The organism is Pseudoalteromonas sp. SANK 73390, assembly GCF_054966645.1.
Genome location: NZ_ARPN01000053.1, coordinates 115,344 through 166,302 on the forward strand (window position 1 = coordinate 115,344; position 50,959 = coordinate 166,302).

Genomic DNA, 50,959 nt, shown 5'->3' on the forward strand with positions numbered 1-50,959 from the left:
GGAACCAATGCCTACCAAGGCGTATTTAATATTATTACCCGAAAACCACAATCTGATGGCTTAGAGGCATATCAAAGTGCAACGTACGGCAGTTTTGGTACACAAATAGTCGAAGGCAGTTACTTATACAAAAAAGACGATTTTAATGCTGCTTTGCATTTACTTTATACCGATGTTGATGGGTGGGATGCAAAAACATTAGACCCAACTACCCAAACAACATTTAGCAAAAAAGCGTTCCAAACAGAAAAAACACTTCATTTAGACCTAAATTATAAAGCGCTGTCTCTTTCACACTTTAGAAGCCTACAAGACAGGTTTGCTAACTTTTGGGATGCACCACAGGAGCGCTACCTACCTTGGTCAAAACGCCATCCATCAACACTAACAAATTTAAGCTATAAACATCGTTTTGATAGTCGCTGGCAGCTTGATAGTCATTACACCAATATTGATAAGGTTATGGAATGGAGCAGTAACGGCTTAGCTGACAGCTTTACTAGGATTAAATCACCATTAAATATTCGACTTTTAGAGCTAAACCTAAGCGGTGACTTATCTGAGCAAACCACCCTACTTATTGGCGCAACCTACGAGCACCGTCGTGTTTACAAGGCCTCAACAGTACCTGATACTAAAGAGCGTTACGCTAGTATTTATGGGCAAATCAAATATGCGTTCACGCCTGACTTGAGTATTGAATTAGGCGGGCAATATGTAACTTCAATAGCACTGACGAATAACATTGATAACCAAAATGACTTTATTCCACGGCTGGGGCTTATATATCATATCAATGATTTATGGACCCTCAAACTTCGCCATGCAAAAGCTTTTCGTCATCCATCATCTGGTGAGCGCACAATCGAAACACCAGGTATTCAAAAAGGCACTCCAGATTTAAACTCTGAGACTATCAATACCACAGAAGCCCAGCTTTTTTATCAAACAGGCAATAAACTATTTACGACCACAGTATACAAAAGCAAAGAACAAGACCTTATTTTACTAAAGCCTTCAGCGGACCCTAACTTTGCTTTAGAAAACAAAAATAGTGGTGAAATTTCATCCTATGGAATTGAGCTAGAATACAAACATCAACTCACCTCAAATTGGTACACTGAGCTCTCTGCAGCCCATCAGCGTAATAAAGACGATATAGGTAATCATAATATCAATCTGTCACCTAACAACAGTATTAAGGTTGGTCTCGCATATGACAACATGCAGTGGCGTGTCGGTGCTTATTTATTAAGTAACTCAAAATATCACGATAATATTTTGTTTGACCCCAACAGAGAACTTGTTAACCCCGCAGCCACAGGCTACGACTGGCTTACGCTTAAACTAAGCCGCCAATTTAGTGTTAATCGTGATAACACTCTCACATTATCACTTGAACTCAAAAATTTGTTGGATGAAACAATATATCAACCCAATGATACTCCTGTATTTTATCCTTTAAACACACTGCCAGCCCGTGAAGGTCTCAGCGCATTTTTATCTGTGAGCTATCAGTATTGACTATAAAGCATTGTATTATATAACCGCTGCTTTTATCGCTTGATAAAAAGAATATATATTAAGCAAGCTCATAAAGCCAAGAGTACTAATAGCAAAAAGAGTGCCTTATCCTACTTTTTCGGCTAGTTTTTTGCTTACAAAAGCTCGAATAATTTCAATATTATCGCCTTTGGAGCCTATAGGTACTATCAAAGCTAAAACTCTATCAACAAAGATATATAATGTCCCTGAGTTTTCCTCAAGTGAGTCTACAGCTTTCCAATCATAAAATGTCTTAGCCAGCTGGCTCTTTTCGTAAATTCCATCCTCTTTAAATTCAATTGTTTTTTCGCCGAGGATTAAACCATCAGCAAAAGGGACCGCCTGATTAATTAGCTTATTTTGATTATACAAAAAAGCTCCAATTAGGATCACAAAGGGTGTTGCAGTTACAATTATCAACGTAAAATCTATACGCATCATTTTAATTGCAGGCAATTGCAAAACAAAATAAAAAACAACCACAAGAACAAGCCAAACAAGTAAATTTTTAACCCACATTGTTTTTTGTTTAGCATGCTCTTTTTGAACTCGACCCAACAAAAACCGATTGTAGTCTAAATAATCCTGCTTACTTAATTTGGTTATGATTTTCATATTCACCTCTGAAAGTTATACGATACAAGCAATTAACCATCCTACTTAGGGTTATTAATATTGCAAAAAAATAAATGGCCACTTTGTTAGACTACTGAATATCGAGCATTGCACATAGTCCTAAAATTCAATACCATGCTCAAAACTGTACCTTATAAAGAACAAAACATGCGTAGAGAATCCAATATTATCGGCACGATTGTCACATTTATTTCCATTATCGCAGTCTCACTATTTGCGATTAGTTCATGCACTAACCCAAGCACACCTGCGGGCCACGAGGGCTATGTTTATGAACAACCAAGGTTTATGGGAGCAGGCGGGTATCAAGGAAGCTTAGTTGGACCAAGTAACTATGGCTTTTCACTACTTCGTAATCAAGTCGTTAATATTGATATGCGACCCAATACTTATACTGAACGCTTTAGCATACTTGCCAACGATGACTTGAATATTAGCTTCGACTTTCATGCTGTAATTTCGATAAAAACAGGTACTATTAAAAAAGTCGTAGAAAACTATGGTGCTGAAAACTGGTATAAGCGATACGTGCGTGAAACATTTAGAACTTATGTGCGCGATGAGGTACAAAAGTTTGATAGCCGAGCTTTAAAAGCCAAACGCGAAGCAATCGCAACTCAAGTAACCAAACGTTTAAAAAGCTACCTCAACACCACGCCATTTGATATTAAACAAGTGGTGATTGGCAATATAAACTATCCGAACATTGTTGCTCAAGCTGTTGAAAAAAAGCTCGCGGCACAACAGTTACTTGCGGAAAAAGAAACACAAAAAGCCATTGCTAAAAAAGATGCAGAGATCCGTGTTGAAGAGGCCAAAGGCATAGCTGAGGCACAAAAAATAATTAACGCTACACTCACACCCAATTACTTGCAACATGAAGCTATCAATGCCCAACTAAAAATGGCTGAGTCACCCAACCATACTACTGTTTATATTCCTGTTGGCACAAATGGTATTCCGCTGGTAAAAGGCACTAAATGATAAGGTAGATTCGGCCGTGCTTATCTTTTAGGTATGAATTGTTTCAAATCAAAGGACTGAGGCTAATTATTTTATGCCTCACCTCACTGATGATAGGCACATTGCAATTAACTTGCTTGAGCACTTTTCAAATTTGCATGCCTAGGTGGTTTAATACCTGCTTTGTGAAAACATGATTATTCTAGAGGGCTAAATAGCTCATGTAGAATAACGACATACTGAATTTTCGCCTCGTTATTATACCGTTTATCTATTGCACTATAAGCGCATTTATTTAATGCAATTGGTATAAAAAATCAGACTAAACTTAAAGAGGGATATTTATATCTCCCTCTTTATGCTTAACAAACATAAAATGTTAAATAGATACCACAACTTTACCCATTGCTTGGCCACTTGCAAGGTAATCATGTGCTTTGCCAACATCTTGTAAATCAAAATGTTGCTCATCTACAACTGGGGTTAAATGCCCCGCATCAACAATGCTTGCCAGTTTTGCCAATATTTCACCATGCTGCTCACGTTTATGATTATGCAACATGGGGATCAACATAAACACAACATGTAATGATAACCCTTTAAAATGTGCAGTGGTAAGGTCTATTTCCGCCATAGAAACCGTCGTAGAAACTTGCCCATTTAATGCAGCTGCATCAAAAGAGTTCAGCAGATTAGCTGCACCGATAGAATCGTAAACCACATCAAATCCTACGCCATGAGTATGCTGCGCAACATAATCAGCAACCGTTTGTGTTTTGTAATTAATACCTGTCGCACCGAGTTTTTCAATCAATTCAAGCTGCTTATTGCCACCTCCTGTAGCAAAAACATCACTACCAAAGTATTTGGCAAGTTGTAGCGCAATATGCCCCACGCCACCAGCACCACCATGAACCAATACTTTATGACCTTGGTTAACACCCGCTCGCACTAACCCTTCATAAGCAGTAATACCAACCAAGGGTATTGCCGCGGCTTCGCGCATAGATAAGGTTTTAGGTTTATGCGCCACTAGTTTTGCATCAGCCAACATATACTCAGCTAATGCGCCTGGTAAATCAGCTAATCCGCCCGCGCATCCATAAACCTCATCTCCTACAGCAAACCCCGTCACATTTTCACCTACTGATTCAACAGTTCCGGCAAAATCCATCCCTAATATGCCAGGCAAAGAAGGAGATAATGGCGCTAAATCTTCGCCCATTTGACGGATCATCGTATCAACAGTATTCACACTTGTCGCAACGACTTTAACCAAAATATGTCCTGATTTAACGTTTGGTTTTGAGACTTGAGCTGCTTCAAATACGTTACTGTCGCCAAATGCATTAATGACCATTGCTTTCATTATGATGTCCTCTGTCTATTTGAGAAAGGATAGTATATGTACAAAACATATACTTGATAATACACTCGGATACTGAATCAGTTTTTACTTTTCATTAATAATAGGTAACAGCTCATGAATAACGAGCATTTGCGGCTTTTTGTGAGAGTGGCAGTCACTCATAATATCAGTATGGCGGGTAATGAATTAGGCTTATCACCGCCAGTTGCCAGTATGCACATAAATAAACTCGAAGAAACGCTCGGTGTAAAACTAATACACCGAACTACCAGAAAAGTGTCACTTACAGAGGAAGGGCGTGCATTTTTACCGCACGCTGAAGAAGTGCTCAATGCGTTAGATAGCGCCAAAGCCTCTATCGGAGCAGGCAGCTTTACACCCCAAGGTACTATTCGGGTTGCAGCGCCTTCGTCATTTGCCCGAATGCATATCGTGCCTGCTTTAAAATCGTTTTTAGCACAATACCCTCAGTTGAAAGTTGACTTACGACAAAGTGACAGCATTATTGATATGGTAGAAGGTGGCTTTGATATTGCCATCAGAAACGCTTCACTCAATGACTCAACCTTAGTTGCGCGCAAGCTCACACATGACCACCGTATTATTTGTGCATCACCCGAGTATATTAAAAAACATGGTGAACCGCGCACACCTCAAGATTTACTTAACCATCAATGTATCAACTTAATTGGTATTGATAGCTGGGTATTTAATACCCCAGATGGCATAAAGAAAATCAAAGGCAAAGGGGCAATACGAATAGATAATGGAGAGTCAACACGCGATGCATGTATTGATGGCGCAGGGTTAACTTTGTGTTCTATTTGGTGTGCTTATAAGGCTTTAAAAAAAGGAAAGCTCGTTCAGGTACTCAAAGACTATCCGGTAGAGTCAGATACTGCAATTTGGGCGGTTTACCCAAGCTCTCATTTATTAGCCCCTAAAGTTCGCGCTTTTATCGACTATTTTAAAGCCTACTACGGCGATATACCCTATTGGGAAAATTAACGCCCTAGGATTGCTGCAAGATTTAAACTATCACAGCCTTCAGTTTTTTAAAAACAAGCGATATATCTCGTTATATCGCTTATAAATATACTCACTAACATTGCCGGTATTTACCGAACGAAAAAGGAGTCTCTAAGGTTAATTATGAGTAAGACGATAACGACCATTAGTGCGTATGTATATCAATGATTCTTTACTCAATGCCACGTTATGCTTGAACTTTCCTACTGAGTCAAAGTAACTACCCGTACTGAGCTGCTGAATATCACGACTATCAGACGACTCATATTTAACGCTGCCCTTAATGACAACAGCTCGAAACTCTTGTGCATCAACCTGTAAAGTGCCATTAAATCCTGCTGATAACTTAAGCAAAGCTCCGCCTAATTGTCCCTGTTCAGAGCTTCCCCACAGTGGCGTTATTTTAGCTCCTTTTGCCACCTCCATAAACGTGGCATCACTGGCATTTAACCACGTTAAATTACCATAATGAATATTAAGCGGACTTTGTCCATTATCAAACGGCTCAGCGCTGGGTTTCACTAAATATGGGCCGCTATCAATTTCGAGATAAATGAGGTTTGATTGACCAGAGGCCGCGGTAATATGGTTTTCACCAGCAGGTTGTGTCCAAAATGATCCCTGAGGCATCCACATCTCTTTAGCCGCTGGGTCATCATTATGTAATAAACCATCAATCACAATCCCTCTATAAGAAATATTATGAATATGAGGTGGCGATGAAAAACCTTGTTTGAAATTAACCAGCATACCTGTTGCCACATTTTTGCTACGATCACCCCAAAGCTCAGCAGCCCCGGGGCTTTTGTCACCGCGTAGTGGGTTTAAATACCCCCATTTTATATTTTCAGCTAAAACCACATTAGACCTTGCTGCCTTCGCACTAGCTGATAACACCGTCATACCATTTAACAATATTAATAGATAAGTAAAACAACTTAACTTGTTCACAATATAACCTCTTAAATTTATTCAATAGTGCGTTAATTTGTATAGATTATTCGTACAGTCATTAACATAGCAGTCTCGTTATACATCAAAAAAATCAGGGTAATTGGCGTAAAGTTCCTTAATAATCACATTTTTTATATCTGCAACCGCATTACAAAATGCAATATTAATGCTAGAACGCAACTTTGCTGAGTGTGCAAAATTTACAATATTTTCTTCATTCAGCTTGTTACCTTTTCGTGTATCGCTTTTTAAACTCAAAATTACTCGTAGCATGCAAATGCATGCAGGCTTACTGGATAAGCGTTTCGATTACACCTGCAATATCAGCAATTTTAGTTACATTGAGCGCATCTTGATGAGGCGACGCAAATTCACCAATATCATTATCAAAATATAGACCCGATGCATGAGCAAATTCCTCAGACAATGCCGCCTTAACCAATATATCCGCGCCTACTTGTAAGTCAGTGCCAGCAACACCATAAGCTTGTTCAACCATTTTACTACCTAGAAATGATTTTGGGTTTAACGCTACAATCACCGGCCCCTGCTCATTAATAGATAAAGCCATATGACGTGACCACATCGTTAAGGCCAATTTGCTCTTTGCATAAACGCTACTGTCAGACAATACACTGGGTTTTGTCAGCTCCAGTGGACTAACTGACGACTGAGCTGCTGAAGACACGTTAATAATACGCCCAGTATTGCCTAACAGAACCAGAAGTTGGTGAGCTAGAATATATGGGGAAATGGTATTAACCACAAATCGAACATCAAGCCCCTCTGCAGATACCGTTTCTGGTACAACAAATACACCCGCATTGTTAATAATTACATCTAGACTTTTGTGATCTTGTTTTATTTTCAAGGCCAGTGCTTTAGTTTGTTTTAGGCTTGATAAATCAGCTTTGTAAGTAAAAATATGTTCTGGTTTAGTAAATTCGATGAGTTGCTTTTTTGCCTTATCTAGTTTTGTATCATTGCGACCATGTAGCAATACGGTGTGGCCTAATTTTACCAATGACACTGCTGTTGCAAAGCCAATTCCATCGGTAGACCCTGTTATTAGAATCGTTTTATTCATTGTTTAAGCGCCTTATTGACTCAATCGGTATTAAGTAACTTATTACTCAAGTTACTCCTTACATTAACTTAGCAGTACAGTGACATTTCGTTTTCCCAGTTCGGTCAGTTAATGTCTTGCACATTCATCACCAACTCATTCCAGTTGCGTTGATTTTTAATATCATGCTCCAATCCTTGTTCATCAGCCACTGTAAACCTTTTGATGGCGGGCGTTTTACTTGTGGCTTGATAAAGCCAATATGCTTCCGATCTAAGTGCCTCATCAATTGGCTTATCTATGGATTCATATACCGCTTGCTTACACGCATTAATCGCCTCCGCAGGAAATTGTGCAATCCGTTTAGCAAGTGTAGCGACGTACTCACCAATCTCATCGGGGTCAAGTGCTTTATTAATCGTGCCATAGGCTTGCGCCTCATCAGCATCAAAATCTTGTGCGCTTAATATAATCTCAAGTGCACGACCCAACCCTGTTTGACGAGCCATACGCGATGCCCCTCCGCCACAAGGTAAGATACCCATTGCCACTTCCATTTGCATAAATTTAAATTTGCCACGCGCAGCAAACCGCATATCTAAAGCAAGCGCTAACTCATGACCACCTCCACGCGCAAAACCTTCAAGCTTTGCAATGGTTGCCTGAGGTACTTTACTTATACGTTCACACACAGATTGCAAGTCTAGCAACTGAGCTTCTTCTCGAGACACCACTTCGGTGGACATATCTTTTAATAGCTCGGTATCATAATGACATACCCATATCTCAGGATTAGCAGATTGAAATACCACCACCTTGGTACTGCAGTCGCGCTCTAACCTCATAGCCAAAGCATTTAAGTCGGCTAACATTTTTTGACCTAGTACGTTTACAGTCCCGAAATCAAAAGTAACGGTCAATACGCCTTGATGCTGCTGCGTTGTAAATGTCTGAAAACCTGAATATTTCATAATACGATTCCTGTAACTGCATGTATTAAATCACGCATGATATTTTGCGAATTTTTAAGTTATGTACTGTTAGAGAACATGCTAGAGCATTTTTATTTATTTGATAATATAGATAAATACTCAATCAGTTTTAACTTTTCATTAATAGTAGTTTGGTAAGTTATGAGAATAGCTTGGCGGAGCTCATATAACCTTGCTTAATTAAGTGAACTATTTTTATGCAGTGAAACCTTGTCTATAACAAGGCCGTATTTTGCTATTTAGTTGTTCTAAACAGGAGCTTTAAACGCAGCAAGCGTCAAGCTTAACCCCTGAAAGTGATTAAGTATTATTGCAGATTGTTAGCACTGCCCTGTTTGCAAATATATGGACTTTTAGACACAACCCCCTGACTTTTGAACATATCGCATTAGCAACACCTAAACTAAACTGGCTGTACTGAACAACAACCTAAAAGGACGACACCATGTCATTCACACATTTATTAACCAAGCCTGTCAAAAAAATTATCGCTATTTTAGTCATTAGTTTTAGTGCATTCGCAAATGCTGGCGCTGACACAGATACAGATGAAAATGGCGTCATCCTCGCAGGACATGATGCGGTTGCTTATTTTACTGAAAATAAACCAGTAGTAGGCTCTACAAAGTTTACTGCTGTTTATAATGATGCTATTTATCGCTTCAGTAGCGCTAAAAACCGTGACATGTTTAATGCAGAACCCTCTAAATATGCACCGCAATATGGTGGCTTTTGTGCCTACGGCATGACCTTTGGTAAAAAGTTTGAAATCGATGGTAAAGCATTTGAAGTCGTTGACGGAAAATTATACGTAAACAAAAATTTAAGTGTTTACGAAGCATGGAAAAAAGACGTGCCAACTCATATCACACAAGCCAATGAGCAATGGCCTACGGTAGAAAATGTTGCAGCAGGTAAATTGTAAATCAACTTGCATCAAATGCCATCTATTAGATGGCATTTCTAAAATATTTCAATACCTTAATTGTATTATCAATGCATCGTAATTAATCTCAGGTTTAGATAAACATTTTAAAATAGTAAATACTTAATAACTCAAATCATTTATCACCCAATGGTGATACTTCGTGCAACATCAAAGCGCTTTTATACAGTAATAGCTGGTTGTTCAGGGGAGGAACAGTCAAAACAACGCAAATAAAGAGTAAAGTAGCTTAATTGGGCAAATTCGCTTATTCAGAGCTGAAGTTAATTATAGCGAATGTGCGCGAGCAGCCCCTGGTGGCTCTCCCAGAGTATTACGATAAGCTTTGCGAAATGCCGCTTCTGACTCATAACCACTTTGATGTGCAATTTGAGCAACAGATAACTGAGTCGTTTTTAACAGGTGCCTCGCTTGTGTCATTCGCCATTGCGTTAAATATTTCATTGGCGTTAACCCTACCGTTTTACTAAACATATCGGCAAAAGCTGAGCGACTCATAAACGCTTCTTCAGCTAAACGCTCAAGCGTCCAAGGTAACTCTGGCTGTTGATGGATTGCATTAAGCACTTTACCTAACTTAGAGTTAAATAAAGCACCCAATAAACCTTTATCTAATCCCCCCATCTGCATTTGCTGGCGAAGTACTTCAATAAAATTAAAAAAGCCATTTGATCTATCACGGTATAAAAGCCTGGATGTTCATGCTTTAACTCATTCAACACTTGCTTGATTAAAAGCGCAATACGTTTACCTGAGCGCTCTGTATCAGCTTTTATTACAACCACTTGTGGCAATGAGGCTAATACAGGAAACAATACTGGATTTCGAAATTCAAAAAAGCCGCAAACCATATTGGTCACATCCCCCTCATTGCTCATCGGCGCATTTACTTGCTCAAGTGCCGGCTTGGTTTTTGAATTTGATATAACATGATGTGCGTCACTGGGAAAAATCACCAGATCATGCGAGGTTAACTGCAGAGGCGCTTGCCCGTCAAAATGAAGCCAAGCACACCCAGAACCCACCAAGTGAAATGGAATACGCTTGCTGCCCCCGGTATCAACCGCCCAAGTGCCACAAAAGTCAGCATTAACATAAACTTCAGCTTTTAAATCTAGCCTGCGAAGCAGCACGCTAAGCGGATCTGGATCGTTCAAATAAATATTAGGACTTTTTGACATCGCTTTATATGCACGCTCGCAGGGCTTATTTTCCCTCAGTATACTTAGTTTTCAGTAAACAAAAATGCCGCTAATTATAAAAATCACCAATTTTTACCACTCATTTGCAATAAAAACTAAAGCTCATATTTGGTGTTCTACATAACTAAATTAGGGGGAAGTAATTTAACGAGTTTTGTTCATGCTTTGCAAAGCTATAATAGCGCGCATATGCAGTGGCATTTTTACTTATATTCTTTTGCTGTGGCTAATCCAGAACAAGCGATAGAAGTAACTAACAAGAACTTTTTAAACATAAACTTATTCATTTTAAGTTTTTATTAGCGATCAATAGACAATTTACATGATTGTCCAAAATATAGTTCGTTCAAAGTTTTCAGTTTGAGTACCCATGTTTATTTTTTGTTTTTAGTCGCACTTCAGCAAACTAAACAGTGATTATTGGAATGCTTATAGTTTGGATAAAAATTGTGGGACTCCCTCAGAAACTGACCTGTTATTAACGGAACACCACGTCACCCTGAACACTACACCACGTCATCCTGACGAAGGTCAGGATCTTGTTAAACACCACTTTAGTAGTAGCAGTCACCTAACCTCTCCCTCATAATTATTATAAAAGAGTGTCTTTATTGTGTGCTACTTTTCAATAAAAAAGTGTTCCTAAATAAGTTATGAAGCAAGCAACTTGAGTCCGTTGGTTTTTTTACCAATCACCTGCTGATGAGTTAAGCGAACAATGGCACCAATGGTTGCAAAAGTGGCACGCGGCGATAAGCAATATAGGCGTTAACACTGAAGTTAGTAAAAAATGAAGTGTGTTAATCCGGGCAGGTGGCGTATCTCATTATAGTTGTTCATCATAACCATCAATAAAGCATTCCTTCAGCCAATAAAAAAGCAGAGGAACTTGTTATCGTTCACTCTGCTTTTCAATTACGTCAAATCCCCGATTAAAAATCTTTCGGTGCTGGTGGTACCGTTAGTTTCTTTTTCGGTTTTTGCTTTAATTCTTGAAGCAACTCTTCCACTGCACGCTCAATTGAAGGATCTTTACCTTTGAAAATTAACTCAGGACGGTCAATAACTTCAATATCAGGTGTAACACCTTCATTCTCAATAATCCAGTTACCGTCATTATCTAAAATTCTAAAGGTAGCCGCTATCACCTGCCCCCCGTCTACTAAACTAGGATTACCAGAGATACCAATAAGTCCACCCCACGTACGTGTACCAATAAGTTTACCTAAGCCCGCTTGACGGAAGTAATACGGTAGTGCATCACCACCTGAGCTTGAGTAACCATTTATTAGCATAGCTTTAGGGCCATCATGCGCTAATTGTGGTGTTTTCGTTGGCTCGACACCACGACGTTTCCAATAATTAAGTGGCTTACGTGCTAACCAGGTCAACATATGTTCAGGAATAAAACCACCACCATTGTAACGATCGTCGATGATCATGGCATCTTTTGTGGTTTGTGGCATAAACTTCTTAAATAACTCTCTATGCCCTGCTGCATGTGTATTTGGTAAATGAACATAACCAATGCGACCATTAGACAACTTGTCAACATAATCCATGCGAGATTGAACCCATTTCAAGTAACGTAAGCCTGTTTCACTTGCAACCGGTTTAACCGTAACTTTCCATGTATTTTTATCGTTTGGCGATTCACTAAGCAATAACTCAATAGCCTGTTTTTGCGTGTTTTCTAATAACTCGTAAAAGTTACTCACGCCTTTAGTTGACTGACCCTGCACGGCAATAATATAGTCACCCTCGTTGGCTTTTACACCGGGTTCATCAAGTGGAGATCGGAAACTTTCATGCCAGCTTTCACCATCAAAAATTTCCTCTATCTTGACATAGCCTGACTTATGCTTAGAAATTTCGGCGCCAAGTAAGCCATGATTTTTTCGTTCAGCTTTCGGGTTATCTCCAGATTGCACATAAATATGGCCAGCGTTAAGCTCACCTGCAAGTTCACTTAATACATAATCCATATCGCTACGGTGAACTACAGCATCCGCTAACGGTTGATAACGTGTTTTAATTTCATCCCAATCTTGACCGTGATGGTTTTCATCGTAAAACCAATCTCTTAACGTGCGCCAGCCCTCTGCATACATTTGCTTCCATTCTGCTTTTGGTGAAATTTTCAACGTCATTTGCGATAAATCGAGTTTTGACTTATCCAGTTTTTGATTCGCTTTAGGTTCTACCACACTGTAGTTGTCACCTGACTTCACTAACAAATGCTCGGCGTTGGCAGAAAGTGCATACCTTGATACTTTTTCAGCCACAGTTTCTATTTTGCCATCGCGGCCATTGCCAACAAGCTTTAATATGCCGTCAGACATTACAAGCACACCATCTTTTACGCCGCTTAAGCCGGAGTAATTGCCCGCTTTTGCATTTAATACTTCCACTCTTTGCATGAAATTTTTTGGATCAAGTTGGGTAGAGGTATCGGCTTTGTTTTCATCTTCCTTCTTATCGTCTTCATCTTGAGCTATTGCCACCTCATCACTTTTGAAGCGATTAATCGCCAACACGTCATTATTGACTGCGACCGCAAAAATTCTGGTGGAGTCTGAATATAAATAGTCAAACTCATAACTTGAGAAAGTCATATTAAAGTCACGCTGAGACGTAAAGTATAGATAATGACCATCAGGTGAAAACGTTGGGTTTTGCTCTGAGGTCATTTCATCAGTTAAGCGTATTTTCTTTTTACTTTTCAGGTTGTAATGCCACAAAGAACCATAGCGGTTTTCATTGTTCTTAAGATAAACAATATCTTCACTATTCGGTGACCACGTATAGGTTGTCAGGTTGTCATCATTAAAGCGAGCAACGTCTATCTTAGTTTGCTTAGCGCTATTGATATCTAATACCCAAAGATTGTGGTTTTTATCTGCAAACAATAGACTCTTGTTGTCTGGCGACCAAATTGGCGTGAAGCGCCAAATGGTGCCATTTTTTGTAAGCTGCTTAACTTTATTGTTAGCTGAACGATCTTTTAGGTAAATTTCATATTCACCCGTTTTATCACTCATGTAAGCAATATATCGGCCATTAGGTGACCAGCTAGCATCAATTTCTCGACTTTCAGGTGTATGTGACAAGTTACGAGTAACACCGTCTTTTTTAGGAACAGAAAACAGCTCTCCACGCGCAGTAAACAATGCTCGTTTACCACTATTATCAATACTCATAGAATCTATAAATTTACTTACGTTCTTGCTGTAAGCTTCAGTATATTGGCGCACACCTGAAACGTTGATAGATAGTTTTGTCGATTTATTACTTTTTGGATCAAAACGATATAGATAACCGCCATTTTCATAAACAACGGCTTCAGGGCCTGCTGATGGCCACAATACATCGTACTTATCATGATTCGTAAGTTTCTTTGGCTCTTTACCTTTTCTGTACTGGTACAGGTTTAATGTAAACTCTCGATCTGAAACAAAGTAGATATCATCATTAACCACAGTAGGCTGTTGGTCTGTTGCGCGATGAGTAGTAAGTTGTTCTGAAGTATTATCTTCTAAATCATATACCCATACGTCTTGTGCACGGCCACCACGGCTTCTTTTCCATGTACGAAACTCACGATCAATCGGCGTATATATAAACTTTTTACCATCTGCTGACAGCATACCTCCGCCAGTTTCAGGTATGGCTAGCGGTTGCTCTTCACCGCCATTAACAGATATCTTGTATGGACGCCCCATACGTTCACCCCAAGGCAAACGATTGGCACGAAATACAATATGCTCACCGTCTGGTGTCCAATCAAGTACTCGATAATCAAAGCCGCCTCTTGGAGGCATTGGTCCTACATCATTGTAATAAGTTAATTGCTTAAGTCCTGAGCCATCTGAATTCATCACATAAACTTGGCGACTGCCATTGTATTGAGCAGAAAAGGCTATTTTCTTGCCATCTGGCGAAAACTTTGGAAATGCTTCGTAACCAATATGATCCGTCAATCGCTGACTCTGGCCTGTTTTGTGATTAGCAATATAAATATCCCCTGCATAAACAAAGGTTACATTATCTTTGTGAATATCAGCGAATCGCAGAAGACGAGTATCGTCAGTTTGGTAAGCGCTTGAAATAAATGAACTACATGCCGCAACAACAGCTGCTAATTTGTATAACCTCATACCATTCCATTTTTGTTATTTTGACACAATTACATTAAATGGTTTCGATTGCAGATTCAAACAGTTAACTGTAATTAAACGTGTATGTATTTTAATGTGCCTGTAAACTTATGTGGAAAGATTTTAATGTTAGATATTTAAGCAGTGTTAGAGGGCTGTAATTTTTATTGTTTGCTTGAGTTTACAACGCCATCAAAATTCATAGTGCTAGTTTCTATCTCAATTTTATGGTGTAACCCCCCGTTATTGACTGAACACCACGTCATCCTGACGAAGATAGGATCTTGTTAAACGCCACTTTCAAAGTAGCATTCACCTAACCTCCCCCTTACATTATGATAAAAGAGTGCCTTTATTGTGTGCTACTTTTCAATAAGCACTTTTGACATGTAAACAAGCTATAACCGTCGCTAAAAAGTAGCTTCTGTCAAAATTAGACAAAACAGGCTGTAATAATGTTATTGGACACCCCTGAAAAACTGGCTATATACAACAATCAATAACAAATGGAATTAGTTATTAAATCAAGGGTTCTAACTTGAATGGCTATCCTTTTTACTTCCTACAGTTATAATCCTCCTTTATCGCTGTATTTAGCCGTTAATTTGGAACACCCCATGAAAAAGCTCTCTAAAGTTCAACAAAAACAACAAGCACTAGTGCTAAGCGTTGCCGATATGCTCGAAGAGCAAGCACGTAGTGAGCTATCTGGTATGCTGCAGTGTTGGTATGATGTGGAATATCACCTGTTTCCGAGCTCTCTACTGCTGTGTTTTCAGTTTGAAGATGAACAAACACTCGAAGCAGCAAAACCTAATCTACTCAAATGGCAAAAGCGATTAAGTGCTGCAATGCTGAAAAAAGGTGTAATTTTAAAAGATATGCGTAAGCACTTAACATTTACTCTACTTGGACCAGATGATTAAGCTGTTGTTAGTTAAATAAGGTATGCAACGTCACCTACCACCCGGCAATGCTTTACAAAATACCATGTTGGAAGGCGCCTTCGGCTTTTCCAACCTATCGCCTAAGCCCTTCTGCACATCAACTTGAATGATAAACGCCCTGTTCCACAGCTTTATGAAAACTCGAATACGGCCAATCTACTACACAATTAACCAAGCCATGTTTCATTGGGTTGTAATGTACGTAATTCACATGGTGCCAATAATCTTGCTCGTCACCAATAGTATGCTCCCAAAAGCATCGTTGCCAAATGCCCCGCTCACCATATCGTCTGCACGTATTGTCAATTAATTCAGTTTTGGGTAACGATTTAGAGAAGTGCTTTTTGATCTCATGCCAACAGTTGGAATAATCATCATCTCCCTCAGATAAGGTCAATATCGCGTGCAGATGGTCGGGTAACACCACCCACGCATCAATAAAAAACGGCTGCCGTTGCTGCACCCAGCGCACCGACTCACGTAATAAATTGATATGCTCAACCAACAAAGTGCCGTTACGATTTAACAAATTCACCGTGAAAAAATACGTGCCACCGCCCACATAATTACGCCGATACCGCATACCACCTCCTTGTGATTGCATTTAATAATTATGTTGTAGGTTGGCATAAGCGAAGCGCCATCCGACGATGGTGAGTCCCCTTTGTTGGAAGGCGCCTTTGGCTTTTCCAACCTACATGATTAATCGAGATCTGCTGATATTTCAACTAGATCTCGATATTTTTCTAAAGGTAGTGTGTTTTCATACAATAACTGCATAATATTAAAACGAATTTTTTCTCCATCATAAGGCTGAGGCTTAGCTTTTAAAAAATTTCCGTATAATTCAGATACTGTGCTCGTTATAGCCACATTATCTGATTCATAAATAGAGAAGCTTTGCATTAAGTAGGTTATTAAATCGTGGTCAAATTGGCAATCAAACCCATCAGCAATATCCTTTTTTTGAAACCTTGTATACGGTTCTCCGTCCCTATTATATTTTACATTGTTGACAGCCTTCACTTTTCTAAATTTTACATGTAACTCCATGCTTCGCTCATGTAAAGCCTTAGATTGTCGGCTTTCTAAGACATAGTTGAGAAAAATCTCATACTCCTCATGGCTCTTTTCCAACAAAGTCAAAAGCGACATCAACAATGGAATATCAATCGTTGTATTAGCGGGCAGATCCAACAAAATCGACTCAGCTCTTTTAAGTGTTTTAACAGCCTGCCTTGGAGACAATTCAAAGGCATTAAATAAGTCATTACAAAACGAATAAAAGCCCTGCACATCAAAATCTATATAAGGAAATAAGATAATTTGACGACCTATAATGTATTCTTTGGTCAATGCTTCTAACGGACAATAATTTGCCAGTAGCTCAGCTGAAACCCGTGTTCTGAGTATATATTTACTATCAAAAAAACGGCTCAAGTATTCTTCTGCATTAAATTGTGCACCATAAACTGCACGGACCGTATGGCTCAGTTGCTTAGTATTGGTCGCAACCACAAATACCAAACCTGGTATATCAAACACGTGTTTGATGGCTTCAAGCATTTGCACTGCATAGGTAGGTTTGCAACGGTCCAACTCATCAATAAACACAAAAGCAGGATAAGCATTTGTAATTGTATCCATGCTCTTTATCGGGTTTTCAACAACATATTTTACCCATTCTTGAATCGCAGCTTTTAACGTTTCAACATTCTTTTTGTTATCAGTGAGCTCTTTGCAAAAAATCTCCAATACTTTTTCACCAGCTCTGGACAGGTCAATATTCTTTTCTGCCTTACCACTGTCGCTTGATTCTTCATCTAAGTTGAAAACATCTAAGTCAAACCCAAGCCACCTCTTCATCAAAGCGCTGCCAACTCTTGGAGCTGCCGCCCTTAATATTTCTTTTGTTTTTGCTCTGCTCACTGGACTATGATCAGTTTGAGTTTTCAGCTGCTCTATAATTTCGCTTAATACTGTCATTAATGGTGAATCAAGATAATCTATTGACCATGCATCAATATAAACCACGGGATGATGTTGTTTTAAGTCATTGCTCCAACGTTTCAAAAAGTAGGTTTTACCAGCCCCCCATTCCGCATCTAGATTAAGCACATAGTTTGCTAAATGACACTGTTCAGGCTCACCTTTGGCTTTTAAAAGTGATGTGAGATATTTTGCATACTTAGCTCTATCAAGATTGTCTGCGGGGTAGTTGTCAATTTTGTCAGTTTCAGTCCAATTAAAATCCATGAGGCTTCCGTTGTAAGTATTTGGATAGTTTGAGTTTAGTTCATAAATAACAAAGTTCTTTTTAACGTTAGACTGATATTTAATTTTAAGGTGTTGGAAGGCGCCTTCGGCTTTTCCAACCTACAAATACCAAATTAGCTTGTAGGTCGGCATAAGGTGCGAAGCGCCGCCATCCGGCGATAAATAAATCCCTTTGCGATCTTCAAACTGGTTTACTCCACCTTGCGCAAAGAAACGCGCTCACTGAGTTCGCTGTCGTTACCCCTTTACACTGTACACAAAAAAACCGCCTTACTTTCACAAGGCGGTTTTTAAATTTTTTTCAAAGCCAAACGCTTGATTGGCTTTTACCAAACCTTACTCTGCGTAAGTCTCTACAGCTGGGCATGAGCAAATTAGGTTACGGTCGCCGTATACATCATCAATACGGGTCACTGTAGGCCAGAATTTATCTTTGGCTACGCTTGCCACTGGGAATGCAGCGTAAAAGCGGTCGTAGGCTCTGTCCCACTCGCTACCAAGTACATCAGCTTGCGTGTGTGGTGCAAATACTAATGGGTTATTTTCGATAGACCACTCACCTGAGATGATTTTGTCGATTTCACCTTTGATTGACACCATCGCTTCAATAAAGCGGTCAATTTCTACTTTAGACTCAGACTCAGTTGGTTCAATCATCAAAGTGCCCGCTACAGGGAACGACATTGTTGGTGAGTGGAAACCGTAGTCTTGTAGACGCTTAGCCACGTCCATTTCAGTGATGCCTGACGCGTCTTTTAACGGACGCAGGTCAACAATACACTCATGTGCTACACGGTTGTTTTGACCGCGATACAAAATGGGGAAGTGCTCGCTTAACTTTTCAGTTAAGTAGTTTGCACTGACAATGGCCATTTCAGTCGCTTGCTTTAAGCCTTCGCTGCCCATCATGGCAATGTAAGCCCATGAGATAGGCAAGATTGCCGCTGAGCCATAAGGCGCTGCTGAAACCGCGCCATTACCTTCGGTCGTACCTGCAACGTTAATAATGCTATGGTTAGGCATAAATGGCGCTAGATGCGACTTAACACCAATAGGGCCAACACCTGGGCCACCGCCACCGTGTGGAATACAGAATGTTTTGTGTAAGTTAAGGTGCGATACGTCAGAGCCGATAGAGCCTGGGCTTGTTACACCGACTTGTGCGTTCATGTTTGCGCCGTCCATGTAAACTTGACCACCGTGTTGATGAACAATGTCACACACTTCTTTAATACTTTGCTCATAAACACCGTGCGTTGACGGGTAAGTAACCATGATGCAAGATAGGTTTTCTGCTACGTCAGCCGCTTTAGCGCGTAAGTCTTCCATATCAATATTACCGTGCTTATCGCAGCCAACTACCACTACTTTCATGCTTGCCATTTGTGCCGACGCGGGGTTAGTACCGTGTGCAGAACTTGGGATCAAACAAATATTACGATGGCCTTCACCACGAGACTCATGGTATTTACGAATTGCAATAAGACCCGCGTATTCACCTTGCGCACCTGAGTTAGGCTGTAGTGATACCGCGTCATAACCGGTAATATCAACTAACCAATCATGTAGCTCGTTGATCATCACTTGATAACCTTGCGCTTGCTCAAGTGGGCAAAACGGATGTAGCTCTGCAAATTCAGGCCAAGTCACGGGGATCATCTCTGCTGTCGCGTTTAGCTTCATGGTGCATGAGCCTAACGAGATCATAGAGTGATTAAGCGCTAAATCTTTATTTTCTAAACGCTTGATGTAACGCAGCATTTCAGTCTCACTTTGGTACGAGTTGAAATTAGGGTGCGTTAAAATCTCATCATCGCGTACTAGAGCTGCTGGAATACCAGTAACACCATCGTTGCTTATTTGTACATCGAGCGCATCAACGTCTAGACCATGACCTTCGCCTAGGATGATATCAAACAACTGGGTTACATCTGCACGGGTGGTTGTTTCGTTAACTGAAATTGAGTATTCACCAGCATGGTTAGTCGCAAAGTTAACCTCTGCTGCAATCGCGCGTGCTATAACATCATCTTTATTATCAGCAACCACGGTTAAGGTATCGAACCAAGTATCATGCTTAAGGGCAACGCCTTTAGACTTAAGACCCGTGGCCAAAATACTGGCAAAGCGGTTAATACGCTGAGCAATGGTTTTTAACCCGTCTGGACCATGGTATACCGCGTAGAACGCTGCCATGTTGGCAAGTAAAACCTGCGCGGTACAAATGTTTGAGTTAGCTTTTTCACGGCGAATATGTTGCTCACGGGTTTGCATAGCCATACGTAGTGCATCATTACCTAAGCGGTCTTTTGATACACCAATAATACGTCCCGGTAATGAGCGCTTATACGCATCACGCGTAGCAAAAAATGCCGCATGAGGACCACCGTACCCCATAGGCACACCAAAACGCTGTGCAGAGCCAAGTACCACGTCAGCACCGAGTTTACCCGGAGCTTTAAGTAGCATTAAGCTCATAATATCAGCTGCCACACAGGCAATGGCTTTTTTACTTTGTACTTGGGCAATTAAATCTTGTACGTCTACTACTTCACCGGTGGTGCTTGGGTATTGAAACAATGCACCAAAAATATCGTGATTTGCAGCCTCAGCAGCAGGACCAACTACAACGTCAAAGCCAAACTGTTCAGCACGTGTTGCCACCACGTCAATTGTTTGTGTGTGCACATCTTGGGCAATAAAGAAAGTGTTGGCTTTTTTCGCTTTTGATACACGCTTTGCTAATGCCATTGCTTCAGCTGCCGCCGTTGCTTCATCAAGCAACGATGCGCTTGCTAAATCAAGGCCAGTAACATCAATAGTGAGTGTCTGGAAATTTAATAATGACTCTAAACGACCTTGCGCAATCTCTGGTTGGTAAGGAGTATAAGCCGTGTACCAGCCTGGGTTTTCAAGTACGTTACGTAAAATAACATTTGGCACATGCGTTGGGTGGTAGCCCTGACCAATATAAGACTTGAATACTTTGTTTTTGCTAGCAACTGATTTTAGATAGCTTAGGGTTTCAACTTCAGTACGGCTTTCGCCGATGCTTAAACCTTGCTCTAAACGGATAGCCGCAGGTACAGTTTGACCGATCAGCTCTTCAACACTCGATACTCCAAGAGCACTTAGCATATCAGTTACTTGCGCCGGGCTTGGCCCTATATGGCGACGAATAAAATCTTGCTTTTGCTCTAATTGTTCAAGAGATTTGGCGTTTGACATTAGTCCAGATTCCTATGATCCAAATTAAAAAGTGTGTTTGTCACAGCCTTGGTAGCAGCAGAGTAACAAATCAATATCACCCTATGTGGTAAGGCACACAGGGAAAAATTTTGTGCGAAACAATAAAAGCCCCATAAATGGGGCCTTTAATTAAACGTAAACTGCTTAGTCTTCGTCAATAGTATTCGCGTAACCTTCTGCATCTAGCAGGTTCTCAAGCTCTGACACGTCAGATGCTTTAACGCGGAATAACCAACCATCGCCATAAGCGTCGTTGTTTACAGTCTCAGGCGCGTCTTCTAGATCTTCGTTGACTGCAACGATAGTACCTGTGATTGGTGCATAAATATCAGATGCTGCTTTAACCGACTCAGCAACTGCACAGTCTTCACCTGCATCCACTTCATCATCAACGTCAGGTAATTCAACGAATACCATGTCGCCTAGAAGTTCTTGAGCGTGCTCAGTGATACCTACAGTGTAAGTGCCATCGCCTTCAGCGCGAACCCATTCGTGTGAAGGTGCGTACTTTAACTCGCTAGGAATGTTGCTCATCTTTTTGTTCCTTTGGTTCGGTGTTTTGGGTGCTTAATGCACCCTATTTTAATATTAAATTACTGCTTTGCCGTTACGTACGAAGCAAGGCTTCACTACTTTTACGTCAACTAACTTTTTGCGCATTTCAACTTGTGCTGTATCGCCCGTTGAGCGAGGCACTCGTGCCAATGCCACACTAAAGCCTAAAGTTGGTGAGAATGTACCAGAAGTGATCACCCCTTCGCCACCTTCTACGATAACTTTAGATCCACCGCGAAGTACACCCTTAGTTTCTAAGACTAAGCCAACCAGCTTGTCAGTGCTTTTATCAGCGCGTTGTTGCACAAGCACGTCACGACCAATAAAGTCACGATCCGCAGGCTCCCATGCAATAGTCCACGCCATGTTTGCAGCCAGTGGCGATACAGACTCATCCATATCTAAACCATACAGATTCATGCCCGCTTCTAAACGTAGCGTATCACGTGCGCCTAGGCCAGCCGGAGCCACCCCTGCGTCTAATAATTTTTGCCAAAGATCTGCGGCACCATCATTGTGTACCACAATTTCATAGCCGTCTTCACCTGTGTAGCCCGTTGTGGCAATAAATAAATCGCCCGCTTGCACACCAAAAAATGGCTTCATACCTTCAACTTCTGCATTTTGCGCATCATCAAGAATACTTGCTGTTTTAGCTTTAGCATTTGGGCCTTGCACAGCAATCATTGCGTATTCAGGACGCTCTGTTACTTCAACCGCAAAACCTGCAGAAACACTTGCAATGTGTGCTAAGTCTTTTTCACGCGTTGCTGAATTAACAACTAGGCGATAGTTTGTTTCAGTGAAGAAGTAGATGATCAAGTCGTCAATCACACCACCTTGCTCATTAAGCATACCTGTGTAAAGTGCTTTACCCGGCTTTGTTAACTTAGCAACATCATTGGCTACAAGCTTACGCAAAAACGCTTTTGCATCGTCGCCTATAACATCAACAATGGTCATATGAGAAACATCAAACATACCAGCATCGGTGCGCACCGCGTTGTGCTCTTCAATTTGTGAACCATAATTGATTGGCATTTCCCAACCATGAAAGTCCACCATTTTCGCGCCAGCTTCAAGGTGCTTAGCATGTAACACTGTTTTAGAAGTCATATCAGTCCTTCACTTTAAAATTATCAACAAGCAACCTTGCTGAACTTTGCCTCAAACGAGGTGGGGTTAATTCAATAGCAACAAGGGCGCTCAAATAATGAGTGCCCTTGTTGGTTTGTTCTAGTTTAGGTTAAAGCCTTGTGCTTGCAATGTCGTTTGCCATTTATTAAGCGTTGGCAATTGTGCAATTAGCTGATAACGTTGCTCACCTTGCTCTAATACAGAGGTTACGAATACTTCACCACTTTGCCTGCCATAGCAAACAAGTTCGTCAGAGAGCCTTAAGCCAGGTGTAAGCTCAAAACTAGAAACAATCGTATCAAATGCGAGCTGGCCCGACAAAGTGGTAATGGCTAAATCATCTCGCACCACCAACTCTATGTCATAATCATCAACATGCTTGGCTACAAACTGCTTTAAAATTGCCACCGCACCACTATCTACTACAAAACGGTAAGCGGTTTCACTAAAATAATACACGCTGTAGAGTTGGCCGTCATCAAGCTTACCTTGAATGCCAAGGCCCGGTGCCATTAACTTATTAAGGTTTAAACCCATTTGTTGACTTAAAAAAGGGGTTGCTTCAAAACCGCTAAAATCTAACACGGTCAGATTGTGTGTCGCCGCCATGCTATTAATAGCAGGTGTAATGCCTTGGCGATGTTTTGCAAACATGGTCGGAGCAAATGTCATAATGACACCTTAATTAAAACTTGATTGGTGAGCAGTATATTAACCATAAAAGCCAACAACAAATTGTAATTATTTATCCATTGATAAATAATGCTTATGTAATTAGCTTTGTTAAATAGTATTTATTAATATGAAGAACTTATCGATTGATGGTTTACGCACCCTAGTCACTGTAGTCGACGTAGGTGGCTTTGCAAAAGCGGGTGAGCTGCTTGGCTTGTCACAGCCTGCCGTGTCGCTACAAATAAAACGCTTGGAAGAGATGCTCAATTGCAAACTGTTTAAAAAGCAGGGTCAACGGCAAGTACTAAACCAATATGGTGAATTGTTATTGCCCCTCGCTAAACAAATGCTGCAACAAAACGATGCCATAATTCAGCAGTTCACCTCTGAAAGCGTAACAGGAAAAGTACGCTTAGGTATACCCAGCGAGTTTGCGGCACGCATATTGCCATCAATTATTGGCGACTTTGTGTCTTTATATCCTGATGTATCGCTGGAGGTAAAGTCTCGACTGAGTAAACACTTGCTGTCAAGTTCAAGACAAGACCAATTTGACTTAGTACTGGCACTCAATGAGCAGTTGGACTCTGCCCATTATCCCATATTTATGCAAGATCAACTGGTATGGGTGGGCGACTTGTCAAAAGCAAGTACACAACAAGTAACACTTGTTACCGCACCTGAGGGATGCATTTATCGTCGCCGAGCAATTGAAGCACTGCAACAAGCCGGTATAAAACACCGTATTATTTATAGTAATGCCGACTTAACCGGTTTAATTGCTGCTCTCAAGGAAGGGTTGGGGATCACTGTATTAGCAAAAAGCACAGTACCCAGTGAGCTAAATTATCAAAGCCACACAGCACATTTACCCGAGCTTGGGCAAATAGGCATTTGTTTAATTAAAAACTCAGCTGAGTCAGTGCATGCAGTAGATAAATTAGCAGAGTTTATTGCTTTGCGGCTAGGCTGAATACTCGGGTTCATCATTGTTTTTCACCTTTACCAAAGTTAGACGCTTATATCACCTAGGCCCTGAAACAAGTTCAGGGTGACAAGGTATGTAGTAGTTCAGGGTGACAGTTAATGTAGTTCATGTAGTTCATGTAATTCTGGGTAACGGTAAATCTACAACAACTCGAAGCCCAAGTCTTTTCGCTGTCATCCTGACGAAGGTCAGGACCTGTTCCAAATAACTGCCTACTTGCCAACAGCCTCTTTGACAAAAAGGTGCTTAATTGGTCCAAGATTATCAACCAAACTCAAGCCAACCCCGCGTACCAACTTTTTCAAAGGATGAGCACCTTCAAACAACTCTTTGAGGCCTTGCATCATAGCAATATGCTTTTGTGCATCAAGCTTACGAGTGCGTTCGTACTCTCTTAATACTCTATGACTAGCAAACTCTTTATTTTTTTCATCACTTAGTAAGTCAATCAAAAGGGCCGCATCTTTTAGCCCTAAGTTCATACCAAGGCCCGCAAGTGGATGAATAGTATGCGCGGCATCGCCCATTAGCACTACCTTGTTATTTAACCACTGCTTTGCATAACGCATTCTAAGTGGAAATACAGCTCTATCATCTGCCACTTCACACAATCCGCATTGACCATCAATTGCAACGTTAAGCGCTTTATTAAATTCGTTTTTTGATAACGCCATCAGTCGCGCGGCTTCATTTGGTGACGTAGACCAAACAATTGAGTGGTGATGCTCATCTGACAGCGGTAAAAACGCCAGAGGTCCTGTCGGCAAAAAAACCTGTCTCGCTGTAAACTCATGAAATAATTGCGTTTTCACAGTAGCCACAATAGCATGATGATCATAGTCCCAAAAAGTCAGAGGCATTTTAAACTGCTGACGAATAGCTGAATTTGCCCCATCTGCAGCTACCAATAATTTAGCCATAATCGGCTCACCCGACTCAAGTGTTACTAAAACATCCGTATCCGTTTGGTGAATACTTTGATAACTCGTATTAAACGCCATGGTCACATTGCTAAATTGAGAAAGCTTATTAAAAAGCGCAAAGCGGATAGCGTCATTTTCAATAATATGGCCTAACTCAGGCAAGTCGAGCTCTTGGCTATTAAACGCTATTTTTCCAAAGCTATCTTGGTCTCGTACATCCATATGCGTATAAGGTGCTACACGCATCTCAATAATATCTTGCCACACAGCTAAGCGCTCAAACAAAGTTTGACTGGCTAAACTAATTGCACTGACTCGATTTGCATAAGTTTCTGCCAGTGCTCTAGGTTGTGAATTACTATCTATAACTTGCACACTGATATTAGCTTTAGCAAGGCCTAAAGCAAGTGTTAAGCCTACCGCCCCACCACCTACAATACAAACTTGAACTTGCTTCATTTAATATTTCCTTTGAGCACATGGCCCATTAACTGTTTAGCTAGCGGCGCTTTTAAACGAGTAGATAGTGCCATAGCAAATAAACCACAGCTTCGCCCTAATGCGACTAAGCGCGAAGAGTTAGAAAATAAACGCACCAATGAGTCTGTAAGAGTCATTACCATATTAATATCTTGCTCACGAGATAGCTCATAGCTGCGCGTAAAATGGTAGTTACCCAATTCTTGCTTGTCTGTATTGGCTAACACCGTCACCAAGCATTGAATATCACGCAACCCCAAATTAAAACCTTGTCCTGCAATAGGGTGAATGGCATGTGCAGCATTACCAATTAGCAAGCAACGATGGCTTACGACTTTATCAACACGCCCAAACATCAAAGGGTAGCTACTTCTCATTCCAACATGTGTAAATAAGCCAGCTCGATAGCCAAATGCTTGCTGTAACTGGGCTACAAATTGCTCAGGAGCCATTTGCAGGTACGGCTCTAACTGTGTGTTATTCATACACCAAACCAGCGAATATCTATCATCACTCATTGGTAATAAAGCCATAGGACCGTGCTCAGTAAAACGCTCAAACGCTTTACCATTATGCCCACCTTGAACTTGAATATTCGCAATGAGCGCACCTTGCTCATATACAACACTGCTAAAGTCAAATTTAAGTAAAGTGCGGGTAGGAGACTGCGCCCCATCGGCTATTATCAACAATTTAGCGCTCAGCTGTTGAGCATCGCTAAGTGTTATCTCAACCTGAGTATCACACTGCTTTAGCTCAGTCACGCTAGCTGGACAAAATAAGGTCACGCCTGCGCTATTAAGCTGCTGATGTAAAAAAGCACCATATGGATTCACTTCAACCACATAACCCAATGCATCACATTGGTAGTCATCATGGTTTATTTGGGTTTTACCAAAGTGGCCCCTGTCAGATACATTGACTTGTTTTATTGCCTGCGCGTATGTCCAGCTTGACTTAAACAGCCCTAAACTTTGTAAATAAACAACCGACTGTTGGGCAAATGCTATGCTCCTATCATCAAAACTTGGATGGACGTTGTCTTTGGGCGCGAAAGCTTCAACAACCCCAACTTTGTAATCTGCATTAAGCTTGCTTATTGCCAGTGCAGCAGTAGCACCAGCCATGCCACCACCCACAATTAGGATATCGAATTGTTGCAACCTTTTCTCCTAGCGTTGCATGAGCGCTTCTATGTCTGCGATTGATTTAGGCACCGCAGCAGTAAGATTTTCGAAGCCATCTTCAGTAATGAGTAAGTCATCTTCAATGCGAATACCTATACCTTTGAATTGTTCTGGTATTTGAGCATCTTCATCAAAATATAAACCGGGCTCAATGGTTAACACCATACCGGGTTCAAACGGCCTGTCTGCTTCGTCAAGTTTGTACTCACCCACATCATGTACATCAAGACCTAGCCAATGCCCAAGACCATGCATATAAAATGCTTTGCATGCTTGGTTATCTAGAAGTGTATCAACATCACCGGCTAAAATACCGAGTTGGATCAAACCTGTCGTCATTACCTTCATAGCTGCGTAATTTGCTTTGACCAAAGTACTACCCGGCTTTACTTGTGCAAAAGCTGCCTGCTGCGCTTTTAATACCAGTTCATACACTTGCTTTTGAGGTTCGGTGTATTTTCCTGAAACCGGAAATGTGCGGGTAATATCAGCTGCATACCCTTCTAACTCACAGCCTGAATCAATTAGTATCAAGTCACCGTTTTTAAGCACGTCACTATTTTCGGTGTAATGCAAAATATTGGCATTATTTCCCGAACCTACAATTGTGCCATAAGCTGGGTGACGCGCACCATTCATAGCATAATGATGATGTAATTCAGCCTCTAGTTGATACTCAGTTACTCCTGCTTTGGCAAAGCGCATTGCTCTTTTATGCCCTTCGCAACTGATTTGCGCTGCTTTGCGCATCACCGCAACTTCCGGCTCAGATTTAAATAACCTCATTTCATGAATCAACGGGCGGATATCTTTGATTATTTCTGGCGCGCGAAAACCTCTTTTAGGTGCACTACGTAGCGTATTTAGTAAACTCCATACTTTATCGTCAAAGGCACTATAAGTTCCCTGCCCAAAATACAGAACACGCTTACTATTAACTAACTCCTGCAACTTCTCATCAAGTTCGCTAAGTGGGTAAGTATTGTCAAACAAATATTGCTTTTTGGCTTGCTCATAACCCACGCGGCGACCATGCCAAATTTCCGCAATTTTGTCTTTGCTTCGACAAAATAAATGTGAGACCAGTTGCTCACTTTTGTCTTTGCAAAGTACTAGTATTGCGTCTGGTTCGTTAAAACCCGTTAAATAAAAAAAGTCACTGTCTTGGCGAAATGGAAACTCAGTATCTCGGCTACGAGTTAGCTCCACAGCAGCGGGAATGACTGCCACAGAGTTTTTATCTAGCTGTGATAAAAGGTGTGTTCTGCGCTTTAAAAACTCTTTTTGTTCAATCATTAGTGTATCGTCTTAGAAGTTGTTGCAGGGTCTTTGCCCATTTCAGCAAAACACAACATGGCCGATACACGAATATATTCAATGATCTCATGCAAGGCTTGCTGGTCCTCTTCAGTTTCATCAAAGTGACTATCAAGCTTCGTTATTTCAGTAAAGTCTCCTATCACTTCTTTAACATCATTTGATAACTTGCCATAGTCTTTTTGCTTGAGCCCAAAACCAAGCAAAAAGCCTGACACCCAAGCCACTAATGCATTAGCTTGATCAAGTAATGACTCATCTTCAGAGGGTAAAAATAGTTCAAAGTGAAATTCAGAGTCGCTAAAATGCTCAACCACATGCTTGTACATACGAGCAAAAAACTGTTTTAGCGCTTCGCTAAAGTTCTGACCTTCGTTGAATACATCGCTCAGTAACCCTAAATATTCTTTTTCTTCAATATTTAAACCACATGCCAACAAACCACTGATGGCACCATGTACTTCAGCTGGGGCAACAAAAATATCGTGTTTTTCAAGCAACAATTGTGCTTGCGTGTAGTCGTTTAATTCGCTCATCTGATCAACTTTTTTTCGCGTACAGTCACTTAATGCTAACACTGCAAGTATAGCAACTCCAAGCAATTGTATCCTATGGACTAAAATTCAAGCACTCTGATTATTAAAATAGCAGCAAAGCATAAAAACTCAGCAAACACACAACTATTTGCGTTTTATGGTTTCGACTTGCCTCGATGTTTTATATACTAAAGGTGTTCCCTAGCTCGTAGGACAGTAGATTAAGTCCCTGAGCCGATAAACTTTATTTAGGAATGTAGTTTACTTGCTACTGAGCATGCTTGGCATGTACCGAGAAGCCTACGGTGAGTTGTTGCGTTCCGCCTTGAACCTTAGGGTTCAAGGGCTGACATCCGCATCCGCGCCGCTGGGGAACATCTCTTCTTTTGATATACCTTTTAGCCACACCTATTTAACCTCAAGTTAGGATAAGAGTTTTAAAATAATAAACTCTAATTTTATTAAAACATTACTCATTATAACGAGCTAAATTACTCACTCTTTGCGTAAAAAAGTACGCCATGCAGAATAAACAGGCACAAAAAAACCCCACTTAAGTGAGGCTTTTCTTGGTCGTCTAATTAGTTGCACACAACTAGACGTTAATTCTTTAAATTATTAAAGACCTGCTCTGTCTTTAATTACAGCGATAAGAGGCGAACCACTGTGGCCATTACCTTCTGCCCACGCTATTTCAGCGCCATCAGCTAGAGTACTTTTTGGTAAGTTTTTAACGATATACTCGCCCGCATCAGCTGCGTTATTTACAATTGCATGGCGAAGCATATTGTTGCCGTTACACAAAACAGCATCAAAAATATTACGGATTTTAACACGTGAACTTTTCAGCTTTTTACGTAAGCTACTTTTGTCATCTGCTGCAATATATTCACACAGTGATATTGCTAATTGCTCGCTCGCATTTGCCTGATGGCTAAATGATAAAGAAGCCACACACAAAGAAACTGACACAAGCACAGTCGATAATTTCATTTCAAACACCCTCTAATACTTTATTCGTACCCCAAAACGAGTGTAATTGTAACAAGTTGCACAAAATTTAGCAATAAACTCATACTTTTTTGTTCAAAGTTACGAACTTATAGCTATGTAGGTTTTTTTCATCGGCATCACAAAGCTGCTCTTCAGTTACCTGCCAATGTGCAGATTTTGTGTAATCAGGAAAGCAAGTATCCCCTACCACTTCTAGGTCTATAAACGTCAGATATAAGCGGTCGCACAAAGGTAAGCACTGTTCATATATATGACCACCACCAATAATCATAACCTCTTGCACATCGCTAAGAAGCGCCAATGCTGCATCTGGAGAATTTACCACTTCAATTCCCGGTGCTTGATAGTTAGCATTTCGAGTGATCACAACATTACGTCTGCCCGGCAATGGGCGCCCTATTGATTCAAATGTCTTTCTTCCCATAACAACAGGCTTGTGCAAAGTCACTCTTTTAAAATGCTGTAAATCTGCAGGTAAATGCCATGGCATTTGGTTATCTTGACCAATAATCCGGTTGTTTGCCATCGCCGCTATCATGGAAACTATCACATCAAACCTCATTAATAATTTAGTATTAAAAAAGGGCCAAACAGCCCTTATTTATAAACGTAAGTATACTTATCTCTCGTAGATAACTTCAACATCATAATCGTCGTCATCCCAATCTTCGTCCCAGTCATCATCACTGGCATCTTTAGTTGCTTTACGGTGGTAAGTATCCCACTTAAATTCAACTTCCTCTTGCTCGGCTTCTGCTTCAAACTTATCTTTTGGCATACTTTCAAGTAATGTCATAATGTCGTAACACAGCGCTTGCGTATTGAGTTTATTAATAGCCGAAATACGATACACCTGCTGCGCATCTAATTCATTAGCAATACGCTCACAAATTGAATCTACTTCCTCTTGTGGCAATAGATCAATCTTATTTAAGATCAACCAGCGCGGCTTTTCTGCTAGTTTTGGGCTATATTGGTGAAGTTCATTGATAATAGAGAATGCATTATCAACTGGATCAGTCCCATCCACAGGCATAACGTCAATAATGTGTAATAATACTCGACAACGCTCTAAATGCTTTAAGAAGCGAATACCTAATCCGGCACCTTCTGATGCACCTTCAATCAAACCTGGAATATCTGCAATAACAAAAGACTTACTTGCTTCAGGTCTAACTACACCTAAATTTGGAATAAGCGTTGTAAACGGATAATCAGCAACTTTTGGTTTAGCAGCTGACACACTACGAATAAAAGTAGACTTACCCGCATTTGGTAGCCCTAACAAACCAACATCAGCTAACAGCATTAGTTCTAGTTTTAAGTTGCGTACTTCACCAGGTGTACCCAATGTTTTTTGGCGTGGCGCTCGGTTTACACTTGATTTAAAACGCGCATTGCCCAGACCATGAAAGCCACCTTTAGCAACCAAGAGCTTTTGCCCATTTTGCGTTAAGTCCCCCAAAGACTCTTCGGTATCAACGTCGCTTACACGTGTGCCTACTGGCACCTTCATGTATAAATCATTACCTTTTTTACCCGTACAATTTCTTGACTGGCCATTAGTACCACGTTCAGCACGGTGAAAACGCTCAAATTGATAATCAATTAGCGTATTCCAATTTTCATCAGCAATTAAATATACGCTACCACCATCCCCACCATCGCCGCCATCAGGGCCACCATCAGGGACATATTTCTCACGACGAAATGACACAATGCCACTCCCGCCATCGCCCGCTTCTGCGCGAATTTCAACTTCATCGACAAACTTCATGGTTACTCTCTTTTGACTGGGGGGTTCTAATACCGAAGTATAATACCTTTACCAATAAAGCATGAATCATTATTACATCAAGTAATAAAAACCTGCTTAAGCTGATAAGTTTTACTTTAGACAAACAAAAAACCCCGCCGTAGCGGGGTTTTTTAAATCTTTGACCGATTACTCAGCAACGATGCTAACGTATTTACGGTTTAAAGGACCTTTTTGCTCAAAAACAACTTTACCGTCTGATTTTGCAAAAATTGTATGGTCTTTACCGATACCTGCGTTAGTGCCAGCGTGGAACTTAGTACCACGTTGACGAACGATGATGTTACCCGCTAACACTGATTCGCCACCAAAACGTTTAACACCTAAGCGTTTACTTTCTGAATCGCGACCGTTACGAGTACTACCAGCTGCCTTCTTATGTGCCATCTTTCTGTACCTCTAAATTAAGCGCTAATGCCAGTGATTTTAACTTCAGTGAACCATTGACGATGGCCCATCTGCTTACGAGAATGCTTACGACGTCTAAACTTAACGACCTTAATCTTCTCACCGCGACCATGTGAAACAACCTCAGCTGTTATCTTGCCACCGTTTACGAACGGTGCACCGATCTCGATTTTCTCACCATCAGCAACTAGAAGTACTGAATCAAATTCAACTGCTGCACCAGTTTCAACGTCTAATTTCTCTAGACGAATTGTTTGACCTTCAGTCACACGGTGCTGTTTACCACCACTTTGGAAAACCGCGTACATAATTAACTCCGTCTGTGCGCCCTCAAATCGACGCAACTTAATATTCTTCAATAGGGCGCGAAGTTTACGCTAATGCTTAAATACAAGCAACCTTATTTTTGTAGAAAATGAATAAAAAGTGACAGCTTTGAGGGCGAATCATTATTTTTTGTTAGTCTATCCAAAAACACCACCAAACCAAAGCGCTTTTTTACACTTTTAAGACCACTTGCAAAAGCATATGAACCAATAAACAAGCAGCCTAAATAATCAACAACATATCGGGTATAAGTTATTTTTTCGGCCAGATCAGGACAAAATATCGAGCTAGTTAGAATTTTGTAGTACACTCGCGCTGTATATCGTAAATTTATTTTTGGCTTGGAGCACAATGGATATCAAAACTATCCAGACGTTAATCGAACCTGACATGCTTAACGTCAATCAACTTATTCATGCGCAAATGCAATCTGAAGTTGCTTTAATTAATCAACTTGGCCTGTATATTGTTAATAGCGGCGGTAAGCGCATTCGCCCAATGCTCACTCTACTAACTGCTAAAGCGCTAGCGTGCTCTGATGACCAACATATCACTTTGGCGACCATTGTAGAATTTATCCACACAGCAACATTGCTACATGATGACGTGGTAGATGAATCTGCACTTCGTCGTGGTGAGCCAACTGCTAATGCCGAATTTGGCAACGCAGCAAGCGTATTGGTTGGCGACTTTATTTATACTCGCTCATTCCAGTTAATGGTTGGCCTTAACAATATGCAAGTTATGCAAATTCTTGCTGACGCCACTAATGTGATAGCAGAAGGTGAAGTGTTGCAACTGATGAACTGCAATGACCCTGACACGACAGAGCAAAGTTATATGCAAGTTATCTACAGCAAAACCGCCAAGCTCTTTGAAGCGGCAACAATGTTACCTGCTGTGGTGCTTAAGCAATCAGAAGCAGTACAAGAGGCTCTAAAACTTTACGGAATGCACCTAGGTACAGCGTTTCAACTGGTAGATGATGTCTTAGATTACAGTGCTAATGCGCAACAAATGGGTAAAAACTTAGGTGATGACTTAGCCGAAGGTAAACCTACATTACCACTGATATATGCAATGCAACATGGCAGCAAACAGCAAGTTGAGCAAATACGTGAAGCTATAGAAACAGGTAATGGTATGGCTTACCTTAACGATATTCTAGCGACCTTAGAACAAACTAATGCGCTGGAATTTACAATGGCAAAGGCGAAAAATGAAGCACAAAAAGCCATCGATTACTTGACTGTTTTGGCTGACTCGCCATACAAAACCGCACTCGTTACGCTCGCCGAATTATCAGTTGCTCGAGATCATTAAACACTCGTATTTGTATTAAAAACTAAAAAACCGCATTTGCGGCTTTTTAGTTTTTAACTTACTTTTTATCTGGTGGGCGATAACCTTCAATTTCAACTTCTTTGCCTTCAAACAAAAAGCCCACCATTTGTTCTTCTAACAATGTCCGGTGCTCAGGATCCATCATATTGAGGTGCTTTTCATTAATTAGCATAGTTTGTTTATGCTGCCACTGCTGCCAAGCTTCTTTTGAAATATTGTTGAAAATCTTCTCACCCACCTCACCAGGGTATAATTGAAAGTCCAAACCGGGTGCTTCTTTTTGTAGCTTTTGACAAAATACAGTACGTGCCATAACGTTTTCCAAATTAAATTGAAGAAGAATATAATTAACCTCAGATTTGGATTAGAGTATTGAAATAGTAAATATGTAATAACTCACATTACTTATCATCCAATGATGATATTTTGTTCAATATCAAGGTGCTTTTATGTAGCAATAGCTGGCTATTAAAAATAAAAGCAACGCAGATAGTGGGCAAAATAGCTTTATTGGGCAAGTTCGCTTATCCAAAACTGAGATTAACTAGTCTAACTCATTGTGCTGAGGACTTTAACCAACTTTTTGGTTGGCGCAGCAAGCCCTACCTCAGGGTGCTGCTCTACATCATACCAAATAATTGGCTGTTCATGAGCAAAATCAGGAATATTGTCTAGCTTGAGTACTTGCGGGTGAATCGTTAACTCAAAATGAGTAAATATATGAACAAACGACTCTAATGACTTTATCTGGCCTTTAAATCCTTGCTGAGCAACAAACTGCTCTACGTCTTCAAATGATTGAAACTCAAAAAAACCAAACAGCCCGCCCCAAATGCCTGAACTAGGCCTTTTTTCCATAAGTACTTTGTTATGCGTATTTACAATTAAATGATACGCCTGCTTCTTAGGCTTTTCTTTTTTTGGTTTAGAGTTAGGATAGGCTTTAACCTGCTCATGTTTAAACGCCAAGCACTGACTCATCAATGGACAAGCTTCGCAGTCAAAATTGCTACGAGAGCAAGTGCTTGAACCTAAATCCATCATCGCTTGGTTAAACTCTGTAACATTACTTGTTGGTGTAATTGCATCACTGAGTGCCCAAAGCTGGTTTTCAACTTTTTTCACACCGTACCACCCTTGCACCATAAAAAAGCGAGCTAGCACACGCTTTACATTGCCGTCTAAAATGGGGTGATGCTGACCAAGCGCCAAGGATAATATAGCACCTGCGGTAGAGCGCCCTATCCCGGGTAATGCCATCATTTGCTCAAGTGACTGTGGAAATTCTCCTTTATACTCATTGCTCACGATTTTTGCTGTTTTATGAAGATTTCGAGCCCTAGCGTAATATCCTAACCCCGTCCAATGGTGAAGTACTTCGTCCTCTGGAGCCTTAGCTAACGCGTCGACAGTTGGAAAGCGCGCCATAAAACGCTCAAAATATGGGATCACAGTAATTACCTGAGTCTGCTGTAGCATGACCTCAGAGACCCACACTTTATAAGGCGTTTTCTCTAATTGCCAAGGTAACGTTTTTCGACCATGTAGGTGATACCAATTAACGACCTGCTCGGCAAACCACTTTGCTTGTTCACTAGATACCTGCATTAAACACACTATTTTTAAACATTTTTATAGCTCGCCAGTGTATGGTGCTTTTAAAAACAGTCAAGCTATTGTACTTATGTCCTCGAATAGGGATAATATGCGCCCGTTTTTTACACCGAAGAATTGATTATGAATGAATCGAGTAAAACCACGCTAGCGCAAGCTGAGCAAGAAGGTAAATATATTCGTAAAGTGCGTAGCTTTGTTAAGCGTGAAGGTCGTTTAACCAAAGGTCAACAAGCTGCTATTGATAAATGCTGGCCTGCTATGGGGTTAGAGCACAGCCAAGGTATGCTCGATTTTTCTCAAATTTTTGGAAATGACAACGGTGTGGTGCTAGAGATTGGCTTTGGCATGGGGAAATCTTTAGTCGAAATGGCAAAAAATGCGCCGGAGCTTAATTTTATCGGTATTGAAGTTCACCGCCCAGGTGTAGGTGCCTGCTTAATGGAAGCGGATGAACAACAAGTCACTAATCTGCGTGTATTTGAGCATGATGCCGTAGAAGTGCTGGCTGATTGCATTGCCGATGGCAGCCTAACAACAATGCAATTGTTTTTCCCTGATCCATGGCATAAAAAGCGTCATCATAAGCGTCGTATCGTACAACTTGAGTTTGTAGAAAGCTTGCGTAGCAAACTAAAAATTGGTGGTGTTTTCCATATGGCTACTGATTGGGAAAACTACGCGGAGCATATGCTTGACCTGATGCAAGCAGCGCCCGGCTATAAAAACATCTCTGAAGCTAACGATTTTGTACCGCGACCCGATAACCGCCCACTCACGAAATTTGAGCAACGCGGCCACCGTCTTGGTCATGGCGTTTGGGATCTAATGTTTAAGCGCACTCAGTAAGCCTAAACACAAATAAAACAAATTTTCTTAATACATTGATCATTCTAGTGGACTAAATAGCTCATTAACGGCGTTAAAAATTATTCATGTAGAATAATGCATATCGAAATTTTTGCCTTGTTACTAAGCCAGTTATCTGCCGCAATAGTTGACAATTTATTAAATGCAATTGGTATAAAACTGTTCAAGGGTCTTTAAAGGCTCTTAATAATGAGTAATTATGAGTAAGTTATCTAATCCAAGCCTATTACTACTTCGTAATGAAGAAGAACTCAGTGGCAGCAATATTTTAGTCATCAATACCAACCGTGATGGCTTTTTGTCACAATTAAGTCAGCTTAACCCTAATGCAACCATTAATGCATTTAGCTATAATGTTGCTGATCATAACGACTCAAGCAAATACCCAGATGTACACAGTTTTGTCGACTGCAAACTCCCCTCTCTTGAATCACTTGATTTAATTATTTACTACTATCCAAAGTCTAAGCCTGAAGCATTAATGATGCTTGATAACATCCGCTCAATCGCAAACAACAATACACGGCTATTGGTTGTGGGGGATAATAAAGGTGGTGTTAAATCAGTAGAAAAACAATTAAAACCGTTTGCGGAACAATTTTATAAATTAGATAGCGCAAAGCATTGTGTATTATATGAGTTTTCTGAACTTGAGCCGTTTGAAAGTTTCGATATAAAACGCTACCAAAGCCTGTTTACAGTCAAAGTGGCTGAGCAAGAGTTTACAGCTGTAAGCTTACCGGGTGTATTCAACCACGGTAAACTTGATGTTGGCACACGACTATTACTTGAAAATATACCAGTGCCTTACAAAGGTAAAATCTTAGATTTCGGTTGTGGTGCAGGTATCATCGCCACATTTGTTGGTACACAACAGTCAGAACTGAAACTATCTTGTTTAGATGTTAATGCACTCGCTCTTTATGCAACACAACAAACACTTACATTGAACAACTTAACAGCTGAATGTATTTTAAGTGATGGTATGAATGAAGTTAGCGGTCAGTATCACCTCATTATAAGTAACCCACCATTTCACACCGGCATTGCTACTGACTACGGTATCGCTGAGCGGTTCTTAGAGCAAGCAAAAGGCTTTTTAAAGCCCAACGCTCAAGTACAGATTGTTGCTAATAACTTTTTAAAGTACCCACCTATTTTGGAACAACAATTCGGTAAGTTTACTGTCCTAGCAAAAAACACCAAATTTACTGTCTATCAAGCAAGCAAGTAATCAGTTCAGCGCCGTGAAATCGTTTTTTTAGGCGCTTGTTGGATAAAATAACATGCAAAATCAGGGATTTTTTTGTTATTTTATCCAATCTGTTTGCTACACTAGAATATAGTTCATAATATTCAACTCTTTTTAGCGCCAAATAAAGTAAATTGAGTAACTTGCGCGCCTTCGGTTGCTTCTTAAGTTACCATAAGTAGAGCAGATAAAGTATTTGGTCACTGGCTGAATAAAGGCTAATAATGACAAAACAGGCTTCAAAAACCAGTATACGGAAAGTGTTAATTAGCGCAGTAATGCTAGTTACAGCCCTATGCCTGTCGCTGTCAATTTCGATCTCAACCTATTTAGACATAAAAGAGCAGCGCCTACTCATTATCAATAAACTTGATATGATCGCTGAAATTGTTTCTTTTAATGCACAAATAACATTAATTTTTGAGGATAGAAAAACAGAAGAAAAACGTCTAAAATCATTTAAAGCCGTTGATTTAGTTAAAAATATACATATTTATGACATTGATGATGTAACCAACAAACCCGTATTTTTTACCAGTTATAATGCCTCCAAAACGCCGCCAGTTCCGTTAAAAGTCAATAGCATTGAAGAGCTAAAGGTGCCAAGGATCACAGCTGACTACATAGAGCTCATTAAACCAGTAATCTATGAGGACAAAGTGGAAGGATATGTATATATTCGTGGCGGATTAGAGCGTTTAAATGAATACATCAATACCAAAATACTTGTCGACATCTCATTAACTCTCATTGTTTTACTGCTCGTTTTACTCGTTGCAAGAGGCATTCAACGTAGAATAGCTCGACCTATAGAAGAACTGTCAATCTTATTACAAGATGTTTCTAAAAATCACAATTACAGCACGAGAGCATCTGGTAGTCACATAGAAGAAATTAATATCTTGGCGAGCAGCTTAAACGTCATGCTTACTCGTACACAAAACCAAATTGAGCGGCACCAAGCCGATAAATTAGAAATTAAAAAGCTCAACCAAAGCTTAGAGGAAAAGGTTAACCAACGCACCATCGCCCTGCGCGAAGCCAACCAAGAGTTACTCAATACACTTGAGCGAATGCATCAATATCAAAATCAAATTGTCGAAAATGAAAAGATGGCCTCTTTGGGGCAGATGGTTGCAGGCGTTGCCCATGAAGTTAATACACCCATTGGCTTAGGTGTTACAGGCTCTACGTTGCTACGAGACAAACTAGCAGATATTAAAAGCGCCTTTGAACAAAAAAGCTTAACGTCTAAGCAATTAGAGCGTTTTATTAGTGATGGGATTGAAAACTTAGACTTAATCTATCGTAATTTAAATCGTGCCGCAGACTTAATATCGAGCTTTAAGCGTGTTGCTGTAAGTCAAGATTTAGAACTCAGTTCGGACGTGAATTTAGCGGTGCTTTTAGACAATATAATTAGAGCTATGAAGCCAGAGTTGGCTAGTAAAACCCCTAAAATTAGTATTGATTGTGCGGACGACTTGGTGATCAGCAGTAAAGCTGGGCCACTACAGCAGATTTTTGAGCAACTAATATCTAACTCTTTATTGCATGGTTTTAGTGATCCACAAGGCAATGAAATATATATAAAAATAAAACAAGAAAATAACCAGTTAAATATAAATTACAGCGATAATGGCTGTGGTGTATCCAGTGTAATAAAAAAACGTATTTTTGACCCGTTTGTCACCACTCGGCGCGGAGAAGGTGGCAGTGGTTTAGGTATGCACTTAGTTTATAACCTAATAACACAAGCATTGCACGGTAACATTTCCCTTGATGAAACCTATAAAGATGGTGCTCGATTTATTTTAACTTTACCACTAGGTGAGGTTAACTAATGAGGCTGTTGTTATTAATATTGTTTGCTTTTCCGATACTGTGCAACGCAAAATCACCCGACCAAGTACGCTCTGCTTTTTTATACCAAATGGCAAAGTTTATTGAATTCCCTAATCAACAAACAAAAACATCAACTAAGTTTTGTTTTTTAAATATTGATAATGGTCCAGGTTTAATATTAACGGGTAACCGCAATTTAAAAATTAGAAGTTTACCCATAGAAATATTATTAATAGAAAAACCTCAAAATTTAAAGGAACTTTCAGGGCAATGTGATATCACATACATTGATGAAAGTAATGAAGATGATATACTTAGTGTTTGGATTAAAGCAGACCCTTTAGATACAGTGTTTGTAGGGGAAAGTATAAATTTCCTTGAAAGTGGTGGGATTGCCTCATTAGTCCAAGAGGGGAGTAAAATTCGACTGTATATAAATAAGCAACAAGTTTCTCAACATAACTTTAAAGTGTTATCAAGACTGCTTGCTGTTTCTAAGTTTCATCCTGATTAATTTTACTTGTTAACAATTAGATATACTCCTATAATCGTAAATATTCGGTTTTATTAGATAGTACCGAATTTCATGTAAATAATATATTCCGAAAAGGTTAATTAATAATGCAAACGCCAGTCATTCTGATTGTAGAGGATGAAGACGTAACTCGCCTGAACCTCGTTAGCTTATTTGAAGCAGAAGGTTACAAAGTAATTGAAGCCATTGATGGCGATGACATGCATGATAAACTGACAGCGCATGACGACGTCAATCTTGTAGTTATGGATATCAATCTTCCAGGTAAAAACGGCTTAATCTTAGCGCGTGAATTACGCCAAAAAAGAAACATTGGACTCATTTTCTTAACCGGTCGTGACAACGATGTCGACCGCATTCTAGGTTTAGAAATTGGTGCTGATGATTACATCACAAAACCTTTTAATCCTCGAGAGCTGACTATTCGTGCACGTAACTTGATCTCTCGTACAGGGTCATCTGCAGAAGAGTCTTCTATTGATACTAATGGTGTTATTACCTTCAACGGATGGGAGCTTGATGAAAACAGTCGCTGTTTAACTTCTCCTGCTGGTGATGCTAAACGCCTACCTAAGGGTGAATATAGAGCATTACGTCTGATGCTTGACTCTCCAGGTCGCATTTTTAGTCGTGAGCAGTTGATTAAGCACATGACAGGCCGAGAGCTTCGTGCTAACGACAGGACGGTTGACGTTACAATTCGTCGTATTCGTAAGCATTTTGAAAGTGACAACAATACATCTGAACTGATCAGCACCATTCATGGTGAGGGCTATCGCTTTATAGGGAAAATTGATAGCTAACTGTCATAAGGTTTCAGGGAGTTTTGCAATTATGAAATAAGGGGCTTCAAGCCCCTTATTTATTTTGTTCTGGCTGGATAAACGAACTTTCCCACTACCTGCGTTACTGTTACTTGTAATAGCCAGCTGTTAGTGCATAAAAGTGTCTTAATATTGACCGCAGTATCATTATTGAGTGGTAACTAATTAAGTTATTCGATGTTTATTATTTCAAAACCCTTATCCAAAAACTAATATTATTTAGCTTTATCACTAATCACCAACAGATTAATCGCTTGCTCCAGTAACACGATCCCTTCACTAATCTTTGCTTCTAATTGTTCAATCCAATCTCTCAGTACTGCACTTTGGACCTGATGTGCTTCTAACTCCATCTTTTTAGTATGCAGTTGTACTTGATCTAGCCCCACGGACCCTGCGGCACCTTTAAGCTTATGAGCAACCGATGCATATTCATCAATATCTTTATCATTAAGCGACTGGCGCAGCTCTGAACAATACTTAGGGTTAAGAGTTTTAAATAGCATTACACTACGTTTAAACGCTTCGCTACCCATCGAATCCATAAAGTCGGTAATTGTTTCTATATCAAGTTCATGTTGCTGCTGCTCACTAAATGTTATCGCGTCTAGATATTCTTTCGCATTCGCCTGCTGTGCATCAATACCAAATAACTCTGCCAACATTTTATCCAATCGAGTGGTATTAATTGGCTTAGCCAATGCGCCTTGAATGCTTATTCCCGCTAATTCTTGCTCCGCACTTCGAACATTCGCGGTTAGAGCAACAATTGGTAAGTCATCAAAGTGACTATCGGCGCGGATTTCTTTAGCTACTTGATCACCATTGATATCCGGTAACTGCATATCAAGCAGAATTAAATCTAGCTCATCTTCTGTGGCAACCATTGACAGCGCGTCTTCACCTGTCTCTGCCCAAATAACTTCATGACCTCGCTGTTCAAGCAAGTTAGTAGCTATTTCTGCATTTAACGGAACGTCTTCCACTAATAAAATATAGAGGCTACGACCCGCATAACTTTGTTGTTTCGGTGCTTTGCATAAATTCAAAGGAACTTCTACATCAAAACGACTTCCTTGACCTTGAATACTACTTACACGAATGTGACCTTTCATTGCCAATACCAATGCCTTGGTAACAGCAAGGCCAATGCCCGATCCAATGGCGTTAGTTCCGGTTAAGTCTGGAGCTTTATAATACATGTCAAAAATACGTTCTTGTTGATCTGCAGGAATACCAACACCCGTGTCGCTAATACTAATATTAAGCCAAGTTCCAGATTCTCTATTCTCGCGCTTGCACTCAAGCAAAACGCTTCCTTTGTGAGTAAACTTAACTGCGTTGTTGATTAGGTTCCATAACACTTGTCGCAAACGTGTTGGGTCTAATAAAGCGTATATATCTAACATTCCCACACGATTTATTGTGAAATCTAGCCCTTTTTGATCTGCTATTAAACCAGCAAAATTAACAACGTCATTGATAAAATCAGAAACATTAATACTATCTGTAGCAATATCTAATTGCTCTCGGTCGATTTTATCGAGATCGATAATATCATTAAAAATATTCCCTAACGTTTCTGCGCTAGAAAAAATCGTATTACACCAACTTTTTTGCTGTTGAGATAACTCCGTATCAAGCAGCATTCGCGTTAGGCCAACGATGCCATTCAAAGGTGTTCGCAACTCATGACTTAAAGTAGCAATGAACTTACCTTTATCTTTATAAGCAGTTTCTAGTGCCTGTTCAGCTTCTTTACGACTCGTAATATCTCGGCCAAAAGCCAATAACCCAATATATTTACCATCATCATTAATGAATGGTAGCTTGCGCATTTCAAACCAGCGATTTTCATCGTTTACTGGGTATTCAACATCCAAGGTTACAGGTTGATGCATAGTAGACACTTCTGTATCGGTACTGAGGACCTCAGGTAGGTAATTTTGCGGGTATATTTGTTCCACCGAACGTCCTATCAACTGCTCGCTAGATTTGCCTATCACCATCTCAAACATTTTATTACAGCCGGCAAACACACCTTCTTCATCTCGGTAATAAAATAAATCAGGTGATGAGTCTACAATAGAGCGTAACAACATACCTTGTTGCGCGAGTTCCTGTTGTGTTTTTTTGCGTTCGGCGATTTCTTTTCGCAACTCTTCAATTGCTCGGTGCTTGGCGTGCAATGCCATCTTACGTTCATCAATTTCGTTATTAAGGCGATTAATATTATCTTTGAGCGTTTGATTTAGCAGTTTCTCTTGTTGTGTGGCTGACTCAAGATAGGTTTTAGAGTCTTCTAATTGATGTATCGAACGGATCATTATTGATATTAGTACTGGAGAGGTCACCGCTGAAAAAAAGATGACAGCCAGTACATCTACTATCTTTATTTCGCCAAGCGCAACATAGTAAAACATACAAGATAAAATAAGAGCAATTAGCAAGATAAAAAAATAGCAGATAAAGCTGGCTGGCTTTGCGCCATATTTACTGACTAAATTTGCTAAAACACGGGCCCAAGGGCCAAAAGAAGATTCTGTCATAGTCACCACATACCCAATTTATCCGCACATTATACCCAAGCAATACCAAGATGCTAATTATTCATTTTATTAAAACCTGCGCAGCTCAAACTGTAATAACTTATGCACAAATTCTCTATTCTTATCATTTTAAAGCAATTCTTAAAGGGGCAACCTATTGGATTATAGTGTAATATGCCCGCTTTTAATCGTCGTGACCATGAGGGTTTAGATGCAAACCATAATGCCAGATATTGCTGATACCGCAGAAGCCTTGCAAACCGGAACTTTAGATTGGGTCGGTATGGGAAATATTGAACTACCACTACTATTTTCTAGTAAAGGGTTATCCGACATTACCGTCACTGCAAAAGCGGATGCATTTGTTAACCTACAAAACGAACAAGCTAAAGGCATCCATATGTCGCGTTTATTTTTGTCATTAGATACTTTATCTTGTGAGCAAACGCTAACGCCGAGTACGCTCAAAGCTGTTCTAGAGAGTTTTGTAACCAGTCATCAAGATTTGAGTAATGCGGCAAAAGTTGCACTTCATTTTGAGCTGCCGCTTCGCCGCTCTTCGTTGTTAAGCGGCAAACAAGGCTGGAAAAACTACCCAGTGACAATCACTGCCAGCTTAATTGACAATCAATTCTTACTAGAAATAGCTGTTGATGTAACTTATTCATCAACCTGCCCTTGCTCTGCGGCATTAGCTCGGCAGCTTATTCAGCAAGCTTTTACAGAGCAGTTTGCCAAACAACAACTTAATTTTGAACAAATACATAACTGGTTAGGCAGTACCGAAGGTATTGTGGCTACACCTCACTCTCAACGTAGCATTGCCAATATCAAAGTAAAGCTTGCCTGTGACAGTCAAGAGTTTGATATCTTAGCACTTATTAATTGTGTTGAGCATGAGCTAAAAACCCCTGTGCAGGCAGCTGTAAAGCGAGAGGATGAGCAAGAGTTCGCACGTTTAAATGGTCAAAACTTGATGTTTTGTGAAGATGCAGCCAGAAAACTCAAAGCACTATTTGAAGTATCGAATTATCAAGACTACTACATAAAAATTAATCATTATGAGTCTTTACATGCACATGATGCAGTCGCTTATGCAGTAAAAGGTTTACCACAAGGTTACCAAGCTTAAAGAAATTAAATAAACACTCTTAAACAGGCATGAAATTTGCTTAATAAATGTAAATTGTCAAATTGTTGTTGTGGAGTGTTTTATGGAATTTGCTTTATTATCAATATTAGCGCTAGTAGTAGTGGCTTCAGTGGTCGCAGCAAAATTCACCGACGCAGGTGGTAACCCTTATCCATTTAATAAAAAAGATTCTGTTTTTAGCAACGTTGAAGCTTCGTTTCTCACTTTATTAGAGCGTGCCGTAGGTGATAGATTTAAAGTCGTTAGCCGAGTAAAGCTAGTTGATTTAATTGAATGTAAACCAGGCCTTTCAGATAAGTCGCGCAGAGCGGCGCTAATAAAGGCAAAAAATAAACAACTTGATTATGTGCTTGTAGATAAAGACACACTTAAGATAATGGCTGCAGTGGACTTAGTTAATAACGCGAATAAAGGTGGCCATAAAGCCCAACGAGATTGGTTTGTTAGTGGTGCGCTAGAATCCGCGGGGATCCCTCATATTCGTATGAAAGTTAAAGCCGGATATAAAACAGCTGAAGTGCGCAGTGCTATTTTATTCAAGCTTGGCAAAAATACCAAAACTCCGACTCGTACTCGTAATCGTACTGAAAAACCGGCTGTCTTGTCGCCATCTCAGGCCAAAGCTCACTCAACACAACTTGCCGAAATATAGTCACGCTCAAATACATCAAGCAGGCTATAAGCCTGCTTTTTCATGCCGTTAACTTGAGAATGAAACTCGCATTTGTGTCTTGCTCAGGTATACTAATATGCAAGTTTTTATAGGAATTTTTAACATGAAAATTGGTATTATTGGCGCAATGGAGCCTGAAGTTGCGATACTTCGCGAAGCAATACAAAACAAACAGCAGCTTACTAAAGGCGGCTTTACTTTTTATACAGGAGAGCTTGCAGGTCATACGGTAACACTGGTGCAGTCGGGTATTGGTAAGGTGGCTGCGACTGTAGCAACCACCTTGTTAATTGATAACTTTGAGCCTGATTGCGTGATCAATACCGGATCTGCTGGCGGCTTTGAACCTAGCCTAAATGTAGGTGACGTGGTTATATCTGATGAAGTAAAGCATCACGACGTTGACGTAACAGCCTTTGGCTATGAAATAGGCCAAGTTCCACAAATGCCTGCTGGTTTTAAGGCACATCCTGCTCTCATTGAGGCTGCAAAACAAAGTGTTGCAAGCCTGAAAGAGACACAAACAATGACGGGGTTAATTTGTACTGGCGATTCATTTATGTGCGATCCTATACGTATCGATAAAACTCGCGCAGATTTTCCAACTATGTTAGCGGTAGAGATGGAAGGCGCTGCAATAGCTCAAGCGTGCCATGTTCTTAACACACCGTTTGTGGTTATTCGCTCACTGTCTGATATCGCTGGTAAAGAGTCTCCACAATCATTTGAAGAATACTTAGAGGTTGCTTCTGTAAACTCTTCAAAGCTTGTGACAGCATTACTTGAAAAGCTAACAAACGTTAAGCTATAAACGTGCTACTTGAACTTATGCAAGCCCATCAGGGCTTGCTAATATTAGTGGTAACATTGTCAGCGGCTCATTTTCTACCATTGCTTAGCAGTTATCATCCCAATACGATTCTATCACTGGTTTTCAAAGCAATTGCGCAACGTGTTTATCAAAATGATTCAACAGCAAGCTACCAAAGGCTCAGTGGTACTTTAGCGTTTTTCTTACCTTGTTTAACCATCGTTATTCTGTGCTACTCAATAGCTCAATTTGCCTACTACCCACAGTGGTTAGGTGGATTAATTCTTTATTTGTGTATTGAAACACGCATTATTACAAGAGCTAAACGCATTTCAACCTTGCTCAAACAAGAGCAAAAATCTACGGCAAGGCAATTACTGAGCAGTATAGTTGCTAGAGATGTTAATAAACTTTCGAGTGTTGGTATTGCCAAAGCATGCATTGATAGTACTTGCCTGCGCACTGTTAGGCATTATTACCTTATCATTTTATTTTATATACTACTTGGACCTATTGCGGCGCTTAGTTACAAGCTGCTACTCATATGTGATCATGCATGGCGCAAAGAACTTAAACCCAATAGTAGATTTATGACGCCACTCAAACACACTATTTATGCCATTGAGTGGCTTCCTCTTAGAGTATTTGTATTATTGATGGCTGCGCCATTGCACGGCAAAAAAGTAATACATTACCTAAAACGATATGCTAGATACTTTTACCAAAAAAACAGTGGTTGGGTCTTATCACTGTTTGCAGCTAACCTAAAAGTACAACTTGGTGGCCCTTGCTTTTACCTCGGGCAACGCTTTGAAAAAATGCGATTAGGGGTTGAACGACACCCCGAACCTAACGATATTGATGTACTCGTTAACTTACTAACACAGATTCAAACCTTTTTCTTTTTAGTGTTAATGCTTCTATGGCTTGCTTATACTTTAGGCATTGCTTTTTTAACCTTGTAACCTTACTTCAAAAAGTGCGTAATTTAATATTTCATACCCATTTTATTAAAACATTGCTCATTCTAGCGAACTAAATGACTTATTAACTGCGTTAAAAATGACTCATGTAAAATAGTTAGATACCAACGTTTTCGGCAGCTTACTAAGCCATTCATTTAATGCCACTGCTATTAAACTTTAACTCCCGCATAAAAAAGCCAGCTCTACAAGCTGGCCTTTAGGGCATGCTTATTTTTGCAACAAACTCTAGTTTACAGTTACCTTAGCAAATTTGCGTTTACCCACTTGGTAAATTGCTGTGCTACCTTTTTCAATTGACAATTTGCTGTCGGTCACTTTGTCTTCACCATTAAGTTTTACAGCTCCTTGCTTAATCATACGCATAGCCTCAGAGGTACTTGCAACCAATCCGGCTTCTTTAAGGAGGTTGGTAATAAATGTAGAAGGCTCATCAATAGTAATGCTAACCTCTGGAATGTCATCAGGTAAGGCGTTCTTTTGAAAACGTTTAATAAAATCTTGGTGTGCTGCATATGCATCTTCATCACTGTGAAAGCGTGCAATCATTTCTTTGGCAAACTCAATCTTAATATCACGGGGGTTACGGCCATCGACAACTTGCGCCTGCAACTGTGCAATCTCTTCCAAAGACAGCGCGCTGAGTAATTCATAATAGCGCCACATCAAGTCATCAGAAATAGACATGATTTTACCAAACATATCATTTGGAGCATCTGTAATACCAATGTAGTTACCTAGCGACTTAGACATTTTTTGAACGCCATCAGTACCCTCTAATAATGGCATCATTAATACTGTTTGCGGCTTTTGGCCTTCATCTTTTTGCAGCTCACGGCCCATAAGTAGATTAAACCGTTGATCGGTACCACCAAGCTCAACGTCTGCCTCAAGTGCAACTGAATCCCAACCTTGTACGAGCGGATATAAAAACTCATGAATGGCAATTGATTGTCCACCTGCATAACGCTTTTTAAAATCATCACGTTCAAGCATGCGAGCTACAGTTTGTCGAGCTGCAAGCTTAATCATACCCGCACTGCCCAACTTATCCATCCAAGTAGAGTTAAAGGCAACCGTTGTTTTGGCAGGGTCTAAGATTTTAAAAACCTGTTCTTTATATGTTTCTGCATTGGCAAGTACATCTTCTTTAGTTAGTGGCTTTCGAGTGGCATTTTTTCCTGTTGGGTCACCAATCAGGCCTGTAAAATCACCAATTAAGAAAATTACCTCATGACCTAAGTCCTGAAATGTCTTTAACTTATTTATTAGAACAGTGTGACCTAAATGTAAGTCCGGTGCAGTTGGGTCAAAACCCGCCTTAATCTTCAATTTTTTGCCTGACTTAAGCTTTTCTTTTAAGTCATCTTCAATAAGGATTTCTTCCGCACCGCGTTTTATCTCTGCAAATGCAGTTTCTAAGTCCACCATTCATCGCTCCAAGTATTCAGTTTATCGCTCGATTCTAGCCTATATTTGAGCGAGTTTAAATGCACAAAATACTGGTATTGCTGCTTTATTGGGTATATCCTGCAATATTATTAGTAAAAATCTTGACAGCAGAAAAGGCGCGTTATGGTTCACGTGGTGTATAAGCTCCCTAAAAAACACAAACTGCTTATTATGAGTCTCATCTCCTTAATGTTGATTGTTGCACTATGGCCTTCAGAAAAAGCAACAGCCTCTCGAGACAACGATAAGAAAGCGTTAGAAGTTGGTAAGCGTTATGAGTTACCTGTCAAGGTAAGCGAAGAAACAGAGCACCTTACCGAGCTAAATGCAGTTGACAACACTGCCACTAATATACAAAAATTTGAATATAACTTTATTGATCATGAAGTTAAATCAGGTGATAACTTAGCGATTATATTTAAAAGAGCTGGCTTTTCTGCGCAGACTTTACACCAGCTCGTTAACACGAATGCCGAAACGCGCAAACTCACTAAAATTCACCCTGGTGAAGTGCTAAGTTTTGCTAAAGGTGAAAATGGGCAACTAGCACAATTAAAATATGTTTTGTCTAAAACTGATACATTATATGTCACTTTAAGCCCTGAAGGCGCTTACGACACTGCAATTCAAAGCAAAGAAATAGAAACAGTCGCCAAATCTGCTGGTGGCCAGATAAGCTCCAGCTTTTGGACCGCAGGTATAACTTCTGGACTGTCTGAACGCCAAATTATGAACTTTGCAGATATCTTTGGCTGGGACGTCGACTTTGCGAATGACATTCGTAAAGGTGATAGCTTCTCGATTGTGTATGAATCTCACTTTGTTGATGGCGAAGAAATTGGCACTGGTAAAATCATTGCAGCCGAATTTATCAACCAAGATGAACGCTATAACGCAATACGCCACACAGACGGTAACTTTTATACACCTGAAGGGCGCAGTATGAAAAAAGCATTTTTACGCGCCCCCGTTAACTTTAAGTACATCAGCTCTAGTTTTAACCCTCGCAGAAAGCATCCAGTTACAGGCCGAGTAACTGCGCATAGAGGTATTGACTATTCAGCACGTACAGGAACCCCTGTTGTTTCTTCGGGTAATGGTAAGGTAATTAAATCAAGCTATAACCGATTAAATGGCAATTATGTATTTATTCAACATGGTAGTAAATATGTGACTAAATACTTACACCTTAACAAGCGTATGGTTAAATCTGGCCAGAAAGTAAAGCAAGGTCAAAAAATTGGTACTGTGGGCGCAACTGGTCGTGTTACAGGTGCTCACTTACACTATGAGTTTTTAGTGAATGGGGTTCATCGCAACCCAAGAACCGTTAAATTACCTAAATCTCAATCATTGCCAAAAGATGAGCTTGCAGCGTTTAAACCTGTAGCAAAAGAGTTACTTGCCAAGCTTGAGCGTACTAGAGAGCTACAACTAGCAATGAATAAATAGCCTTCTGTACTCTAATGAAAACGGCTTCATTTTTTATGTGGTAAAAATAAAAAACCCGCTTACAGCGTAATGCTGATCAGTTAAGAAATAAACAGATCAGTTGACCGATCTTTAAAAGGGTTCAGAATCCGATATTAGGAAACTAATATCGGATTTTTTATGCCCCTCTCTAATCATTTTAACAACTTGTCTTCATTTTTAGATGATGTTCACACATTGGATAAATTAAAGAGTGTCCTTGACGCGGATATACTTGAGCAGGCTTTCGCGCATGCTGGAGTAGCCACCGTGCGACGAAGAAGGTTGCCGTTAGAAGCCATCATGTGGTCAGTCATTGGTATGAGTTTATTTCGTAACGAAACAGTATGGGATATTGCTAGCCGATTAGATATTAATCTGTCAGGGAAGAGTAAACTTGTTGCGCCCAGCGCCTTGGTTCAAGGTCGTCAACGCTTAGGCGTAGATGCGGTACAACACTCGTTTCAGTTACTAGCGCAAAGAACATTTTACGAAAACGCTTTTGAGCAGTGGTGTGGACTGAATTTGTTAGCTGTTGATGGGGTAAGTTTCAGAACACAAGATAATGATGAAAATCGCAATGCATTCGGTAGTGACAGTAACCAATTTGGTGAGGGCAGCTATCCTCAAATCAGGATGTGTAGTTTGATGGAAGTGTCGAGTCATCTTTTATTGGATAGTAGCTTTGATGCTCGTCATGTAGGGGAAATGACGCTTGCAAAAAGACTTTTACCTTCTGTTCCAGATGATTCTTTAACGTTGTTTGATCGAGGCTACTATTCTTTAGACCTTTTATATCAATGGCAAACTCAAGGGCAGAATACACACTGGATGCTGCCTGCTAGGAAGGATTTACAATACGAGGTCGAGCGTAACATTAGCGATAACC

46 protein-coding genes and 1 other RNA gene (1 of these 47 running past the window's edge) are annotated in these 50,959 nt (G+C 40.2%); 19 read left to right on the forward strand and 28 right to left on the reverse strand.

All coding sequences use genetic code 11. The features are described from left to right. On the forward strand, positions 1-1,524 hold the 3' portion of the coding sequence (locus SANK73390_RS07370; protein ID WP_462765060.1) for a TonB-dependent receptor plug domain-containing protein. It extends 456 nt beyond the left edge of the window; only the last 1,524 of its 1,980 coding nucleotides appear in the window; its start codon lies off the left edge, out of view; the stop codon is at positions 1,522-1,524. 105 nt (positions 1,525-1,629) lie between these two features. Here the strand turns inward: SANK73390_RS07370 and SANK73390_RS07375 are convergent, their stop codons facing one another. Next, positions 1,630-2,160: a YcxB family protein gene (locus SANK73390_RS07375; RefSeq protein ID WP_462765061.1), complete on the reverse strand. Its 531-nt coding sequence runs from the start codon at positions 2,158-2,160 to the stop codon at positions 1,630-1,632. A gap of 168 nt (positions 2,161-2,328) precedes the next feature. Here SANK73390_RS07375 and SANK73390_RS07380 point away from each other — a divergent pair, with 168 nt between their 5' ends. Beyond that, entirely contained in the window at positions 2,329-3,165 is an 837-nt protein-coding gene (locus SANK73390_RS07380; RefSeq protein WP_462765062.1) for an SPFH domain-containing protein, read from the forward strand. A 358-nt stretch (positions 3,166-3,523) separates the two neighbouring features. Here the strand turns inward: SANK73390_RS07380 and SANK73390_RS07385 are convergent, their stop codons facing one another. Continuing rightward, entirely contained in the window at positions 3,524-4,513 is a 990-nt protein-coding gene (locus tag SANK73390_RS07385; protein WP_462765064.1) for a zinc-dependent alcohol dehydrogenase family protein, read from the reverse strand. Between the two features lie 114 nt (positions 4,514-4,627). Between SANK73390_RS07385 and SANK73390_RS07390 the strand changes: the two genes are divergently transcribed. Then, entirely contained in the window at positions 4,628-5,521 is an 894-nt protein-coding gene (locus SANK73390_RS07390; protein WP_261592570.1) for a LysR family transcriptional regulator, read from the forward strand. Between the two features lie 138 nt (positions 5,522-5,659). Here SANK73390_RS07390 and SANK73390_RS07395 read toward each other — a convergent pair whose 3' ends face one another. The 4 genes from SANK73390_RS07395 to SANK73390_RS07410 form a co-directional block, all read right to left on the reverse strand. Beyond that, positions 5,660-6,445 (reverse strand): DUF4437 domain-containing protein, encoded by a 786-nt coding sequence (locus SANK73390_RS07395; RefSeq protein WP_462765126.1) that lies wholly within the window; start codon positions 6,443-6,445, stop codon positions 5,660-5,662. A 126-nt stretch (positions 6,446-6,571) separates the two neighbouring features. After that, positions 6,572-6,754 (reverse strand): hypothetical protein, encoded by a 183-nt coding sequence (locus SANK73390_RS07400; protein WP_462765067.1) that lies wholly within the window; start codon positions 6,752-6,754, stop codon positions 6,572-6,574. Between the two features lie 31 nt (positions 6,755-6,785). Then, positions 6,786-7,583: an SDR family NAD(P)-dependent oxidoreductase gene (locus SANK73390_RS07405; protein ID WP_261592571.1), complete on the reverse strand. Its 798-nt coding sequence runs from the start codon at positions 7,581-7,583 to the stop codon at positions 6,786-6,788. 104 nt (positions 7,584-7,687) lie between these two features. Next, positions 7,688-8,533 carry an enoyl-CoA hydratase/isomerase family protein gene (locus SANK73390_RS07410; protein ID WP_462765069.1) on the reverse strand — a complete coding sequence of 282 codons (846 nt, stop codon included), beginning with the start codon at positions 8,531-8,533 and terminating at the stop codon, positions 7,688-7,690. A gap of 466 nt (positions 8,534-8,999) precedes the next feature. Between SANK73390_RS07410 and SANK73390_RS07415 the strand changes: the two genes are divergently transcribed. After that, positions 9,000-9,479, forward strand: a complete 480-nt coding sequence (locus SANK73390_RS07415) for a YHS domain-containing (seleno)protein (RefSeq protein ID WP_261592573.1) — start codon at positions 9,000-9,002, stop codon at positions 9,477-9,479. Positions 9,480-9,767: 288 nt separating this feature from the next. On the opposite strand, the gene SANK73390_RS07420 is transcribed toward SANK73390_RS07415, so the two are convergent. From SANK73390_RS07420 to SANK73390_RS07430, 3 genes are all read right to left on the reverse strand, one after another. Then, a complete protein-coding gene (locus SANK73390_RS07420) occupies positions 9,768-10,124 on the reverse strand; it encodes a helix-turn-helix transcriptional regulator (RefSeq protein ID WP_462765072.1) in 357 nt (118 codons plus the stop codon). Next, positions 10,112-10,681 carry a cupin domain-containing protein gene (locus tag SANK73390_RS07425; RefSeq protein WP_462765074.1) on the reverse strand — a complete coding sequence of 190 codons (570 nt, stop codon included), beginning with the start codon at positions 10,679-10,681 and terminating at the stop codon, positions 10,112-10,114. The genes SANK73390_RS07420 and SANK73390_RS07425 overlap by 13 nt, the downstream gene beginning before the upstream one ends. 953 nt (positions 10,682-11,634) lie before the next feature. Further along, positions 11,635-14,859: a S41 family peptidase gene (locus SANK73390_RS07430; protein WP_261625504.1), complete on the reverse strand. Its 3,225-nt coding sequence runs from the start codon at positions 14,857-14,859 to the stop codon at positions 11,635-11,637. Positions 14,860-15,476: 617 nt separating this feature from the next. On the opposite strand from SANK73390_RS07430, the gene SANK73390_RS07435 reads away from it, so the two are divergent. After that, positions 15,477-15,785 carry a hypothetical protein gene (locus tag SANK73390_RS07435; RefSeq protein WP_462765077.1) on the forward strand — a complete coding sequence of 103 codons (309 nt, stop codon included), beginning with the start codon at positions 15,477-15,479 and terminating at the stop codon, positions 15,783-15,785. Positions 15,786-15,903: 118 nt separating this feature from the next. Here the strand turns inward: SANK73390_RS07435 and SANK73390_RS07440 are convergent, their stop codons facing one another. The 6 genes from SANK73390_RS07440 to SANK73390_RS07465 all read right to left on the reverse strand — a co-directional run bounded on the left by SANK73390_RS07440 (position 15,904) and on the right by SANK73390_RS07465 (position 23,696). Further along, entirely contained in the window at positions 15,904-16,389 is a 486-nt protein-coding gene (locus SANK73390_RS07440; protein ID WP_462765079.1) for an REP-associated tyrosine transposase, read from the reverse strand. Positions 16,390-16,508: 119 nt separating this feature from the next. Then, positions 16,509-18,062 (reverse strand): KAP family P-loop NTPase fold protein, encoded by a 1,554-nt coding sequence (locus tag SANK73390_RS07445; protein ID WP_462765081.1) that lies wholly within the window; start codon positions 18,060-18,062, stop codon positions 16,509-16,511. 357 nt (positions 18,063-18,419) lie between these two features. Further along, entirely contained in the window at positions 18,420-21,311 is a 2,892-nt protein-coding gene (gene gcvP, locus SANK73390_RS07450; RefSeq protein WP_261592580.1) for an aminomethyl-transferring glycine dehydrogenase, read from the reverse strand. 165 nt (positions 21,312-21,476) lie between these two features. Further along, positions 21,477-21,866, reverse strand: a complete 390-nt coding sequence (gene gcvH, locus SANK73390_RS07455; protein WP_261592581.1) for a glycine cleavage system protein GcvH — start codon at positions 21,864-21,866, stop codon at positions 21,477-21,479. A 54-nt stretch (positions 21,867-21,920) separates the two neighbouring features. After that, positions 21,921-23,003 carry a glycine cleavage system aminomethyltransferase GcvT gene (gcvT, locus tag SANK73390_RS07460; RefSeq protein WP_462765084.1) on the reverse strand — a complete coding sequence of 361 codons (1,083 nt, stop codon included), beginning with the start codon at positions 23,001-23,003 and terminating at the stop codon, positions 21,921-21,923. Between the two features lie 120 nt (positions 23,004-23,123). After that, positions 23,124-23,696, reverse strand: a complete 573-nt coding sequence (locus SANK73390_RS07465) for a hypothetical protein (RefSeq protein WP_462765086.1) — start codon at positions 23,694-23,696, stop codon at positions 23,124-23,126. Positions 23,697-23,826: 130 nt separating this feature from the next. On the opposite strand from SANK73390_RS07465, the gene SANK73390_RS07470 reads away from it, so the two are divergent. Beyond that, complete coding sequence (locus tag SANK73390_RS07470; RefSeq protein ID WP_261592584.1) at positions 23,827-24,672, forward strand: LysR family transcriptional regulator; 846 nt, start codon at positions 23,827-23,829, stop codon at positions 24,670-24,672. A 227-nt stretch (positions 24,673-24,899) separates the two neighbouring features. Here the strand turns inward: SANK73390_RS07470 and SANK73390_RS07475 are convergent, their stop codons facing one another. From SANK73390_RS07475 to SANK73390_RS07490, 4 genes are read right to left on the reverse strand one after another with little or no spacing between them, the layout of a single operon-like run. Beyond that, the gene (locus SANK73390_RS07475; protein ID WP_462765089.1) at positions 24,900-26,069 is read right to left on the reverse strand and encodes an FAD-dependent monooxygenase; all 1,170 of its coding nucleotides are present in this window, start codon (positions 26,067-26,069) and stop codon (positions 24,900-24,902) included. Further along, positions 26,066-27,253: a 2-octaprenyl-6-methoxyphenyl hydroxylase gene (ubiH, locus tag SANK73390_RS07480; protein WP_462765091.1), complete on the reverse strand. Its 1,188-nt coding sequence runs from the start codon at positions 27,251-27,253 to the stop codon at positions 26,066-26,068. The genes SANK73390_RS07475 and ubiH overlap by 4 nt, the downstream gene beginning before the upstream one ends. Positions 27,254-27,262: 9 nt before the next feature. After that, the gene (gene pepP / locus SANK73390_RS07485) at positions 27,263-28,573 is read right to left on the reverse strand and encodes a Xaa-Pro aminopeptidase (protein WP_462765093.1); all 1,311 of its coding nucleotides are present in this window, start codon (positions 28,571-28,573) and stop codon (positions 27,263-27,265) included. Next, on the reverse strand, positions 28,573-29,130 hold the full coding sequence (locus SANK73390_RS07490) for a UPF0149 family protein (protein WP_261592588.1): 558 nt from the start codon (positions 29,128-29,130) through the stop codon (positions 28,573-28,575). Before SANK73390_RS07490 ends, pepP begins: the two co-directional genes overlap by 1 nt. Before the next feature lie 195 nt (positions 29,131-29,325). On the opposite strand from SANK73390_RS07490, the gene ssrS reads away from it, so the two are divergent. Beyond that, positions 29,326-29,508: non-coding RNA, 6S RNA (gene ssrS / locus SANK73390_RS07495), on the forward strand. 240 nt (positions 29,509-29,748) lie between these two features. On the opposite strand, the gene SANK73390_RS07500 is transcribed toward ssrS, so the two are convergent. From SANK73390_RS07500 to rplU, 5 genes are all read right to left on the reverse strand, one after another. Further along, on the reverse strand, positions 29,749-30,123 hold the full coding sequence (locus SANK73390_RS07500) for a DUF3718 domain-containing protein (protein ID WP_462765095.1): 375 nt from the start codon (positions 30,121-30,123) through the stop codon (positions 29,749-29,751). A 79-nt stretch (positions 30,124-30,202) separates the two neighbouring features. Further along, complete coding sequence (gene folA, locus SANK73390_RS07505) at positions 30,203-30,694, reverse strand: type 3 dihydrofolate reductase (protein WP_462765097.1); 492 nt, start codon at positions 30,692-30,694, stop codon at positions 30,203-30,205. 69 nt (positions 30,695-30,763) lie between these two features. After that, on the reverse strand, positions 30,764-31,921 hold the full coding sequence (gene cgtA, locus SANK73390_RS07510; RefSeq protein WP_462765099.1) for an Obg family GTPase CgtA: 1,158 nt from the start codon (positions 31,919-31,921) through the stop codon (positions 30,764-30,766). Positions 31,922-32,089: 168 nt separating this feature from the next. After that, complete coding sequence (gene rpmA, locus SANK73390_RS07515) at positions 32,090-32,347, reverse strand: 50S ribosomal protein L27 (protein WP_261592592.1); 258 nt, start codon at positions 32,345-32,347, stop codon at positions 32,090-32,092. Between the two features lie 17 nt (positions 32,348-32,364). Continuing rightward, positions 32,365-32,676, reverse strand: a complete 312-nt coding sequence (gene rplU, locus SANK73390_RS07520; RefSeq protein ID WP_261592593.1) for a 50S ribosomal protein L21 — start codon at positions 32,674-32,676, stop codon at positions 32,365-32,367. Positions 32,677-33,046: 370 nt separating this feature from the next. Here rplU and ispB point away from each other — a divergent pair, with 370 nt between their 5' ends. After that, on the forward strand, positions 33,047-34,018 hold the full coding sequence (ispB, locus tag SANK73390_RS07525) for an octaprenyl diphosphate synthase (protein WP_261592594.1): 972 nt from the start codon (positions 33,047-33,049) through the stop codon (positions 34,016-34,018). A gap of 58 nt (positions 34,019-34,076) precedes the next feature. Here ispB and SANK73390_RS07530 read toward each other — a convergent pair whose 3' ends face one another. Both SANK73390_RS07530 and mutY read right to left on the reverse strand, forming a co-directional pair. After that, the gene (locus SANK73390_RS07530; protein ID WP_261592595.1) at positions 34,077-34,352 is read right to left on the reverse strand and encodes an oxidative damage protection protein; all 276 of its coding nucleotides are present in this window, start codon (positions 34,350-34,352) and stop codon (positions 34,077-34,079) included. Positions 34,353-34,588: 236 nt separating this feature from the next. Then, on the reverse strand, positions 34,589-35,647 hold the full coding sequence (gene mutY, locus SANK73390_RS07535; protein WP_462765102.1) for an A/G-specific adenine glycosylase: 1,059 nt from the start codon (positions 35,645-35,647) through the stop codon (positions 34,589-34,591). Positions 35,648-35,776: 129 nt separating this feature from the next. Between mutY and trmB the strand changes: the two genes are divergently transcribed. The 5 genes from trmB to arcA all read left to right on the forward strand — a co-directional run bounded on the left by trmB (position 35,777) and on the right by arcA (position 40,958). Continuing rightward, a complete protein-coding gene (trmB, locus tag SANK73390_RS07540) occupies positions 35,777-36,502 on the forward strand; it encodes a tRNA (guanosine(46)-N7)-methyltransferase TrmB (protein WP_462765104.1) in 726 nt (241 codons plus the stop codon). Between the two features lie 220 nt (positions 36,503-36,722). Beyond that, complete coding sequence (locus SANK73390_RS07545; protein WP_462765106.1) at positions 36,723-37,757, forward strand: methyltransferase; 1,035 nt, start codon at positions 36,723-36,725, stop codon at positions 37,755-37,757. Between the two features lie 242 nt (positions 37,758-37,999). Beyond that, the gene (locus SANK73390_RS07550) at positions 38,000-39,619 is read left to right on the forward strand and encodes an ATP-binding protein (protein ID WP_462765108.1); all 1,620 of its coding nucleotides are present in this window, start codon (positions 38,000-38,002) and stop codon (positions 39,617-39,619) included. Continuing rightward, complete coding sequence (locus tag SANK73390_RS07555; protein WP_462765110.1) at positions 39,619-40,134, forward strand: YfiR family protein; 516 nt, start codon at positions 39,619-39,621, stop codon at positions 40,132-40,134. The genes SANK73390_RS07550 and SANK73390_RS07555 overlap by 1 nt, the downstream gene beginning before the upstream one ends. A gap of 107 nt (positions 40,135-40,241) precedes the next feature. Continuing rightward, positions 40,242-40,958 (forward strand): two-component system response regulator ArcA, encoded by a 717-nt coding sequence (gene arcA / locus SANK73390_RS07560; RefSeq protein ID WP_261592601.1) that lies wholly within the window; start codon positions 40,242-40,244, stop codon positions 40,956-40,958. Between the two features lie 236 nt (positions 40,959-41,194). Here the strand turns inward: arcA and arcB are convergent, their stop codons facing one another. Further along, positions 41,195-43,528 carry an aerobic respiration two-component sensor histidine kinase ArcB gene (gene arcB, locus SANK73390_RS07565; RefSeq protein WP_462765112.1) on the reverse strand — a complete coding sequence of 778 codons (2,334 nt, stop codon included), beginning with the start codon at positions 43,526-43,528 and terminating at the stop codon, positions 41,195-41,197. Between the two features lie 211 nt (positions 43,529-43,739). On the opposite strand from arcB, the gene folE2 reads away from it, so the two are divergent. The 4 genes from folE2 (at position 43,740) to SANK73390_RS07585 (ending at position 47,130) form a co-directional block, all read left to right on the forward strand. Further along, positions 43,740-44,660 carry a GTP cyclohydrolase FolE2 gene (gene folE2, locus SANK73390_RS07570; protein WP_261592603.1) on the forward strand — a complete coding sequence of 307 codons (921 nt, stop codon included), beginning with the start codon at positions 43,740-43,742 and terminating at the stop codon, positions 44,658-44,660. Positions 44,661-44,742: 82 nt separating this feature from the next. After that, positions 44,743-45,333: a DUF2726 domain-containing protein gene (locus tag SANK73390_RS07575; protein ID WP_462765114.1), complete on the forward strand. Its 591-nt coding sequence runs from the start codon at positions 44,743-44,745 to the stop codon at positions 45,331-45,333. 124 nt (positions 45,334-45,457) lie between these two features. Further along, complete coding sequence (gene mtnN / locus SANK73390_RS07580; RefSeq protein ID WP_462765116.1) at positions 45,458-46,165, forward strand: 5'-methylthioadenosine/S-adenosylhomocysteine nucleosidase; 708 nt, start codon at positions 45,458-45,460, stop codon at positions 46,163-46,165. A gap of 2 nt (positions 46,166-46,167) precedes the next feature. Then, on the forward strand, positions 46,168-47,130 hold the full coding sequence (locus SANK73390_RS07585; RefSeq protein ID WP_462765118.1) for a cobalamin biosynthesis protein CobD/CbiB: 963 nt from the start codon (positions 46,168-46,170) through the stop codon (positions 47,128-47,130). A 246-nt stretch (positions 47,131-47,376) separates the two neighbouring features. Here the strand turns inward: SANK73390_RS07585 and tyrS are convergent, their stop codons facing one another. After that, on the reverse strand, positions 47,377-48,576 hold the full coding sequence (gene tyrS, locus SANK73390_RS07590) for a tyrosine--tRNA ligase (protein WP_462765128.1): 1,200 nt from the start codon (positions 48,574-48,576) through the stop codon (positions 47,377-47,379). A gap of 147 nt (positions 48,577-48,723) precedes the next feature. Between tyrS and SANK73390_RS07595 the strand changes: the two genes are divergently transcribed. Next, positions 48,724-50,052, forward strand: a complete 1,329-nt coding sequence (locus tag SANK73390_RS07595; RefSeq protein WP_462765120.1) for a peptidoglycan DD-metalloendopeptidase family protein — start codon at positions 48,724-48,726, stop codon at positions 50,050-50,052. A 159-nt stretch (positions 50,053-50,211) separates the two neighbouring features. Beyond that, positions 50,212-50,959 (forward strand): IS4 family transposase (locus SANK73390_RS07600; RefSeq protein ID WP_462765122.1); only part of this gene is annotated, 748 nt, incomplete at its 3' end.

Coding starts and splice junctions, on each gene's coding strand:
- gcvH (WP_261592581.1), bottom strand. CDS start 21,866: ATGAGCAACATTCCTAGCGAGTTAAAGTACGCACCTTCACACGAATGG.
- SANK73390_RS07575 (WP_462765114.1), top strand. CDS start 44,743: ATGGAATTTGCTTTATTATCAATATTAGCGCTAGTAGTAGTGGCTTCA.
- SANK73390_RS07595 (WP_462765120.1), top strand. CDS start 48,724: ATGGTTCACGTGGTGTATAAGCTCCCTAAAAAACACAAACTGCTTATT.
- SANK73390_RS07380 (WP_462765062.1), top strand. CDS start 2,329: ATGCGTAGAGAATCCAATATTATCGGCACGATTGTCACATTTATTTCC.
- SANK73390_RS07385 (WP_462765064.1), bottom strand. CDS start 4,513: ATGAAAGCAATGGTCATTAATGCATTTGGCGACAGTAACGTATTTGAA.
- ispB (WP_261592594.1), top strand. CDS start 33,047: ATGGATATCAAAACTATCCAGACGTTAATCGAACCTGACATGCTTAAC.
- SANK73390_RS07405 (WP_261592571.1), bottom strand. CDS start 7,583: ATGAATAAAACGATTCTAATAACAGGGTCTACCGATGGAATTGGCTTT.
- SANK73390_RS07430 (WP_261625504.1), bottom strand. CDS start 14,859: ATGAGGTTATACAAATTAGCAGCTGTTGTTGCGGCATGTAGTTCATTT.
- SANK73390_RS07550 (WP_462765108.1), top strand. CDS start 38,000: ATGACAAAACAGGCTTCAAAAACCAGTATACGGAAAGTGTTAATTAGC.
- SANK73390_RS07435 (WP_462765077.1), top strand. CDS start 15,477: ATGAAAAAGCTCTCTAAAGTTCAACAAAAACAACAAGCACTAGTGCTA.
- rplU (WP_261592593.1), bottom strand. CDS start 32,676: ATGTACGCGGTTTTCCAAAGTGGTGGTAAACAGCACCGTGTGACTGAA.
- pepP (WP_462765093.1), bottom strand. CDS start 28,573: ATGATTGAACAAAAAGAGTTTTTAAAGCGCAGAACACACCTTTTATCA.
- arcB (WP_462765112.1), bottom strand. CDS start 43,528: ATGACAGAATCTTCTTTTGGCCCTTGGGCCCGTGTTTTAGCAAATTTA.
- SANK73390_RS07500 (WP_462765095.1), bottom strand. CDS start 30,123: ATGAAATTATCGACTGTGCTTGTGTCAGTTTCTTTGTGTGTGGCTTCT.
- folE2 (WP_261592603.1), top strand. CDS start 43,740: ATGCAAACCATAATGCCAGATATTGCTGATACCGCAGAAGCCTTGCAA.
- SANK73390_RS07545 (WP_462765106.1), top strand. CDS start 36,723: ATGAGTAAGTTATCTAATCCAAGCCTATTACTACTTCGTAATGAAGAA.
- SANK73390_RS07470 (WP_261592584.1), top strand. CDS start 23,827: ATGAAGAACTTATCGATTGATGGTTTACGCACCCTAGTCACTGTAGTC.
- cgtA (WP_462765099.1), bottom strand. CDS start 31,921: ATGAAGTTTGTCGATGAAGTTGAAATTCGCGCAGAAGCGGGCGATGGC.
- gcvP (WP_261592580.1), bottom strand. CDS start 21,311: ATGTCAAACGCCAAATCTCTTGAACAATTAGAGCAAAAGCAAGATTTT.
- SANK73390_RS07415 (WP_261592573.1), top strand. CDS start 9,000: ATGTCATTCACACATTTATTAACCAAGCCTGTCAAAAAAATTATCGCT.
- SANK73390_RS07490 (WP_261592588.1), bottom strand. CDS start 29,130: ATGAGCGAATTAAACGACTACACGCAAGCACAATTGTTGCTTGAAAAA.
- SANK73390_RS07390 (WP_261592570.1), top strand. CDS start 4,628: ATGAATAACGAGCATTTGCGGCTTTTTGTGAGAGTGGCAGTCACTCAT.
- SANK73390_RS07375 (WP_462765061.1), bottom strand. CDS start 2,160: ATGAAAATCATAACCAAATTAAGTAAGCAGGATTATTTAGACTACAAT.
- SANK73390_RS07530 (WP_261592595.1), bottom strand. CDS start 34,352: ATGGCACGTACTGTATTTTGTCAAAAGCTACAAAAAGAAGCACCCGGT.
- SANK73390_RS07440 (WP_462765079.1), bottom strand. CDS start 16,389: ATGCGGTATCGGCGTAATTATGTGGGCGGTGGCACGTATTTTTTCACG.
- mtnN (WP_462765116.1), top strand. CDS start 45,458: ATGAAAATTGGTATTATTGGCGCAATGGAGCCTGAAGTTGCGATACTT.
- SANK73390_RS07420 (WP_462765072.1), bottom strand. CDS start 10,124: ATGGGGGGATTAGATAAAGGTTTATTGGGTGCTTTATTTAACTCTAAG.
- trmB (WP_462765104.1), top strand. CDS start 35,777: ATGAATGAATCGAGTAAAACCACGCTAGCGCAAGCTGAGCAAGAAGGT.
- SANK73390_RS07465 (WP_462765086.1), bottom strand. CDS start 23,696: ATGACATTTGCTCCGACCATGTTTGCAAAACATCGCCAAGGCATTACA.
- gcvT (WP_462765084.1), bottom strand. CDS start 23,003: ATGACTTCTAAAACAGTGTTACATGCTAAGCACCTTGAAGCTGGCGCG.
- arcA (WP_261592601.1), top strand. CDS start 40,242: ATGCAAACGCCAGTCATTCTGATTGTAGAGGATGAAGACGTAACTCGC.
- SANK73390_RS07425 (WP_462765074.1), bottom strand. CDS start 10,681: ATGTCAAAAAGTCCTAATATTTATTTGAACGATCCAGATCCGCTTAGC.
- SANK73390_RS07555 (WP_462765110.1), top strand. CDS start 39,619: ATGAGGCTGTTGTTATTAATATTGTTTGCTTTTCCGATACTGTGCAAC.
- SANK73390_RS07475 (WP_462765089.1), bottom strand. CDS start 26,069: ATGAAGCAAGTTCAAGTTTGTATTGTAGGTGGTGGGGCGGTAGGCTTA.
- rpmA (WP_261592592.1), bottom strand. CDS start 32,347: ATGGCACATAAGAAGGCAGCTGGTAGTACTCGTAACGGTCGCGATTCA.
- SANK73390_RS07410 (WP_462765069.1), bottom strand. CDS start 8,533: ATGAAATATTCAGGTTTTCAGACATTTACAACGCAGCAGCATCAAGGC.
- mutY (WP_462765102.1), bottom strand. CDS start 35,647: ATGCAGGTATCTAGTGAACAAGCAAAGTGGTTTGCCGAGCAGGTCGTT.
- SANK73390_RS07395 (WP_462765126.1), bottom strand. CDS start 6,445: ATGACGGTGTTATCAGCTAGTGCGAAGGCAGCAAGGTCTAATGTGGTT.
- SANK73390_RS07445 (WP_462765081.1), bottom strand. CDS start 18,062: ATGGATTTTAATTGGACTGAAACTGACAAAATTGACAACTACCCCGCA.